Raw genomic sequence first — 54,477 nt, 5'->3', positions numbered from 1 at the left:
CGGCCTGCCGGACCATGTCCGTCACGGACCGGTCACGCGACGTGACGGCATAGTTCAGCGCCGTGTCGTGCCCGGCCGGAATATCGGCCCAATTTCCATCCTGGCCCATGCACACCTCCTGATCATTCGGTTCACAGGCTGGCGCGCAAGGGCTAAGGAACGTTTAAGCGTGCATGCTCATTTTGCGCGCCACGGCGGATGCAGGGGAGGAACGAGATGGGTGAAAGATGCGGTTGGGTCGGGGCAGATCCGCTTTACGAGGCCTATCACGACACCGAATGGGGCGTGCCCGAATATGACAGCCGCGCGCTGTGGGAAAAGCTGATACTCGACGGGTTTCAGGCCGGGCTGAGCTGGATCACGATACTGCGAAAGCGCGAGAATTTTCGCATTGCTTTCCAGGGGTTTGACCCAGATGTGATCGCCGGATGGGACGCGCCCGAGGTCGAGCGATTACTGGCTGATCCGGGCATCGTGCGCCATCGCGGCAAGATCGAGGCGACCATCGGAAATGCCCGTGTCTGGCAGCGGATCGAGGCGGAACAGGGCTTTGATTCCTACCTTTGGGACCATGTCGGGGGGACCCCGGTTCAGAACCGCTGGACCAGTCTGAAGGAGGTGCCGACAGAGACCGAAATCTCCAGACGAATTTCAAAGGATTTGCGCAAAATGGGGTTCAAGTTCTGCGGGCCGACCATTGTCTATGCCTTCATGCAGGCGGTGGGGATGGTGAACGATCACCTGACTACCTGCCCCTGCCATGACAAGGTGGCGCGCCTTTCGCCGCGACGCTGAAACCGGCATCTGTTTCATGTCGGTATCGCGCCGCTCTTCTTGCGGTGCGCCCCGGCATGCAGGGAATGTTTTGGAATCGCCGCGCATATCCTATATGGAGGCCCATCTGACCCCATTTGAACCCACACGCGAGACCATGACCCAAACCGCTCCGATCACCCAGGACGTGATGACGATCCCCCGCAAACAGGCCGAGGGGCCGATCAACCTTGTCGGTCTGACGCGCGAGCGGATGCGCGAGGCGCTGATCGCGCATGGCACGCCCGAAAAGCAGGCCAAGATGCGGGTCAACCAGATCTGGCAGTGGATCTACCAGTGGGGCGTGCGCGACTTCGATTCGATGACCAACCTGAGCAAGACCTACCGCAAGGAGCTGGCCGGCCATTTCGTGATCGAAATCCCCGAGATGGTCAGCAAGCAGGTCAGCGCCGACGGCACCCGCAAGTATCTCGCGCGGATCGCCGGGGGGCACGAGGTCGAGGTGGTCTATATCCCCGAAACCGACCGTGGCACGCTGTGCATCTCCAGCCAGGTTGGCTGCACCCTGACCTGTTCCTTCTGCCACACCGGCACCCAGAAACTGGTGCGCAACCTTCATGCCGGCGAGATCATCGGCCAGGTGATGATGGCGCGCGACGATCTGGGCGAATGGCCCCGCCCCGGCGAAGGCGCGGGCGAACGCCCCCGCCTGCTGTCCAATATCGTGCTGATGGGCATGGGCGAGCCGCTCTACAATTTCGACAATGTGCGCGACGCGATGAAGATCGCGATGGATGGCGAGGGAATCAGCCTCAGCCGCCGCCGCATCACCCTGTCGACCAGCGGCGTTGTCCCCGAGATCGCCAAGACCGCCGAGGAAATCGGCTGCATGCTGGCGGTCAGCTTTCACGCGACCACCGACGCGGTGCGCGACAAGCTGGTGCCGATCAATAAGAAGTGGAACATCGCCACGCTGCTGGACGCGCTGCGCGCCTATCCCAAGGCCAGCAATTCCGAGCGCATCACCTTTGAATACGTGATGCTGAAGGACGTGAACGACAGCGACGAGGACGCCCGCCGCCTTGTGCAGCTGATCAAGGGCATTCCGGCCAAGATCAACCTGATCCCGTTCAACGAATGGCCCGGCGCGCCGCATGAGCGCAGCGACTGGGACCGTATCCAGGCCTTTGCCGATATCGTCTACAAGGCCGGTTACGCCAGCCCCATCCGCACCCCGCGCGGCGAGGATATCATGGCCGCCTGCGGGCAGCTCAAATCGGCGACCGAGCGCGCGCGCAAATCCCGCCGGCAGATCGAATCCGAGGCCGGGCTTGGCTGAGGCGGCAGCCCGATGACCGCGCCGCGTTTCACCCCCCTTCCCCGGCCCGATAATGCCAAGGGCGCGCCGCGCAAGATCGGCGTGGAAATCGAGCTGGGCGGGCTGGACGAGGGCGAAGTCGCGCGGATTTGCGCCGAGGTTCTCGGCGGGCGGGCCGAACAGGGCGACGGGACGCTCTGGATCGTCCATGACACAAGGATCGGCCGGATCGAGGTCTATCTCGACACGTCGCTGCGCAAGGCGGCCCGCAGCAAGCTGCGCGATCTGGCGCTGGATCTCGGACGCGAGGTGATCCCGGTCGAAATCGTGACCGCGCCGCTGGACATGGCCGGGCTCGAGGAATTGCACGCCCTGACCGCCGCCTTGCGCCGCGCGGGCGCTCTTGGCAGCGGCGCAGGCTGGGTGTTCGGCTTCGGAATGCATCTCAATATCGAGATCGCTTCGCGCCGCAACGCCGACATCCTGCGCCCGCTTCTGGCCTATGCGCTGATCGAGGACTGGCTGCGCCATGCCGGGCCGATCGACGAATCGCGCCGCCTGCTGCCCTTCACCGACCCTTATCCCACAAGCTTCGTGCGCGCGCTGCTGGGCCTTGGGATGGATGCATCGCTGCGCGAGGTGATCGCGGTCTATCTTGAACATACGCCATCGCGCAATCGCGGGCTCGATATGCTGCCGATCTTCGCGCATCTCGCACCCGGATCAGTCAAAGACACCCTGAGCGGATCCGTATCGGCGCGCCCCGCCTTTCATTTCCGCCTGCCCGATTGCCTGATCGACGAGCCCGGCTGGTCCATCGCGCACGAATGGGAGCGCTGGGTCACCGTCGAGCGGATCGCAGAAGATGAACGCCTGCTGACGCGGCTCGGCGCGGCGTGGCTGGACGATCACGGGATGGTGACGTTTTCGCGCGCCAGCTGGGCGGAGCGCTGCGGCGCGCTGCTGCATCAGGCCGGGCTGGACATGCCGGAACCTGAACACCGATGAGCCGCCCGCGTATCGGAGTCACCACGTCACGCCGCTCGGGATGGCGCATCTTTCCGCTGATGGCTTTGAATGTCTGGATGGCGGGGGGCTGCGCCCTGCGATGGGTCGATGGGTCGGATGCGCGGGCCGATGACGTGGACGGGTTGATCATCGGCGGGGGCGATGACATCTCGCCCGACCTCTACGGCGGCCAGTTGGTCAGTTCGGCGCGGCTGGATCCGGGGCGCGATGCGCTGGAACGCCGTCTGGTGCATGATGCCTTCGATCTGGACAAGCCCGTTCTGGGGATCTGCCGGGGCAGCCAGATGCTGAACGTGGCGCTTGGCGGGACGCTGCATCAGGATGCCTATGACGCCTATCGCGACAGCGACCCGCATCGCACGATCCTGCCGCGCAAGACCGTACTGATCACACCCGGCACGCGACTGGCAAAGCTGGCGGGCGACGCGCCGATGAAGGTGAATGCGCTGCATTCCCAGGCGGTCGATACATTGGGCGACGGGCTGCGCGTCGCGGCGCGCGACCGGGGCGGCATGATCCAGGCCATCGAGCGCCTGCACGACCCTTTCGCCATCGGCGTTCAGTGGCACCCCGAGCACCTGTTCTACGCGCGCCGCCAGCAGGGGTTGTTCCGCGCACTGGTCGCGGCGGCCAAGGCACGCCAGACGTATCGCGGCCAGTTGGAACAAGTGGACAACGCCGATATTTGACAGCGGCCCGCATCGCGCCGCGATGAAACCCCTGGCTTGCCGCATTTCCGAACGATTGTCGCCACGCCGCGATTCTATCCGTTGTTTCACCGATAACTGTTTTGAGGCTGGAAACGATGAAACAATATACGAGTGAATCGGAAACGGAGATCCTGAACCTGCTCCTGCGCGAGCGCAGCATGGCGGTTTCCGAACGCGAATGGCAACATCGCCTGCGTGGCTATGGCTATGCCATCAAGGATACGACCGAAGGCCGAATCGTGACCTCGCTGGTCCGGGGCAGCCTTCTGTGTTCTTTGCCGGCCCACGCGGCCTGACACACGATATCACATGATCCGCCGGGCCGGGCGGTGCGCCCCGTGTGGCGCCGCCCGGCGGGTGATCGCAGGTCAGCAGGCCTGATCGTCATACCAGGCGTCGATAATCTCCATCGCCTGTTGCGCGGTCTCGACAAAGCTGAACAGCTCCAGATCCTCGGGGCTGATCGTGCCGGCGTCCGCCAGCGCATCCCAGTTGATGATCTTGCGCCAGAAGTCCTCGCCGAACAGCAGGAATGGTACCTTGTTCATGCGATCCGTCTGGATCAGCGTCAGGGCCTCGAACATCTCGTCAAGGGTGCCGAACCCGCCGGGAAAGACGCATATCGCCTTGGCGCGCATCAGGAAATGCATCTTGCGGATGCCGAAATAGTGAAAATTGAAGCACAGGCCCGGCGTCACGTATTCGTTCGGGGCCTGTTCATGGGGCAGCACGATATTGAGCCCGATCGACGCGCCCCCGGCATCGTCCGCGCCGCGGTTGCCCGCCTCCATCACGCCGGGGCCGCCACCGGTGGCCACCACCAGCTCGCGCCCATAGCTGGCCATTGATTTCATCGTCACCAGCCGCGCGAATTCGCGCGCCTCGTCATAGAACCGCGACAGGTCCGCAAGGGTCTCGGTGCGGGCCGTATCGCGCTTGTCGGGTTCGGGGATGCGGGCACCGCCGAACAGCACCACGGTGCTTTCGATGCTGCGCTCGTTGAGGATCAACTCGGGTTTGAGCAGCTCGAGCTGAAGGCGCACGGGACGCAATTCGTCGCGCAGCATGAAATCCGGGTCGGCAAAGGCCAGCCGATAGGCCGGAGCGCGGGTCTGGGGGGTGTCGGGCACCTGTTCGGCGCTGCTGCGGTCGGTATGGGCGTCGCGGAACTGGCTGTGACGGTCGTCATCCATGTCGGGCGGTCCTTGTCTGCATGTTCGCTTCAGGCGTAGCCGGTTCGCGCGGCCAAGTGAAGCCATCTGCGCCATATCCGGCCTTGGATCGGGCGCTGTTTGACTTATTGCGCCGGGCGGTTGTGGAACGTATAGGTCATGCCCCAAGAGACAGAACCAGATTGACGGAGAGAAGCCGATGTCGAACGCCCAACTTGAGCAAGCGATCGAAGCCGCCTGGGAGGCGCGCGACACCATTACCCCGTCCACCGGCGGCGAGACCCGCGAGGCGATCGAGACCACCCTCGAGGCGCTGGACAGCGGCAAGCTGCGCGTGGCCGAGCGACAGGAGAACGGCGACTGGCACGTCAACCAATGGGCCAAGAAGGCGGTTCTGCTGGGCTTTCGCATCAAGGACATGGAAATCCAGCCCGGCGGCCCGCAGGGCGGCGGCTGGTGGGACAAGGTGGACAGCAAGTTCAAGGGCTGGGGCGACGATCAATGGCGCGACGCGGGCTTTCGCGCGGTGCCCAACTGCATCGTGCGCAAATCCGCCTTCATCGCGCCGGGTGTCGTGCTGATGCCCAGTTTCGTGAACCTTGGCGCCTATGTGGACGAAGGTTCGATGGTCGATACCTGGGCCACCGTGGGCAGCTGCGCGCAGATCGGCAAGAACGTGCATCTTTCGGGCGGCGTCGGGATCGGCGGCGTGCTCGAACCGATGCAGGCCGGCCCCACCATCATCGAGGACAACTGCTTTATCGGCGCGCGTTCCGAGGTGGTCGAGGGCTGCATCGTGCGCGAGGGCTCGGTGCTGGGCATGGGCGTCTATATCGGCAAATCCACCAAGATCGTGGACCGCGAAACCGGCGAGGTCTTCATCGGCGAGGTGCCGCCCTATTCGGTGGTGGTGTCCGGCTCGATGCCCACCAAGAACAACCTGAACCTCTATTGCGCGGTGATCGTCAAGCGTGTGGACGCCCAGACACGCTCGAAAACCGCGATCAACGAATTGCTGCGCGACTGACCCGCACAAGACCACCGCGCGCGGCGTCTGAGAGGGCGCGCGCGGTGGCTTCGGGTCCAGTTTAGAATCGTTCCAAACCTTGACAGCCGGGCCATGCGCGCGCATATCGTAAGGCATCCACTGGAAAGGCCCGACCCATGTTCATTCAGACCGAGTCCACCCCGAACCCCGCGACGCTGAAATTCCTTCCCGGCCAGACCGTTCTCGAAGCGGGCACGGCGGATTTCGCAAGTGCCGAGGCGACCGATAATTCGCCGCTGGCCAAACGCATCTTCGGTGTGCAGGGCGTGACCGGCGTGTTCTTCGGCAATGATTTCGTGACCGTGACCAAGTCCGAGGGCGCGGAGTGGGATCACATGAAACCCGCCATCCTGGGCGCGATCATGGAGCATTTCCAATCCGGCACCCCAGTCATGACCGGTGATGCCGACGCCTCCTCCGGCCATGCCGACCACGAGGGCGAGGATTCCGAGATCGTCGGCCAGATCAAGGAGCTGCTGGACACCCGCGTGCGCCCCGCCGTGGCGCAGGATGGTGGCGACATCACCTTCCACGGCTTCGAGCGCGGCGTCGTCTATCTGCACATGCAGGGCGCCTGCGCGGGCTGCCCGTCCTCGACCATCACGCTGAAGATGGGGATCGAGAACCTGCTGCGCCACTACATCCCCGAAGTGACCGAGGTGCGCCCCGTTGGTGTCTGACGGCGCGCTGACACTGGCACTCGATACATCGGCCGCGCATTGCGCGGCCGCTTTGCTGTCTGGCGAGAGGCTGCTGGACGCCCGCGCCGAAGAAATGGGCCGCGGTCAGGCCGAACGGCTGATTCCGCTGATCGAAGAGATGCTGGCGGATGCGGGCGTGACATGGCGCGATCTGGGCCGGATCGGCGTCGGGGTCGGTCCGGGCAACTTCACCGGTATCAGGATCTCGGTATCGGCGGCGCGCGGTCTGGCGCTGGCGCTGGAGATCCCGGCCATCGGCGTGTCGGGTTTCGATGCGATCTCGCATGGCGCGACCGGCATGCACCTGCCGGTCCTGCCCGCACCGCGCGGAATGCTCTATGTCAAGCCCAAGGGCGGCGCCGCGCGGCTCATGCAGCCCGACGAGGCCGCCGCCACCGGCCTTGCGCTCGCCCAACTGCCCCCACCTGCCGACCTGGCCGAGGCGATCGCGCGGGTGGCCGCAGGCACACCGACCCCGGCACCCGCACCCGCACCGCTTTATGTGAAACCGGCGGATGCCGCCCCCTCGCGGGATGCGCCGCCGGTCATGCTGGACTGACATGGCACACGCCATGACGCCCGCCGTGATGGCCGCCCTGCATGGCCGCGCCTTTCTTGGGCAGGGCCGTGGCTGGAGCGAAGCCGAATTCGCGGATCTGCTCGACAGCCCGCATGTCTTTGCCGTCGGGGATTCGCGCGCCTTTGCCCTCGGGCGGGTGATCGCGGACGAGGCCGAGCTTCTGACCCTCGCCACCGCCCCCGAGAGCTTGCGTCAGGGATTGGGGCGCGCCGCGCTTGTCGCCTATGAAACGCAAGCCATGGCGCGGGGCGCGCAAACATCGTTCCTGGAGGTCGCGGCCGACAACAACGCGGCGCGCGCGCTTTATGAAATGGCGGGATATCACGAGGCCGCGCGGCGCACAGGATACTACCGGCGCGACGCAAACGCCGTGGATGCGCTGATCCTGCGCCGCTGTCTGGTCGCGACCCCGCAACAAGCCAGAAAATCCAAAAGATAAGTCCAGTTTACAGAAATTGATCGGGCCTGACGGCTCTCTGCGCACCTGATCCCTTGCAATGAAACGAGAACTGCGTCTAGGAACAGCCATGCAAATCTATCTGCCCATAGCCGAGGTGTCGGTCAACGCCTTCCTCCTTCTGGGGCTGGGCGGCATGGTGGGCGTTCTTTCGGGCATGTTCGGCGTTGGCGGGGGCTTCCTCATGACCCCGCTCCTGTTCTTCATCGGCATCCCGCCCGCCGTGGCCGTCGCCACCGAGGCCAACCAGATCGTCGCCTCATCCTTTTCGGGGGTCCTGGCGCATCTGCGGCGCAAGACGGTCGATCTCAGGATGGGCACGGTGTTGCTTGTGGGCGGCCTGATCGGCGCGGCGTTTGGCGTCATCCTGTTCAACTACCTGAAATCCCTGGGTCAGGTCGATCTGCTGGTGCGGCTCTGTTACGTCGTCTTTCTTGGCGTGATCGGCGGCATGATGTTCTTTGAAAGCCTGCGCGCGATCCGCCAGACCCGTTCGGGCAAGGTGATCCCGAAGCGCAAGAAGCACAACTGGATCCACGGGCTGCCGCTCAAGATGCGGTTTCGCACCTCGGGGCTTTATATCAGCGTGATTCCCCCGGTCCTGGTCGGGGTCGCGGTGGGCATCCTGGCCGCTATCATGGGCGTCGGCGGCGGCTTCATCATGGTCCCGGCGATGATCTATCTGCTGGGGATGCCGACAAAGGTGGTCGTGGGCACGTCGCTCTTTCAGATCATCTTCGTGACCGCCTTCACCACGATGCTGCACGCGACCACCAACTACACCGTCGATATCGTTCTGGCGGTGCTGCTTCTGGTGGGCGGCGTGATCGGCGCACAGGTCGGCACACAGATCGGCACGCGGATGAAGGCCGAACAGCTGCGCATCCTGCTGGCGCTGATGGTGCTGGTCGTGTGCTTCAAGCTGGCGCTCGACCTTCTGTTGCAGCCTTCCGAGCTTTACTCCATCGCCGCGCCCGGAGGGCATTGAGATGCTGCGGCTCGCGCTCCTGATCGCCCTGCTGGCGCTGCCGCTCAAGGCCGAAGAGGTCGTCATGGGCCTGTCGCGCGACCAGGTGCGCATCAATACCACCTTCGAGGGCTCCGAGATTCTCGTGTTCGGCGCGGTCAAGCGCGAAGCCCCCATCCCCGAGGAACCGCTCGACGTGATCGTGACCATTGCCGGGCCGTCCAAACCCCTGACCGTGCGGCGCAAGGAACGGGTTCTGGGGATCTGGGTGAATACCGACTCGGTCGGGATCGACTCGGCCCCGAGCTTTTATGCAGTGGCGACCAGCCAGCCGCTTGCCAACGTTCTGTCCAATGTCGAGGATCTGCGCCACAGGATTTCGATCAACAGTGCGATCCGTTCGGTCGGTGCGCCCGCTGAAATCGAGGATTCGCAGGCCTTCACCGATGCGCTGATCCGCATCCGCATGCGTCAGAACGCCTATCAGGTTCTCGAAGGCGCGGTGTCGCTGGAGGAACAGACCCTGTTCCGCGTCGGATTCGAGCTGCCCGCAAACCTGACAGAGGGCGAATACCGCACCCGCATCTTCCTCACGCGCGGCGGCAAGGTCGTGTCGCAGTTCGAGACCGGAATCGACGTGCGCAAGGTGGGACTCGAACGCTGGCTTTTCACCATGTCGCGTGAACAGGCGATGCTTTACGGGCTGATGTCGCTGGCCATCGCCATCGTGGCGGGCTGGGGCGCCTCGGCAGTGTTCCGGATGATGCGTCAGGGCGGCTGACAGTGCGGCACCGCGCATGACAGCGGGGGCAAAACATCACATCACGGGCCATTTCGCTTGCTCTGCGCGACGTGCCGGGGCATCCCTTGGCCGTCATGGAACTTGGACCCTACATCCTTTTGGCCTCGCTCGAAGGGGCGGTGACGGCGGCGGTGCTGGCGCTGACAGCGGTCGGGCTGGCGCTGGTGTTCGGCGTCATGCGGGTTGTCAATATCGCGCATGGCGAGTTCTTCATGCTGGGCGCGGTGATCGCCTGGTGGGTGGCACAGACGGTCGGGGGACATCCTGCCATCGGCTTCGCGGCCGCGCTGGTGATCGCGCCGCTGGCAGTGGGAGGGATCGCCGCCGCCGCCGACATGACCATTCTCAAGCGGCTGAATTACGACCCTGAACGCACCATCGTCGCCACGATCGGGCTGCTCTACATCCTCCAGCAACTGACCCTGATGACCTACGGCCCCGAGGCCCGCCCGGTCGAAGCGCCGTTCAATCAGCGCATCGCCCTGCCCTGGATCGAACATGGCGAATCCGGCTGGCAGGTGATCTGGCCCTGGGGCCTTGGGACCACGAGCTACAAGCTGGCGGTGATCGGCGCGGCTTGCGTGGTGCTGGCGGGGGTGTGGCTGATGATGGCGCGCTCCCGGCTGGGGCTGGTGATGCGCGCAACGCAAGCCGACCGCGACATGGCGCTGGCCTTCGGCATCCCGGTCGAACGCGTCTATGCGCTGGTCTTCGGCATGGGCGCGGCACTGGCGGCGCTGGCGGCGGTGCTGATCGTGCCGATCCAGCAGGCGCATTACCTGATGGGCGCCGACCCGCTGCTTCTGTCCTTCATCGTCGTGATCATCGGCGGGCTTGGCAGCCTGCCCGGCACCGTGCTGGCCGCCGTGCTGATCGGGCTGAGCGACGGGATCATCTCGGTCTTCTTCTCGCCGACGCTGGCCAAGATCATCGCCACGCTTCTGGTGGGGCTGGTGCTGGTCTTTCGCCCCGAGGGCCTCTTTGGGACGCGCCGCCGATGAGCCCCGAGACCCGGCGCATCCTTGCCCTGCATGGCGGGCTGCTCTTGCTTCTGCTGGGGCTGCAATTCGTGCTGCCCGCCTATCACCACGGCAACCTTGCGCGGATCATGGTGCTGGCCAGCTATGCGATCGGCTATAATATCCTGTTCGGCTACACGGGCCTTCTGAGCCTCGGGCACGCGCTGTTCTTCGCCGCCGGAATGTATGGCATGGCGCTGACCATTCAGTATGCCGGGTTCTCGCCTGCCCCGGCGCTGCTGGCGGGGCTTCTGGCGGGGCTCGTGGTCTCGGCGGGGCTGGCGATGCTGGCGCTGCGCACCACCGGCGTCGCCTTCATGATCGTGACCCTGATGTTCGCGCAGGCGGGCTATCTCTCGATCCTCTATTTCGGCGAATACACCCGCGGCGACGAGGGCTTCGTGATCCAGACCGCGCGGCGCATGCTCTGGGGGATCGACCTCAGCGATCCGACCAACCGCTATCTTGCGGCGCTCCTTTTGTTCTCGGTCTGCCTCGCCCTCAGCCTGTGGCTGGTGCGCGCGCCCTTCGGGCGGGTGCTGGTGGCGATCCGCGAAAACGAGGAACGCGTGCAAATGCTGGGCTATGACACCCACGCCCACAAGCTGGGCGCGATGATCGTCTCGGGCACGATCTCGGCACTGGCGGGGGCGGTCTACGGGCTGCTCTTCGGCTATGCGGGCGCCAGCTTCGCCAGCGTGCAATATTCCATCTTCCCGCTGCTCTGGGTGCTTCTGGGGGGCGCGGGCACGGTTCTCGGGCCATTCCTCGGCACGCTCTTCATGTTCTACCTCATCGATCTCAGCTCGGGGCTGACCACCGCCTACATGCTGATCGCGGGCGTGGCGCTGGTGGTGCTGACGCTGTTCGCACCGCAAGGGCTGGCCGGAGAGCTGCGCCGCAGGCTCTGGGGATGGCTGCCATGAGCGGCGCGCCGCTTCTGTCCACGCGCGGCCTCTCGAAGCATTTCGACGGCCTGCAGGCGGTGCGCGATGTCGATCTCGATCTGGCACCGGGCGAGGCGCGCGCGCTGATCGGCCCCAACGGCGCAGGCAAGACGACGCTGGTGGGCATGATCTGCGGGCGCATCACACCTTCGGCTGGCCGGGTGATGTTCGACGGGGCCGACATTACCCCCCTGCCCGCGCATGAACGCATCGGGCTTGGCATGGCCTATACGTTCCAGATCACCTCGGTCTTTCACGCTCTGCCGGTGCGCGAAAACCTCGCCCTTGCGGCCCGCCGCCGCCTCAAGGGCGCGGCGGTGCAAGACGCCGTTGAGCGCGCCCTTGCCCGTGTCGGCCTGCCCCGGGACATTGGCGGACAGGCGGCAGGCAACCTCAGCTACGGCCACCAGCGGCTTCTGGAACTGGCGATGGGGCTGGTGCAGGCGCCGCGCCTCCTGATCCTGGATGAGCCGACACAGGGGCTTTCGGACAGCGAGATCGACGGCTTCAAGGCGCTGATCGGCGAATTGAAGGGGGCGACAACCATCCTTCTGATCGAACATAACATGAGCGTGGTGATGGACGTGGCCGACCGTATCACGGTCCTCGATGGCGGCACCGTGCTGGCCGACGGCACACCAGCGGAGATCCACGAAAACGCCGCCGTTCAGGCCGCCTATCTGGGGACGGGATGATGCTGGAACTCGATGCAATCAGCGCGGGCTATGGCAAGGCGCAGGTGCTGCGCGACTTTTCCCTCAGCGTCGGCGCGGGCGAGATCGTCTGCCTTCTGGGGCGCAACGGCGCGGGCAAGACCACCTGCATGAAAGCGATCATGGGGCTGTTGCCGCTGATGTCGGGCCGCGTCCTCCTGGACGGCCAAGAGGTCAGCGCCCTGCCCGCCCATCACGTCCCGCGCGCCGGGATCGGCTATATCCCGCAGGGGCGGCGGCTGTTTGCCGGACTGAGCGTGGCGCAGAACCTGGAAATCGGCCTGCAGGCGCGCGGCTCGGGGCGCGACACGCTGGAGGAGGTGCTGGAGCTGTTCCCCCGCCTTCGCGAACGGATTAACCAGCGCGCCGAGACCCTCTCGGGGGGCGAGCAACAGATGCTTTCGACCGCCCGCGCGCTGTGCCTGCGCCCCAAGGCACTGCTGCTCGACGAGCCGACCGAAGGGCTGCAACCCTCCATGATCGAGGCGATCCGCCAGGTCATCGCCAGGATGCGCACCGCCGGTGTCGCCGTGCTTCTGGTGGAACAGCGCGTCGATGCGGTGCTGTCGCTGGCCGACCGGGTGGCGTTCCTTGAAAACGGGCGCGGCGGTGCGGTGATGGACGCCGAGGACCTGCGCGCCGATCATTCCATCGTGGATCGCTATATCGGGGTCTGACTGTCGCTTCGCGCCTGGGTCACTCGACCGGCGGACCGACCCTTGGCTGGGGGACGTTGCGCATCCGCCGCCGGTAGCGCAGCACCCAGAGGTTCGATACGAACAGCACACCGATCACCACCGCACCCCCGGCCAATGCCCATGGTCCGGGGTCTTCGCCGATAACCGCCCAGACCAGAAGCGGCGCAAGCACCGATTCCAGCAGGATCAACAGCGCCACCTCGGCCGATGCAATATAGCGCGGCCCGAGGGTCAGAAGACAGGTCGACACGGTAATGAACGCGCCATGCCCCAGCACCAGGTGCCATTGGTCGGGCAACACGACACCCGGATCGGCAAAGGGCCAGACCACCAGCGCCGAACCGATATAGGCCAGCGGAATCGCCGGAATCATCGACGTGGCGCGCACCTTGCGCACCGCCGTCATGGCCGCCGCGAAACTGGCCGAGACGCAGAGCGCCACCAGATCGCCCTGCCATGACGCGCCCTCGGTCTCGCCCGAGCCCCAGGCGATGATCCCAAGGCCCACGAACACGCCCATCATCGTCAGAACCATGCGGCGGCTGATCGTCTCGCCCAGGAAAACCCGGCTGAAAATCGCTGCGAAAACCGGCATCGAGGCGATGATGAACACCACATTGGCCACGCTGGTCCATGTCACCGCCAGCACGAATCCCGGCGCCGTGGCGGCAATCAGGATCGTATAGATCAGCCCCGGCAGACCTGTCTTGGCGACCCCTCGGAAACCGCGCAGCCCCATCACGGCCACCACACCCACAAGGATGAATGACCCCGAGATCATCCCCCGCCAGAAAGTGACGGTGGGGGCCGAGGCGTCGATCAACCGGATGAAAAGCGAATCCGGCACCACGAACAGGACACCTATGGCGGTAATCAGAAGGCCTTTGACATGATCGTTCATGCTTTGGATCTGTGCGGCTTCCGGCCTCGAAAGTAAAGCCCGCGCAGCTATTCCATGCCTCAGCCCGCCGTCTGCCATTCCAGGATCGCGTCGATCGGCCAGAGCAGCATCAGCACATTGAGCGCCAGCCCGTCGCGGATCACGATGGTCGTCAGCACCTCGAAGCCGATCACCGTCGCGACGCACACCCAGACCGGCCAGCGCCGCGCCATCCAGAAGCCAAGGAACATCACCACGATGTCCGAGACCGAGTTCAGCACGCTGTCGCCGATATAATCCGACGATACTGTCGTCTCGCGGTAGTGCCGGATCACCGCGTCGGTATTCTCAAGCAGCTCCCAGCCGCATTCCACCGCCGTGGCGATCACCAGCCGCCAGCCGACCCCCATGCGCGGCACGATCAGCCACAAGGCCCAGTAGAACAGGATGCCATGCAGCAGGTGGCTCGGCGTATACCAGTCGGCCAGCTGCATATTGGCCTCCTCGCTGCCGACCGGCCCCCAGAAATCGACATATCCGCAAGGGCAGATTGGCGCGCGTCCCATGGCAAGCAACAGGGCGGCAGAGACCAGCACCATCAGGGCCGTGACAAGATAGGGCAGGCGCGCATCGGTTCTCATGCGGCGACAAAAGCACAGCGCCGGGCACCTGTCCATCTCTGCGCCGCCACGCCACCGCCAAGGGTTAACTCCTTGCCTGCGCGGAGTTATGGTCATCGCCAGTCAACAGGAGGATGTCCGATGCCCGCCCCCGAAAACCGCTTCAAATCCGCGCTCGCCTCGGGCCGGATGCTCTATGGGTGCTGGGCGGGTTTCGCCGACGCCTACGCCACCGAGGTCGTCGCCACCGCCGGGTTCGACTGGCTGGTGATCGACGGCGAGCACGCCCCCAACGACCTGCGCACCATCATGCAGCAGTTGCAGGTGCTCGAAGCCGGTCACAGCGCGCCGGTCGTGCGCCTGCCGATGGGCGAGGCCTGGGCCATCAAGCAGGTGCTCGACGCGGGCGCGCAGACGCTCCTGATCCCAATGGTCGAAAGCGCCGCGCAGGCCCGCGATCTGGTGCGCGCCACGCGTTACCCGCCCGACGGCATCCGCGGCTCGGGCGCGGCACTGGCGCGGGCGTCGCGCTTTGCGCAGATCCCGGATTACACCACCACCGCCAATGCGCAGATCTGCCTGCTGGTGCAGGTCGAGACCACGGCCGGGATCGACGCACTCGACGAGATCCTCGCGGTTGACGGGGTGGATGGCGTGTTCATCGGCCCTTCGGACCTCGGGGCCGACATGGGCTATCCCGGCGACAGCAATGCCGGGCCGGTGCGAGACACCATCCGCGACGCGCTGGCGCGCATCGCCGCATCCGACAAGGCGGCGGGAATCCTGGCCACCGATCATGACACCGCGCTGACCTATCGGGACTGGGGCGCGCAGTTCCTGGCGGTCGGGGTCGATGTGGTCCTGCTCGCGCAGGCCGCGCGCGCCCTGATGGCGCGCTGGCGCGATGACTGAACACCACCTGCTGGCGGATGTCGGCGGCACCAATGCCCGTGTCGGCCTGGCCGACGCGCGCGGCGTGCTGCCCGACACCGTGCGCTCCTACGAAAACGCCGGGTTCGGCGGGCTTGCGCCGCTGCTTGCGGCTTATCTGCGCGAAACGGAACCCGGCCCCATCGGCGCGCTCTGCGCCGGGGTGGCCGGGCCGGTGCGCGACGGTGACGCGCAGCTCACCAATCACGACTGGTTCATCGCCGCCGCCGATCTGAGCGCTGCCACCGGCGCGGCGCGGGTCCACCTGATCAACGATCTTCAGGCGCAGGGCTACGCGCTTGACGATGTGCCGCCCGCGGCGCTTACGCCGCTCTTTGACGGCGCGCCCCCGCCCCCCGACGCCACCCGCCTTGTCCTTGGCCTTGGCACCGGCTGCAATGTCGCCGTGGTCTACCGGAGCGGTAGGAACCTCTTCGTGCCGCCCGCCGAATCCGGCCACTCCGCCCTTCCGCATATGGCGGACCCGCAGGCCAACGCCCTGATCCGCCACCTTGGCGAAACCCACCCCCATTTCCCGGTCGAGGCGGCGCTTTCGGGTCCGGGGCTCATGCGCATTCACCGCTGGCTCGGGGGGGCCGCGCTCAGCTCGGCACAGATCGTGGCCGCGCATGAGCAGGGCACCGACCCGCGCGCCACCCGGGCGCTCACGCTGTTCACCACGATCCTCGGGGCGGTCGCGGGCAATCTCTGCCTGCATCATCTGCCGATGGGCGGGCTTTACCTGATCGGCGGCACGGCGCGCGCCATCGCGCCCCATCTTCGCGACCTCGGATTCGCGGCGCATTTCACCGCGCGCGGCCCCTATAGCGCGATCATGCGGGACATCCCCGTCACCCTGATCACGGACGACACCATCGCGCTGGCGGGCTGCGCGCGCCACCTCAGGCAATCGGCACGCGCATAGGCGGGCGCACACAGCCCACAGGCCCTTCCCCCGCCTTGCGCGCTCTGCCATAATGCACGCCAACCCATAAAACCAAGAGCAGAACCGCATGGCCGACGATCTTCTTTCAGCGACCGAACATTCGGATTACGATGCCTCCTCCATCGAGGTGCTCGAAGGGCTCGAACCCGTCCGCAAACGCCCCGGCATGTATATCGGCGGCACCGACGAACGCGCCCTGCACCACCTTGTCGCCGAGATCCTCGACAACTCGATGGACGAGGCCGTCGCGGGCCACGCCAACCGGATCGAAGTGGAACTGCACGCGGATTATTCGCTGACCGTGCGCGACAACGGGCGCGGCATTCCCATCGACCCGCACCCCAAGTTCCCCGGCAAATCCGCACTCGAAGTGATCCTCTGCACGCTGCATGCGGGCGGCAAGTTCAGCGGCAAGGCCTACGAGACATCGGGCGGCCTGCACGGGGTCGGCGCGTCGGTGGTCAACGCGTTGTCGGATTCCATGGTCGTGCAGGTCGCACGCAACAAGGAGCTTTACGAACAGCGCTTCTCGCGCGGCAAGCCGCTTGGCCCGATCGAAAAGATCGGCCAGGCCCCCAACCGGCGCGGCACCACCATCACCTTTCATCCCGACGCGGACATCTTCGGCGCGCACCGCTTCAAACCCGCGCGGATGTTCAACTCGATCCGCTCCAAGGCCTATCTCTTCAGCGGCGTCGAAATCCGCTGGAAATCGGCGATCGAGGATGGCGACACCCCGCTCGAGGCCACTTTCCACTTTCCCGGCGGGCTGTCGGATTTCCTCAAGGAAACGCTTAACGGCGCCTCGACCTATGCCGATAAACCCTTTGCCGGCACGGTCGAGTTCCAGGAACGCTTCTCCACCCCCGGCAAGGTCGAATGGGCGATCAACTGGACACCCGCGCGCGACGGCTTCCTGCAAAGCTATTGCAACACCGTGCCCACCCCCGAAGGCGGCACCCATGTGGCCGGGTTCTGGGCCGCCATCGTCAAGGGCATCAAGGCGTATGGCGAGCTTGTGAACAACAAGAAGGCCGCCAACATCACCCGCGATGACCTGATGACAGGCGGCTGCGCGCTGGTCTCCTGCTTCATCCGCGAACCCGAATTCGTCGGCCAGACCAAGGACCGGCTGGCCACCACCGAAGCCCAGAGGCTGGTGGAAAACGCCGTGCGCGACCATTTCGACAACTGGCTGGCAGCCGATACGAAATCGGCGGGCGCGATCCTCGATTTCCTCGTGCTGCGGGCCGAAGAACGCCTGCGCCGCCGCCAGGAAAAGGAAACCCAGCGCAAGACCGCGACCAAGAAACTGCGCCTGCCCGGCAAGCTGGTGGATTGCTCATCCAACGTGCGCGACGGCACCGAGCTGTTCATCGTCGAGGGCGACAGCGCCGGCGGCTCGGCCAAGATGGGCCGCGACCGCAAGACCCAGGCGCTTTTGCCCCTGCGCGGCAAGATCCTCAACGTGCTGGGGGCCGCCAGCTCGAAACTGGGTTCCAACCAGGAGATCAACGACCTTACCCAGGCGCTTGGCGTGGGGCTGGGCACGCGCTTCAATATCGACGATCTGCGCTATGACAAGATCATCATCATGACCGACGCCGATGTGGACGGCGCGCATATCGCCTCGCTTCTGATGACCTTCTTCTTCACGCAGATGCGCCCGATGATCGACGCGGGGCACCTGTATCTCGCCTGCCCGCCGCTTTACCGGCTGACGCAGGGCGCGAAACGGGTCTATTGCCTCGATCAGGCCGAGCGCGACGCCTGGATGGAAAAGGGCCTTGGCGGCAAGGGCAAGATCGACGTCTCGCGCTTCAAGGGTCTTGGCGAGATGGACGCCAAGGACCTGAAGGAAACCACCATGGACCCGAAAACCCGCAAGCTCATCCGCGTCACCATCGACGAGGACGAACCGGGTGAAACCGGCGATCTGGTCGAGCGGCTGATGGGGAAAAAGCCGGAACTGCGGTTCCAGTATATTTCGGAAAATGCACGCTTCGTGGAGGAGTTGGATGTTTGAGGGGCTCTAGCCTCGCGTAGGGCGGGGTTCACCCCGCCACCTTTCGTTCTGCGCGACGAACAGATGCCATAAAGTCCCTCAACCGGAGGTCCATGAGCAGGGCCACCATCCAATACGCGTGCCTCTGAGATTCAATATATCTGGAGTTTGATCAGAACTGCGTTCGGCGCGTTCAGCGCTGCTTGCCGTTGTCTTCTTCATCGAGAGACCAAGCCACGGCCAGCCGCGCCTCGCTATTGGCACGGGTCACCGAGGCACGGATCACGTCGAAAAGGACATTGATTGGCGCAAAAAACATGTCGCGAGCAAATACAAATTCCGAGTCGAGTAACTGCCGGATTCGACGTATCTGACTCTTCTTCATCGATATTCTTTCCAGATTTCGACCATCAACTTGTATCCTGCCATCATAACGAGAAAAGTAAAGCATACCACATCTACCGCGAACAAACCATATTCCAGAAAGGTTAAGCCTTTTATAACCGGAGCCGGAACGACGTCAAAGGTGCTCAGCCATTTGACGAATTTTCCTATCAGCAGCGCTGCGATCCCGATCAGGACCAAAAAGAACAAACCCACGACAATATCCAGAAGGAACCTCAGCAGAAGAACCGCTGTTTTATACCAATCACCCGCCAAGCCGCACACCCCTTAACCATACTCTTGCGTATTCTCCGATCACTACACCTTAGGTATATCAAATCGCAAGCGTTTCACCCCTGCCAAGCGATCGCCAGAACACCCATCCGGTCCCATATGGCGGGGTGAATCCCGCCCTACCTCAACACCACCCAAACGCTATCAATCCGGTCCCGCTCCCCGTAGGGCGGGGTTCACCCCGCCCCCCTTTCCGTACCAAACCGCCCCCCAATCCGTACGCACCCCCACCGTTCGCCCCGTTAATCCCTGCCCTTACCGCGCCAAATACCGACGCGATACCGACGGGATACCGCCACGATACCGAAGGGGGTTTTCCCTTGTTAACCAACGCTTTGCCGCCGATTCGGGCCGGCGGGCCGGGTTTTCGCTGTGCGGGTCGTTCATCTCTTGGTAACGTCTGGCCATGCGCTGGCTCTGGCTTCTCGTTCCGCTCTTCCTTCTGTCCTGCGGTCGTCCCCTGACGCCGAGCGAGGAAGCCTTCGCCACGCGGATGCATGGCGAGAGCCTCGATACCAGCCGCATCCGCATCGTTGACGGCGCCCTGATCGGCAAGGTCAGCTATCCGCGCCCCACCCGGCCCCGCCTCACCTGCCGCGAGCGCATCGTCCCCGAGATCACGACACCCACCGTCACCGTGGCCCCCGCGGCGGTGGTGCTGCATAACCGGGTTTTCTTCTCAAATGATTGGTATGAAACGAATTTCATGCCCCGCTACCCGCAGTTCATGAGCCTCGTTCATGCGATGGTCTTCGCCCATGAGATGACCCATATCTGGCAATGGCAGAACCGCAAGGACACCGGTTATTCGCCGCTGCGCGCCATGCGCGAACACCGGCTGAGCGACGACCCCTACCTCTTTGATATCGCCACGAAGGCGGATTTCCTGGATTACGGGTATGAGCAGCAGGCCAGCATCGTCGAGGAATATGTCTGTTGCCAGACGCTCGACCCGGAGGCCCCGCGCACCGCGCGGCTGCGCGCACTTCTGGAAGGGGCCTTTCCGACGGCGGATCTGCCCCAGCCCGACAGCGTGCTGATCCCGTGGAAAGACGCGCAGATCAAGGGAATCTGCCGCCTTTAAGCCGTTGTTATTCCTGGATGCTTTCCAGATATGCCAGAAGCGCCGCCAATGGCCGCGGGGTCGGCGTCAGAACGCCGTCGCCCACATCCACCGGCACGGTTTCCCCCTCCAGCAGCAGGCCGAATTCCGGCATCTCCTGCCCCGGCAGGCCGGTGCGGTCATAGCCGTCGATGACGCTGAGCACACGGGCGCGCGGGAACTCTCCGCCCTGAGCAAGCGTCGTCAGGTCCGACGGAGCAGGGGTTTGCTGGGCGGCCCAGGGGCCATCGCCCTTGCCGGACACCCCGTGGCATTGCGCGCAGTTCTCGTTGAACAGCGCCCGCCCCTCGGCTGGCTCGGGCATCGAAGGCACCTTGGCACAGGCCACGGCCAGCCCAAGAAGTCCCAGTGAAATCAGTGCGATACGTTTCATGCCCCTGCCTCCCTTTTGCAACAGCCTAGCAAGCTGGCGACAGACGGGCAATGACGCAGATCACGCCAGCTTGCCCGCCAGCGCGTCGTCGATCAGCGCCACGGTTTCGTCGATGCCGTAAAGTGCGATGAACCCGCCGAAACGCGGCCCCTGGCTGGCGCCAAGAAGCACCTCGTAAAGCGCCTTGAACCAGTCGCGCAAGGGGTCGAACCGCTCGCGCCCGCAGGCAAAGACAAGCCCCTGAAGCGCCTCGGGGTCGGCCGGTCCATCCCATGCCTTGAGCCCCTCGCGCAGCTCTTCCAGGGCCTCGCGCTCCAGGTCCGTCGGCGCGCGATAGGTCTTCTCGGGTTTGACGAAATCATTGTAATAGCGCACCGCGAATTCCGCCGCCGCATCCAGATCGGGATGGGTCTCGGGGCTGGCCTCGGGCGCATAGCGGCGCATGAAACCCCAGAGCGTGTCCTTGGTCTCGGCGCCTGCCACGGAGGCCAGATTGAGCAGCATCGAGAACGGCACGACCATGCGGCTTTCGGGCACCGCGCCGCCGTGGATGTGATAGACGGGGTTGTTCAATCGCGCCGTCAGGTCCTGATCGGGATAGGCGCGCAATTGCTGGTGATACTCGTCCACAGCCTTGGGAATAACGTCGAAATACAACCGCTTGGCGGTCTTCGGTTTCTGGTACATGAAATAGGACAGGCTTTCGGGCGCAGCGTAGCGCAGCCATTCCTCCATGCCCAGCCCATTGCCCTTGGATTTCGAGATCTTCTGCCCTTGCTCGTCGTTGAACAGCTCGTAGGACAGTGACTCGGGGGGCTGCTTGCCCAGCGCACGGCAGATCCGGGTGGATTGCTTGACGCTGTCGATCAGATCCTTCCCCGACATCTCGTAATCCACACCAAGCGCCGCCCAGCGCAGCGCCCAATCGGGCTTCCACTGCATCTTGACGTTGCCGCCCGTCACCGGCAACTCAACACGCTCGCCATCGAGTTCCTCATAGACGATCGTCCCCTTTTCGACATTACGCTCCAGCGTCGGCACCTGCAGCACGTGGCCGGTCTTGGGGCTGACCGGCAGGAACGGCGAATAAGTCTTCTTGCGTTCGTCCCCCAGCGTGGGAAGCATGATTTCCATGATCTTGTCGAACCGCGCCAGTGCCACCAGAAGCATCTCGTCAAAGCGGCCCGAGGTGTAATACTCGGTCGCCGAGGCAAATTCATAATCGAAGCCGAAGCTGTCGAGAAATGCGCGCAGGCGGGCATTGTTATGCTGGGCAAAGCCTTCATGCGTGCCGAAAGGATCACGCACCTTGGTCAGGGGCAGGTTCAGATCCTCTTTCATCTGCTCCTGGTTGGGCACGTTTCCCGGCACCTTGCGCAGCCCGTCCATGTCATCAGAGAAGCACAGGAGCTTGGTGGGAATATCGCTCATCGTCTCGAAGGCGTGGCGCACCATGGTGGTTCGGGCCACCTCGCCGAAGGTGCCGATATGGGGCAGACCCGAGGGGCCATAGCCGGTCTGGAACAGGACATATCCCTTCTCGGGTGGGGCCTTTTCATAGCGTTTGAGCACACGGCGCGCTTCTTCAAAAGGCCATGCTTTCGAACTCATCGCTGCGTCACGTATCTCAGACATTATCCAGGTTCCTGTATCTTCCCGCGCGCAGGGGCACGCGCCGGCACGTTCGCTTCCTATTGCCGAGGGCGGGGACAGTCAATATTCTGCGCTTGCAACATGTTTCCTTGAAAGGCCGACAGATGAATGATCAGATTCCCCACCCGCTGACGCCGCAAGACTGTCTTGTGGCGGTAATGATCGCGGTGTCGGCCTCGGATGAGAACATCCGCACCGCCGAACTGGTCAAGATCGAGGCCGCGGTAAACAATCTTCCGATCTTCGCAAGCTACGATCTGGACCGCATGAATATCATGGCACAGACGGTGTTCGACCTGTTCAGCGTCGAGGATGGGCTTGATGCCCTCTTTGGCCTGATCCGCGACAACCTTCCCGAACGCCTGTTCGAGACCGCCTATGCGCTGGCTTGCGACGTGGCGGCCGCCGATGGCGCGCTGCCTGACACCGAACTCCGGCTGCTCGAGGAAATCCGCTATGAGTTGAACATCGACCGGCTGCATGCGGCGGCGATCGAACGCGGCGCGCGCGCGCGTCACATGCCAGCGTAAAGAGGCGCGGGGACTGAGACCAGACGATCGTGATCACGCGATCCCTTGAACCTGTTCCGCCCAGGCACTAGACTTAGTTTTATCCGTTGGGGTGCCCCTTGAGGGGCTGAGAGGCAAAGCCAACCCATCGAACCTGATCCGGTCAGTACCGGCGTAGGGAACGGACTTGGACCACCAAAGGCACTGAACGCCCCGGTCTCTTGCTCCGCTCCCGCGCCGCGCGAGCGAGGAGCGCAAACCAGATGACCCCCATTCCCACGGCCCTCACCATTGCCGGTTCCGATAGCGGCGGCGGCGCGGGCATCCAGGCCGATCTCAAGACCTTTTCGGCGCTTGGCGTCTATGGCGCAAGTGCGATCACAGGACTGACCGCGCAGAATACAATTGGCGTGCTGTCGGTTGAGCCGGTCTCGAACGCGATGATCGCCGCGCAGATCGGCGCGGTGCTGGACGACATCCCGATGGGAGCGATCAAGATCGGCATGCTGGGTACGGCCGGCATCGTCGAAACCGTCGCGGCTGCGTTGTCGGGATATGGTGGCCCGATCGTGCTGGACCCAGTCATGGTGGCCAAATCGGGCGATCCTCTGCTGGCCGAGGACGCCGTCGCCGCGTTGATCCGTGAGCTGCTGCCGCGCGCCGCCATCCTGACGCCGAACCTGCCCGAGGCTGCCCGCCTTCTGGACCGCGCGCCCGCCAGTTCGCCTGACGAGGCCGAGGTGCAGGCGCGCGCCCTTCTCTCAATGGGTCCAAGCGCGGTGCTGATGAAGGGCGGGCATGGCAAAGGCACGGTCTGCACAGATCTTCTGGTCAGCAAGGCGGGCACGACCCGCCTTGAGGCGGCTCGGATCGACACGCGCAATACCCATGGCACCGGCTGTTCGCTGTCGTCGGCCATCGCCGCGCAGCTTGCAAGTGGCCAGGAACTGACAGAGGCCGTGCGCCATGCGCATCTGTGGTTACATGAGGCGATCGCCCATGCCGACCGGCTCGATATCGGATCAGGCCATGGGCCCGTGCATCATTTTCACGAGGTCTGGACATGAGCGAACACGTCACGATCCTGGGCGCTGGCGTGGTCGGCCTTTGCGTCGCGACCGAACTGGCGGCGCGCGGCATGGCGCTGACCGTGGTCGACCCGAACCCAAGACCCGGCCCGCATGCCTGTTCGTGGTGGGCCGCCGGGATGCTGGCACCGTTCTGCGAGGCAGAAACCGCAGAGGAGCCCGTTACACGCCTCGGGCAGGAGGCCGCCGATTGGTGGGCGCGCGCCGGTGTCGAGGTTGCGCATGAAGGCTCGCTTGTCGTGACCCTCGGGCGCGACCGCGCCGAGCTTGACCGTTTCGCGCGCCGCACCATCGGGCACCAGAGCCTGAGCCGCGATGCCTTGGCCGACATCGAGCCACAGCTGGACGGCCGGTTCGACCGAGCGCTGTTTTTTGCCGATGAGGCACATATCACGCCACGCCACGCGCTTGGCCATCTGCGCGACAGCCTTGAAGCCTCGGGCGTCGCCTTTGTCGGAATCTCACCCGCGACAGCGGGCCTGACCGTTGATTGCCGGGGGCTGGCGGCGCAGGACGTGCTGACGGATTTGCGGGGCGTCAAAGGCGAAATGGCGGTGCTGCGCGCGCCTGACGTGGTGTTGCGCCGCCCGGTGCGCCTGCTTCATCCGCGCTACCCGCTCTATATCGTGCCGCGCGGTGATGGGGTGTTCATGCTGGGCGCGACGCAGATCGAAAGCGGCGAGCGCAATCGCGCGACCCTGCGCTCGGTTACAGAGCTGTTCAGCGCGGCCTATGCGCTGCACCCCGCCTTTGGCGAGGCCGAGATCCTCGAGATCGGCGTCGATGCCCGCCCCGCCTTTGCAGACAACCTGCCCCGCATTCGGCGGCGGGGCGATACGATATATGTCAACGGCCTGTTCCGGCACGGTTTTCTTCTGTCGCCCGCGCTTGCGCGGATGGTGGGTGAACTGCTGCTGGAGGGCAAAACACCGGAGATGATGGATGAAAATCAACGTGAACGGTGAACCCCAAGAGGTCACTGCATCCGACCTGAACGCCGCGCTGGCGGAATTGGGATATCGCGACGCCAAAGTGGCGACCGCGGTGAACGAGGAATTCGTGCCCGCAGGCGGGCGCGCCTCGGTGGTCCTGCAACCGGGAGACCGGCTTGAGATCGTCGCGCCGCGGCAGGGGGGCTGAAGCATGGCAGAATTCTATGGCACCGAGGTCGCATCGCGCCTGATGTTGGGCACGGCGCAATATCCCTCGCCCGCGATCCTCGAACAGGCGTTTCGGCGCTCGGGCGCGGGGATTGCCACCGTGTCGGTCAGGCGCGAGGCGGGGGGCGAACGCGCCGGTGGCGCATTCTGGGATCTGGTGCGCCAGCTCGGCGTTAGTGTGCTGCCCAATACCGCCGGGTGTCATTCGGTACGCGAGGCGGTGACAACCGCGCATATGGCGCGCGAACTCTTTGATACCAAATGGATAAAACTGGAGGTCATCGGCCATGCCGACACCCTGCAACCCGATCCGTTCGGGCTTGTCGAAGCCGCCCGCATCCTGACCGAAGACGGGTTCGAGGTCTTTCCCTATACCACTGAGGATGTCGTTCTGGGCGAGCGGCTGCTGGAGGCGGGATGCAAGGTGCTGATGCCTTGGGGCGCGCCGATCGGGACCGGGCTGGGGCTGACGAATATCTATGGATTGCGAACACTTAGAGCCCAGTTTCCAGATATCCCGATGGTGGTGGATGCCGGGCTTGGCCTGCCGAGCCAGGCCGCGATGGCGATGGAAATGGGGTTTGATGCCGTGCTCTTGAACACCGCTGTCGCGAAAGCGGGCGACCCGGCGGCGATGGCCGAGGGGTTTGCCCTCGGCGTCAAAGCCGGGCGGCTGGCTTTCGAGGCGGACCCGATGGAGCCGCGCGACATGGCCGCGCCCTCCACCCCATTGATCGGAAAGGCTTTTCTCAAATGAAACTGGATCGCTTCTATCCGATTTTCGACAGCGTCGACTGGCTGGAACGGATACTGCCTCTGGGCGTGAAACTGGTGCAACTGCGCATCAAGAACATGCCCGAACCGGCCTTGCGGCATGAGATCGCAGAGGCGCTTTCACTGTGCCAGAGGTATGATACTGCGCTGATTATAAACGATTATTGGAAGATCGCGATCGACAGCGGTTGTGACTGGGTGCACCTGGGCCAGGAGGATCTGGACGATGCCGACATTCCGGCGATTCGCCGTGCCGGGTTACGGCTCGGGATCAGCACCCACGACCGCGACGAGCTTGAGCGCGCGATGCGCCTTGACCCTGACTACATCGCGCTTGGTCCGGTCTTTCCCACGAAGCTCAAGAAAATGAGATGGCACCAGCAGGGGCTTGAAAAACTGAGCGAATGGAAGAGGTTGATCGGCCAGACGCCACTTGTTGCGATTGGCGGCATGACGGTCGAGCGGGCGCAAGGCGCGCTTGATGCCGGGGCAGATATCGTATCGGCGGTGACCGACATCACCTGGAACGACGACCCCGAAATGCGTGTGAAAGCCTGGATCGAGGCGACGCGATGAGCCGCTATGCACGCCAGATCGCGGTGCCCGGATTCGGCGCGCACGGGCAGGAACGTTTAGAGGCCGCGCGGGTGCTGGTGGTCGGCGCGGGCGGGCTGGCCGCGCCGGTGCTGCAATATCTTGCGGGGGCCGGGGTCGGGTTCATCCGGTTAGTGGACCCCGACTGCGTGGACGAGACAAACCTCCACAGGCAAACGATTTTTCGCGCTGATGACCTGGGCCGACCCAAGGCCGCCGCCGCCACCAAGGCGATGCGCGCGCTCAATCCGCAGTGTCGGATCGAACCACATGAAGCGGTGCTCGACCCAGAAACAGCGGTCGGATTCTGCCATGGTGTTAACCTTGTGCTCGATTGCGCGGACAGTTTCGCGGTCAGCTATATCCTGTCGGATCATTGCATGGCCCTGAATCTGCCATTGATCAGCGCATCTGTCACGCAGATGGCGGGATATGCAGGCGGTTTTTGTGGCGAAGCGCCAAGTTTGCGGGCGATCTTCCCGGATTTACCGCAAAGACTGGGCAACTGCGCTGAGGATGGCGTGCTTGGCCCGGTCGTGGGGCTTATGGGAAGCCTGCAGGCGCAGATGGCGCTGGCGGTGCTGACCGGGTTGCAGCCAAGCCCGCTGGGACGGCTGGTGAGCTGCGATGCGGGTGGAATGCGCTTTGGCGGGTTCCGCTTCGATCACGCGCCCGAGCCGGAATGGCAGCCGGGGTTCATCGCGCCAGCGGCCTTGCAAGATCATGATTTCATTGTCGATCTTCGCGATCACGACGAGGCGGAACTGATCCGTGAAAACGCCCGGCGCCTGCCGGTCGAGGCGTTCGGGACACCGTCCGGCCCGCGACCGGAACCCGGCCAGCGGGCGGTGATGTGCTGCCGCTCGGGATTGCGGTCATGGCAGGCAGCCGAGCGGCTCAGGCAGGTCTGGGACGGAGACATCGTGCTGCTGGCTGCCGGGGACTGAGATTTCGTACGATTCGTCCGGTTTGTACGGTGGTTTTGTACGCAAAACGGCCTGCGCGTCGGAAGGTTTGTACAAACTGGCAAAATCCGCGCGATCAGACGCCGATCAGCCGGGTTGTCAGCGCCTCGGTCAGTTCGCTGAACGCACCCGACCAGACCGACTCGCCGCGTTGCAGGATCACGGCGCGGTCGGCGACTCCGCCCAGTTCGGCGAGCGACTTGTCAACGAGAAGGATCGCAAGCCCGGTCTCGGATCTGAGCCTTGCGATCGCCGACCAGATCTCCTGACGCACGATCGGGGCCAGCCCCTCGGTGGCCTCATCGAGAATGAGCAGTCGCGGGTTGGTCATCAGGGCGCGCCCGATCGCAAGCATCTGCTGCTCGCCGCCCGACAGCGTGGCCGCGCCCTGGTTGCGCCGCTCGGCGAGGCGCGGGAAAAGTCCGGTGACGCGGGCGACATCCCAATGGCCGGGGCGCGCTGCGGCGATCAGGTTCTCATGCACGCTCAGATTGGCGAAACAGCGCCGCCCCTCGGGCACCAGCCCCAGCCCCATCCGCGCCGCGCGATAGGATGGCAGCGCGGTGATGTCAGCGCCGTCGAAGCGGATCGCGCCCGAGCGCACCGGCAGCATCCGGCAAATGGCCTTGATGGTGGTGGATTTGCCCATGCCGTTGCGTCCCATCAGGGCCATCACCTCGCCCTCGGCGAGATCGAGCGACACGCCGAAAAGCGCCTGCGTCGCACCGTAGAAGGCGGTGATCTTGTCGAGTTCCAGCAAGCTCATGGCAGGCACCTTGCGGGGGCGCTGCCCCCGTCGCCGCTAGCGGCGACTCCCCCGAGGTATTTCCGGCCAGATGAAGCGCCTGTCCCATTCATCTTGCTCAAAATACTCCCGCCGGAGGCGTCCCACGGGAAAAGCCGGGTGCTGTCGCTGGGAGTCATGCGTCTTCTCCGAGATAGGCTTTGCGCACGTCGGCATTGGCGCGGATCTCGTCGACGCTGCCGGTGGCGATGATGCGGCCATAGACCAGCACGCTGAGCCGGTCGGCGAGGGCGAAGACCGCGTCCATGTCATGTTCCACCAGCAGGATCGGCGCTTCGTCGCGCAGCCCGTCGAGGAAGGCGGTCATGCGTTGCGAGCCTTCGGTTCCCATGCCCGCCATCGGTTCATCCATGATGAAGGCGCGCGGGCGCAGGGTCAGCGCCACCGCGACTTCGAGCTGGCGGCGCTGGCCATGGGAGAGGGCCGAGGTGACGGTGGCGGCGTGTTCGGCGAGGCCGACGCGTTCAAGCGCGGCCATGGCCGTGTCGCGCAGATCGCCCGGCGCGAGCGCGTCGCCCAGAAGGCCGGGCAGCCCGGCGCGCGCGCCTTTGGCGCCAAGCGCGCCCAGGGTGGCGTTTTGCAGCACCGTGTCCTCCATCGCCAGGGCCGATATCTGGAAGGTGCGGGCCAGGCCGAGCCGGGCGCGGGCGCGGGTGGGCAGATGCGTCACGTCGCGCCCGGCGAAGCTGACACGGCCGGCATCGGGTTTCAGGCCGCCGCAGATCTGGGCGATGAGGGTGGATTTGCCCGCGCCGTTGGGGCCGATCACCGCGTGGATTTCGCCTGGGCGCAGATCGAGGCTGACATCATGGCAGGCGCGCACGGCGCCGAAGGATTTGGTTAACCCCTTGGTGGCAAGAACGGGATCAGTCATGCGCCACCCGCCTGCCCGCCAGAAGCCCGACGATGCCGCCCCGCGCGAAGAGCACGACCAGAAGAAGGAGAAAGCCGAGCCAGACATGCCAGAACGGGCTGATCCCGCCCAGCACATGTTCGAGCGTGATGAAGAGCGCCGCGCCCGCCACCGGCCCGTAAAGCCGCCCGACCCCGCCGAGGATCACGAAGACCATGATCTCGCCGCTCATCTGCCAGGAGAACATGTTGGGGCTCACGAAGCGGTTGAGATCGGCAAAGAGCGCCCCCGCCAGCCCGGTGATCGCGCCCGAGATCACGAAGGCAACGAAGCGCAGGCGAAAGGTTCCAAGACCCACCGTCTCGACCCGTTCGGGGCTTTGGCGCGCGGCGTTGAGCGCAAGGCCGAAGGGCGAGCGCACGAGGCGCGCGTTGAACCAGAGCGCCGCCGCGAGGCAGGCAAAGCAGATTGCGAAGAACTGGATCGGGTCCAGCGTGTTGAGGCCGGGAAAGCCGTTGCGCATATAGATCGACAGCCCGTCCTCGCCGCCATAGGCGGGCCAGGAGATCGAGAAGAAATAGAGCATCTGCCCGAAGGCCAGCGTGATCATGATGAAATAGACGCCCGACGTGCGCAGGCTGAGCGCACCGATCACCAGCGCCGCCAGCGCCGACGCGAGGAGCGCCACCAGCCAGATCACCGGCATGGATTTGGTGCCCTCGAGCAGGAAGGGGCTTTCCATCAGGGGGGTGTAGCTTTGGGCGTGGCTGGCAAGGATCCCCATCGCATAGCCGCCGATCCCGAAAAACGCCGCGTGCCCGAGGCTGACCAGCCCACCGAGGCCCAGCGCGATATTGAGCCCGACGCCCGCCAGGGCAAGGATCGCGACGCGGGTGGCGAGCGTGATGGTAAAGGGTTCGTCCGTCGCCCAGGCCCAGAGCGGCACCCCGAGAAGCAGCGTCAGCAGCGCGGCGTTGACCATGCGTTCGCGGTTCATGTGGCACCTCCGAACAGGCCGCGCGGGCGCCAGATCAGCACCACCGCCATCAGGATATAGATCAGCATCGAGGCCAGTGCCGAGCCGGTGGCGGTCGCGTCCGAGGTTTCCATGAAGAGCTTGAGCGCTTCGGGCAGAAGAAGCCCGCCCAGCGTATCGGTCAGCCCGACCAGCAGCGCGCCGATCAGCGCGCCCTTGATCGAGCCGATGCCGCCGATCACGATCACCACGAAGGCGAGGATCAGCACCGGTTCGCCCATACCGACCTGCACCGACTGGAGCGCGCCGACCATCGCCCCGGCAAGTCCCGCAAGTGCCGCGCCCAGCGCGAAAACGATCGTGTAGAGCCGCGAGATGTCGACACCGAGGGCGGCGATCATCTCGCGGTCGGATTCTCCGGCGCGGATGCGGATGCCAAGGCGCGTGCGCGCGATCAGCCAGAAGAGCCCGGCGGCGATGCTGAGTCCGACGGCGATGATCGCAAGCCGGTAAAGCGGATATTCGATGCCCCCCGGCAGGGTCACCGGCCCGGATAGCCAGTCGGGTATATCGAGAAACAAAGGGAAAGACCCGAAGAGCCAGCGCGTCCCTTCCGAAAAGATCAGGATCAGCGCGAAGGTGGCGAGCACCTGATCGAGATGGTCGCGGTCATAGAGCCTTCGGATCACGGTGAGTTCCACGATCGCCCCGGCGGCCGCGGAGGCTGCCAGCGCCGCGACCAGCGCCAGGAGGAACGAGCCGCTCCAGCCCGCGACGGCGGCGGCGGCGAAGGCCCCGACCATGTAGAGCGAGCCATGCGCGAGATTGATCAGCCCCATGACCCCGAACACGAGCGTCAGCCCCGCGGCCATGAGAAAAAGCATGACCCCGAACTGAAGCCCGTTGAGGACCTGTTCGATGAAAAGCAGCGGTGTCACGAAATGGGGCGCCCCGGCACTATCGGGCGGGCGCGCAACGCGCCCGCCCGGTTGGTCTTACATGTTGCATTCGTCCACATAGACGTTGGCGTGATCCTCGAGCGCCACACCGACGATCTTGTTGGTGTAAACATCGCCCTCCTTGATCACCTCGCGCACATAGATGTCCTGAATCGGGTGATTGTTGGCGGCAAAGGCGAAATCGCCGCGCACGCTGTCGAAATCGGCGGATTTGAGCGCCGCGCGGAACGCATCGGCATCCGAGATATCGGCGCGCGCCATTGCCGAGAGCAGCAGGTTGGCCGTGTCATAGCCCTGCGCGGCATAGAGCGAGGGCAGGCGGCCATATTCGGCCTGGAACGCTTCGACGAAGCGCGCATTGGCGGGGTTGTCGATATCCTTGTTCCACTGGCTCGTGTTGATCACGCCCATGGCCGCATCGCCGACCGCCTGAAGGATGCCCTGATCGAAGCTGAAGGCCGGGCCGACCACCGGCAGGTCAAGCCCGCTGTCGGCATATTGCTTGAGAAAGGAAATCCCCATCCCGCCGGGCAGGAAGAAGAAGATGCTGTCGGCGCCCGAGGCGCGGATCTGGGCGATCTCGGCGGCGTAGTCGGTCTGACCGAGCTTGGTATAGACCTCGCCTGCGAGGTCGCCGCCATAGAGCCGCTTGAAGCCGATCAGGCTGTCCTGTCCGGCGGGGTAGTTCGGCGCGAGGATGAAGGGATTGGTGTAGCCCGCATCCTTGACATAGGCGCCCGCGGCCTCGTGCAGGTTGTCGTTCTGGTATGAGACCGAGAAGTAATTCGGATGACAGCCCTTGCCCGCCAGCGCCGAGGGGGCGGCGTTGGTCGAGAGGTAGAACTTGCCCTGCGCGGTGGCGGCGGGGACCACGGCCATGGCCAGGTTCGACCAGACGATGCCGGTCAGGATATCGACCTTTTCGGACTGGATCATCTTGTCGGCCAGTTGCACGGCGATATCGGGTTTGCGCTGATCGTCCTCGACCACGATGTCGAGCGCGTCACCGCCTGCCAGCTTGGCCGCCAGCAGGAAACCGTCGCGCGTGTCGATGCCAAGCCCGGCGCCGCCGCCCGAAAGCGTGGTGATCATGCCGACCTTGAGCGCGCCGTCATCGGCGGATGCCGCGCCGCCCAGCGCCGCGATGCAGGCCGCGGCCACGAATATCGTGAGTTTCATCTGTCTCTCCCAGTTGTTGTTCTTGGTAACGGTTCTAGAACGCCTTGAATGTCAGCGTCGTTTCCGTGCGTTCGATCCCTTCGATATCGAGCAGGTGATCGTTGATATATTTGCCCACATCCTCGCCATCGGGGATGTAGAGCTTGAGCAGGAGGTCGAACGGCCCCGATGTCGAGTAAAGTTCGGAGTGGATTTCGCGCAGGGCGATTTCCTCGGCCACGTGGTAGGAGCTGCCCGGTTTGCAGCGAATGTTGACGAAGACGGGGCGCATGGTCTGACCTCTTGTGAATCCGGCGGTATTTAAACGCGAAAGACCGGGGAAATGAAACGGCGAATTTGCATTGCCGCGCATCGCGCCGCAGGCGGGGGCCGGGCGCGTCCCTTGAAACGCCGGGGTGAATTGGCTTTAAGCTGCGCCATCAGGGCGCCCATGGGCGACGCCCGCAGGCAAGGCAAGGTGACATCGTGGAGAACAAGACAACGCCGCAGCGCGACGCATTGGGTGTCATCCTCGAGGAACTGGCGCCTTTGTCGGGGCGCTCGGTTCTGGATATCGGTTGCGGCAAGGGGCGGCTTGCGGCGCGTCTGCGTGCGGCGGGGGCCGCGTGGCGCGGGCTTGATCCGTTCGCCCCCGAGGGCGTGGACGCGATCGACCGGGCCTCTGCCGAGGCGATGCCCTATGGCGACGGCAGTTTCGATGCGGCGATCTGCGTGAATGCGCTGCATCATGTGCCGGTGCCCGCGATGGCGCGTGCGCTGAGCGAGGCGGCAAGGGTGCTGCGCCGCGAGGGACGGCTTGTGGTCATCGAGCCAAGGGCAAGCGGGGCGCTGAGCCGGGTACTTGCCGTGGTCGATGACGAGACCGAAATCCGCAACGCCGCGCAGGCGGCGATGGACACGACCCGCGCGCTGCGCGAGGTCACGGCCTATGATTACCCCCGCGTCGAGCGTTACAGCGGGTTTCAGGGTTTCTGCGACAGCCTGATCGCTGTCGATCCCGGACGCGCGGCGCTGATCGAGGCGAATGCCGACGCGCTGCGGCGCGCCTTTGAGCGCCATGCCACGCGCGACGATGGCGCCTGGCTTTTGTCGCAACCCATGTCGGTGCGCATCTTTCAACCGGTCTGACGGCCGCAATGGATCAGCGCCCATAGCGCCAGCCTATATCGCGCATCGCAAACCCATATTTGCACAATGGGTCGCGGTGCGTTTATCTCATGAGCGCAGCTTAAACCACGCGAGATATGTATGAACTTCCTCAGTGACGACTATCAGGACATCCGCGAGGGTGTCCGTGCCCTTTGCGCCCAGTTTCCGGCGGAATACCATCGCAAGGTCGATGAAGAGCGCGGCTACCCCGATGAATTTGTCGAGGCGCTGACGCGCGAGGGCTGGATGGCGGCGCTCATTCCCGAGGCCTATGGAGGGTCGGGGCTTGGCCTGACCGAGGCCAGCGTCATCATGGAAGAGATCAACCGCGCTGGCGGCAATTCGGGCGCCTGTCACGGGCAGATGTACAACATGAACACGCTGGTCCGGCATGGCTCTGAGGAACAGCGCGAACGAATCCTGCCCAAGCTGGCGACGGGCGAGTTGCGTCTGCAATCCATGGGCGTGACCGAACCCACCACCGGCACCGACACGACGCAATTGAAGACCACCGCTGTCAAACAAGGCGACCGCTACGTGGTGAACGGCCAGAAGGTATGGATCAGCCGGGTGCAGCATTCGGACCTGATGATCTTGCTGGCGCGCACCACGCCGTTATCCGAGGTCAGGAAGAAATCCGAGGGGCTGTCGATCTTTCTTGTGGATATCAAGGAGGCGATGGCCGGCGGGATGGATGTGAAGCCGATCCCCAACATGGTCAATCACGAGACCAACGAGCTGTTTTTCGACAATCTGGAGATCCCCGAGGAGAACCTGATCGGCGAAGAGGGCAAGGGGTTCAAATACATCCTGACAGGCCTCAATGCCGAACGCGCGCTGATCGCGGCGGAATGCATCGGCGATGGCTACTGGTTCACCGACAAGGTCACGGATTACGTGCGTGAGCGGCAGGTCTTCGGCCGGCCCATCGGCCAGAACCAGGGCGTGCAGTTCCCCATAGCCGAGGCCTATATCGAGATCGAGGCGGCGAACCTCATGCGCTACAAGGCCTGTGCGCTTTACGATGCCGGGCAGCCCTGCGGCGCCGAGGCGAACATGTCGAAATACCTGGCCGCCAAGGCCAGCTGGGAAGCGGCCAATGCCTGTATCCAGTTCCATGGGGGCTTCGGCTTTGCCTGCGAATACGATATCGAACGCAAGTTCCGCGAAACAAGGCTTTACCAGGTGGCGCCGATTTCGACCAACCTGATCCTGAGCTATGTGGCGGAGCATCTGCTTGACCTGCCGAGGTCGTTCTGATGCGGGCGCTGGAAGGATTGGAAGTGGTCGCCATCGAACAGGCGGTGGCGGCGCCTTTCGCATCGGCGCGGCTGGCGGATGCGGGCGCGCATGTGCGCAAGATCGAGCGCCCCGAGGGCGATTTCGCGCGCGGTTACGATGACGTGGCGGCGGGGCAATCGAGCTATTTCGTCTGGCTGAACCGGGGCAAGGAAAGCGTGACGCTTGACCTTGCATCCGAAGCGGGCAAGGCGGCGCTGTCGGAATTGCTTGAAACGGCAGATGTGGTGATCCAGAACCTCAAGCCCGGCGCGCTGGAGCGGCTGGGGTTCGGGATCGCGTCGCTGCATGAACGTGACCCGCGCCTGATCACCTGTTCGATCAGCGGCTATGGCGAGGACGGGCCGCTGGCGGATCGCAAGGCGTATGATCTGCTGATCCAGGCGGAAAGCGGGCTTTGTTCGATCACCGGGGGGCCGTCGGAACCGGCGCGCGTGGGGGTGTCGCTGGTCGATATCGCCACCGGGGCGACCGCCTATTCGGCAATCCTCGAGGCGTTGATCCGGCGCGGGATCACCGGCGAGGGCGCGCGTATCTCGGTGTCGATGTTCGACGTGATGGCCGACTGGCTGACCGTGCCGCTGCTCAATCACGAGGGGGGCAACAGCCCCAGGCGCATCGGGCTGGCGCATCCTTCGATCGCGCCTTATGGCGTCTTTCAGCCCAAGACCGGCGCGCCGGTGCTGATCTCGATCCAGAGCGACCGCGAATGGGTCAAGCTCTGCACCGATTTCATCGGCGATGCGTCGCTGGGCACCGATCCGCGTTTCGCCACCAATGTGGCGCGCGTGAAGAACCGCGACCAGACCGATGCCATCGTCGCCGAAGCCTTTGCCCGCCTGGACGCCGAGACGGCCATCGCGCTGTTGTCAGAGGCCAAGATCGCGCTGGCCTCGGTCAACGACATGGCAGGGCTGTCGCAGCATCCGCATCTGCGCCGCGTGAGCGTCGACAGCCCGAACGGGCCTGTCTCGTTCCCCGCGCCCGGTCCGGTTTTCGTGGGCGAAGAGCGCGAATACGGCCCCGTGCCGGGGTTGAAACCGCGCGAATCCTAGGCGCATGACAAGCAACGCACTGGACAAGCGCGCGCGATACGTGCTGCTGTTGAGCGACACCGGACGATGGACGCAACGGAGCCCCGGATGACAGACCGCCCGACACCGCTGCATCGTGACGACTTCGCGCATTTCTGCCCGATCAGCACCCGCTGGATGGACAATGATGCCTATCTGCACGTCAATAACGTGGCCTATTATTCCTTTTTCGACACGGCCGTGAACGAATACCTGATCCGAGGCGGTGTGCTGGACATACGGCGCAGTACGGTTACCGGGCTGGTGGCGCAGAGCGAATGCACCTATTTCAGCCCGATCGCCTTTCCCGAGGCGATCGAGGTGGGGTTGCGCGTTGCGCGGCTGGGGCGCAGCAGCGTCACCTATGAACTGGCGGTGTTTCGCACCGAAAGCGACACGGCCGCCGCGCAGGGGCGCTTCGTTCATGTCTATGTGGACCGCGAGACCAGCCGCCCGGTCCCCCTGCCCGAACAGATGCGCGCCCTCTTGGCGCCGCTTGCCGTGACCTGACACCACCAGCCCGAAGGCCCCAGACCATATGCCCCTGAGCCAGATCGCCCTGCCCCTGTTCCTGCCCGCCACCCGTCTTGACCGCTTCGAGAAAGCGCTTGGCGCGGGGGCGGATGCGGTGATCCTCGATCTTGAGGATGCCGTCGGCGAGGACGACAAGCAGGCGGCGCGCGAAGGGCTGCGCGCCCTGCCCGCACGCAAGGCGGGGGGCGTGCCGGTGCTGGTGCGCATCAATGCCGCCGACAGCGCGTTTTTCAGCGATGACGCGGCCATGATGGCCGGGCTGGCGATTGACGGGCTGATCCTGCCCAAGGCCGAAGACCCCGAGACCTGCGCGGCGCTGGCGGCGCAAAGCGGGTTGCCGGTGGTGGGGCTGATCGAAACGGCGCTGGGGCTCAGGCGGGCCGAGAGCGTGGCGCGCGCCTCGGCGCGGCTGGCTTTCGGTTCGATCGACTATGCCGCCGACCTGGGGATCGCGCATGAGCGCGAGGCGCTTTTGCATGCGCGCGCCGAGCTGATGCTGGCGTCGCGGCTGGCCGGACTGCCCGCGCCATGGGATGGTGTGACCACGGCGATCGGCGACGAGGCGGTGATCGCTGCGGATTGCGCGCATGGCGTCGCCATGGGGTTTGGGGGCAAGCTGCTGATCCATCCCGCGCAGATCGCCCCGGCCAGGCGCGGCTTTGCGCCCGGCGCCGAGGCGCTGGATTGGGCGCGGCGGGTCATCGAGGCCGCCGCCACAGGGGCTGCGGCGATCAAGGTGGATGGCCAGATGGTCGATGCGCCGGTGATCAAGCGCGCACAACAGATCCTGGCACGCGCGGCAGCGGCGCAATGACGGGGCGCATTACCGAGGATCACCTGATCGACAGCGTGGCCGAGGCGCTGCAATATATCTCTTATTATCATTCGCCCGATTTCGTGCGGGCCATGGCCGCCGCACTTGAGGCCGAGGAAAGCCAGTCGGCGCGCAACGCGATCACCCAGATCCTGATCAATTCGCGCATGGCGGCCATCGGCAAGCGGCCGATCTGCCAGGATACCGGCAGCGTCAATGCGATCCTCAAGGTCGGTGTGCAGGCGCCGATCGACTGGACGCGCCCGCCCCAGGAGATGATCGACGAGGCGACACGGCGCGCCTATGACTTTGCGGCCAATCCGCTGCGCGCCTCCATCGTGGAAGACCCCCTGGGCAAGCGGCGCAACACGCGCGACAACACCCCGGCGATGATCCAGACCGAACTGGTCGAAGGCGACAAGGTGTCGGTCACGGTATCCGCCAAGGGGGGCGGGTCGGAGAACAAGACGAAATTTGCCGTGCTCAACCCGTCGGATTCAGTGGCCGACTGGGTTGTCGAGACGGTCAAGGCGCTTGGCGCGGGCTGGTGCCCGCCCGGTATCATCGGGCTGGGGATCGGCGGCAGTGTCGACAAGGCGATGGCAATGGCCAAGGAGGCGCTCAATGAGCCCATCGACATCACCGCGCTGCGCGCGCGCGGCGCGGACACGCCCGAAGAGGCCCTGCGGCTGGAGCTTTACGAGCGGATCAACGCGCTTGGCATCGGGGCGCAGGGCCTGGGCGGGCTGGTGACGGTGCTGGATGTGAAGGTGAACAGCTTTCCCACCCATGCGGCCTCGTTACCGGTGGCTCTTATCCCCAATTGCGCGGCGACCCGGCACATGCATTTCACGCTGGATGGCAGCGGCCCGGCCCGGTTCGATGCGCCGGACCTCTCGGCATGGCCCGATCTGGGGGATGGCGGCGTGGACGGGCGGCGTGTCGATCTGGATGCGCTGGACGATGCGGTCCTCGGGTCGCTGTCGCCCGGCGATACGCTGCTGTTGTCGGGGCGGCTTTATACCGGGCGCGATGCCGCGCATCGCCGGATGCTGGAGGAACTGGAGCAAGGCAAGGCGCTGCCGGTCGATCTTGAGGGGCGGGCGATCTATTATGTCGGGCCGGTCGATGCTGTGGGCGACGAGGTGATCGGCCCCGCCGGACCCACCACATCGACACGGATGGACAAGTTCACCGGGCCGCTTCTGGCGGCGTCGGGGCTGAAGGTGATGATCGGCAAGGCCGAGCGCGGCCCGGCGGCGATCGAGGCGATCAAGGCGCATGGCGCAGTCTATCTGATCGCCGTGGGAGGTGCCGCCTATCTTGTGTCGAAGGCGATCAAGAGCGCGCGCCCCGTGGCCTATCAGGATCTCGGGATGGAAGCGATCTACGAGATCGAAGTGCGCGACATGCCGGTGACGGTCGCGGTGGACACCAGGGGCGCGTCGATCCACCAGAGCGGCCCGCGCCAATGGGCGCGCAGCCGCTGAAGGTAAGCGGGGGCATGGGCCTGGCGCTCAGGCGTCGCTTTAGGCCATGACACACAGATGGCAGGGAGCCCGGCGGACCGGGCACCCCCTGTTTGTCAGATCGTGCGCCCGCCATCGACCTCGAGAATGACGCCGGTGATGAACTCGGCCTCGTCGGAGCCCAGATAAAGCGCCGCGTTGGCGATGTCCTGCGCTTCGGAGAGGCGGCCCATCGGGATCGTGGCGATGAATTTCGCGCGGTTCTCGGGGGTGTCGGGCATGCCCATGAACTGTTCCAGAAGCGCCGTCGCGCCCATCACCGGGGCGATGCCGCAGACGCGGATATTGTCGGGCGCCAGTTCCACCGCCAGCGAGCGGGTCATGAGGTTCACCGCGCCCTTCGAGGAATTATACCATGTGAGGCCCGGACGCGGACGGATACCCGCGGTGGAGCCGATATTGAGCATCACGCCGGCGGTGCCGCTGTCGCGCCAGAGCGGCACGCAGGTCTTGGTCATGTGGAAGATCGACAGCACGTTGATGTCGTAGATCTTGCGAAAGGTCTCCTCGTCGGTTTCCATCAGAGGGCTGTTGGGGTTGGTCCAGCCCGCGTTGTTCACCACGATGTCGAGCCCGCCGAAGGCCTTGACGGTTTCGTCCACCGCCGCCTGCACCTGATCGCCCCTGGAGACATCGCAGGTGATCGCGATGGCGTTCTCGCCCAGTTCGGCGGCGACCGCCTTGGCACCTTCGCCGTTCAGGTCCACGACCGCCACCTTGGCGCCCTCGCGGATATAGGTTTCGGCGATGCCCTTGCCAAAGCCCGAGGCGGCGCCGGTGACGAGCGTGCGTTTTCCTTCAAGTCTCATGTTCTGATCCCTTTTGGTCCTGTGTCTGGCACGGCGCGTGCGCGCCGGTTTAGCCGTGATTGTGAACGACCGTCTTGATATGCGAGAATTCATGCAGCGCGGCGAAGCCCTTTTCGCGCCCATGACCCGATTTGCGGATGCCGCCGAAGGGCAGCTCCACGCCTCCTCCCGCGCCATAGCCGTTGATGAAGACCTGCCCGCAGCGCAGCGCCTTGGCCACCCGTTGCTGGCGCCCGCCGTCGCGGGTCCAGACCGCGGCGACAAGGCCGTATTCCGTGTCGTTGGCGATCTTCACGGCCTCGGCCTCGTCCTCAAAGGGAATGACGCAGAGCACCGGGCCGAACACTTCTTCCTGTGCGATGCGGGCCTGCGGATCGCAGGGGCCGAAGATCGCAGGCGCGACGTAATAGCCGCCTTCGGGCGCGTCGTCGCGCACGGTGCCGCGCGCCAGAAGCGGCGCGTCGGCTTCGGCGATATAGGTTTCCACGCGCTTTTTCTGTTTGGCCGAGATCAGCGGGCCGAGCACCGCATCCTCGCCCGAATCCGAGGCGGCGACGGCCTCGAAGCGGGTCTTCAGCTCGGCCACGACGCGGTCATAGATGCCGCGCTGCAACAGAACCCGCGTGCCTGCCGAACAGGTCTGCCCGCCATTCTGGATCACCGCGTTCAGCAGCACCGGCAGCGCCGCGTCGAGATCGGCGTCGTCGAACACGATCTGGGGTGACTTGCCGCCCAGTTCCAGCGTGCAGCCGATGAAGTTGCGCGCCGCCGCCGTCTGGATGATGACCCCCACTTCGGGCGAGCCGGTAAAGGAGATGAAGTCGATCCCCTTGTGATCGGCCAGCGCCTGACCGGCGACATTGCCGCGCCCGGTGACGATGTTGATCGCGCCCGGCGGAAAGCCCACATCAAGCGCCATCTGCGCGATCCTGAGCGCCGTCAGGCAGGCATCCTCGGCGGGTTTGAGCACGGTGGCGTTACCCATCGCCAGCGCCGGGGCGACCGAGCGGCCGAACATCTGCGCGGAGTAGTTCCACGGTATGATATGGCCGGTGACGCCATGGGGTTCGCGCTGGACCTCAACATTGTAGCCCTTGAGGAAGGGCACGATCTCGCCATGGACCTTGTCGGCGGCGCCGCCGTAGAATTCGAAATAGCGCGCGGTGACCTTCATGTCGGCGCGGGCCTGCTGGATCGGCTTGCCGTTGTCGCGCGATTCAAGCTGCGCGAGGTCCTCGACATGGTCGAGGATGCGCTCGGAGAGACGGACCATCAGGCGGCCACGTTCGGCGGCGGTCAGAGTGGACCATTCGCCCCCGTCAAAGGCCGCGCGCGCGGCGGCGACGGCGGCGTCGATATCAGCCGCGTCGCTGTCCGCGATCTGCGCGAAGGGCTGCCCGTTGATGGGCGAGACCACATCCATCACGCGGCCCGAGAGCGCGGGCACCCATTCATTGCCGATCAGGTTCAGCGGTTCGGGAATAACGAGTTTGCTCATCGTGTCGGCGTCTTTCATGCGTTGGTTCCTTCGGGTTCAAGCGACCCCTCCTCCACCTCGCCACGTTCGATGACGAGGGTGCGATCAGCAAAGCCGCGCAACAGCGAGGGGTTGGACTCGGTGATCATCAGCGTGACCGAGCGGTCAGTGTCGCGCAGGGTGCGCAGCGCCTCGGCATAGCGTTGCGCCAGCGCCGGGGCGAGGCCCTGAAAGGGCTCGTCCAGCATGATGAGCCGGGTGCCCAGCATCAGCGCCCGCGCCAGCGCGACCATCTTGCCCTGACCGCCCGACACGGTGCCGCCGGAGCGGTCGGCCATGTCGCGCAGTTCGGGCAGAACGGTATAGGCGCGTTCCAGCCGCCGGTTGGTCTCGTCCTTGTCGAGCCGCGCCGCCTGCGCGGGCAGCAGGATGTTTTCCTCGACCGTGAAGGCCGAGAACAGGCGGCGGTCCTCGGGGGCGTAGCCGATGCCGAGGCCGGGGCGCTTGGGCGGGTGCATGGCGGTGATCGACTTGCCGTCGAACAGGATATCGCCACTGGCCCGCGTGAACCCCATGATCGTGCGCAAAAGGGTGGTCTTGCCCGCACCGTTGCGCCCGATCAGGGCGACGGTCTGCGCCTGCTCGATGGTGAAATTGAGGTTGCGCAGGATCGGGATGATCCCGATCGAGGCATTCACATCACGCAGTTCCAGCATCAGACAACCTCCCCGATCACGTCCCGGATGACATCGGGATGTTCCAGAATTTCCGCCGGGGTGCCGCGCAGCTGCACATTGCCGCTGTTCCAGACGGCGACCTCGTCGGCATATCTCTCGACGATGCCCATGTCATGTTCGACGAATACCGAGGTGACATCGGCCTCCTTGAGCGCGCCGATCAGGATTTCCATGATCGCGTGCTTTTCGGATGAAGCGACGCCGGATGTGGGTTCGTCCAACAGCAGCAACTTGGGCTTGAGCGCCAGCGCGACCGCAACGTCGATCAGCTTGCGCTGCCCTTCCGCGAGTTCGACGACCACCGTATCGGCCGCGTCGGCACAGCCGACCATGTCCAGCAGGTGCAGCATCTCGTCGCGTTCGGGGATGGCGTGCATGTCCATCAGCGGATTGCGCAGATGGTCGCGCGCCGAGACCGCGATCAGCAGGTTCTCCAGCGCCGTGTGCTCGGTGAAAAGCTGCGGAATCTGGAAGGCGCGCGCGACGCCGCGATGCACGATCTTGCGCGGGGGCAGCGGGGTGATGTCCTCGCCTTCAAAGAACACCTGCCCCTGGCTGGGCTTGATCCAGCCGGTGCAGATGTTGAGGAACGTGGTCTTGCCCGCGCCGTTGGGACCGATGATCGCGAGGTTCCGCCCCGCGTGGATCTTGAGCGAGACATTGTCAGCGGCGGTGACGCCGCCGAACTTGATCACGAGGTTGCGGGTTTCCAGAAGAACGTCGCTCATTTATCAAGCCCTCCCTTGCCGGAGCCGCGGTTGAACACCGAATTCAGGATGGCGATCAGCCCGCCCGGAGCGAACAGGATGATGATCAGCAGGAAGCCGCCAAGGATCATCTGCCAGATGTCACCGGCATAGACCGAGGCATAGGTGCGCACGAATTCGTAGATCAGCGCGCCGAGGAAGGCCCCCTGCACCGACCCCGCGCCGCCAAGGACTGCGATGAACACCATTTCCGCCGAACGCACCCACCAGACATATTCCGGCGTGACCACGCCCTGCGCCATGCCCATCATCACGCCGCCCACGCCGCACAGCGCCGCCGACAGAAGATAGCCCGACAAGAGCGCGCGGCGTGGCGAGACACCCAGGTATTCGAGCCGCGTTTCGTTGGTCTTGATGGTCTGGAACAACTGCCCGATGGGCGAGGCGAACCAGCGCGTCGTGAACCAGCCCAGCGCCACCATCAGCACCACACCGGTATAGAAGAGCACCAGTTCGAATTGCACATGGTTGAGAGCATTGCCCAGCACCGTGGGCCGGGCGAGCCGGATACCGTCGGCACCGCCGGTATAGTGATAGAATTTTTCGAGGATCGACCAGAAGATCATCGAGAACGCGAGGTTCAGCATCCCGAAGAAAATGCCGCGATAGCGCACGACGAACAGCCCCACGAGAAGCCCCGCCAGCACGGCCCCGAGCGTGCCCGCAAGCAGCACGATGACGAAATCCGTGCCCGGCATCGACGCCATCAGGAAGGCACCGGCATAGGCCGAGATGCCGAAATAGAGCGCATGGCCGAATGACACCTGCCCGGCGCGCAACAGGACCGTGACGCCCAGCACCCCCAGCCCCTTGGCCATGGCGAAACTGACCAGCAGTTGCAGCGACGGCATTGCGAAGGGCACGGCGGCGATTGCCAGGGTCCCGATGATCCACAGAAGGAAAAGAGGGTTCTTCATGCGGGCATTCACCTTGCTTTGTTCGGTTGTGATGGACATGGCGGCCTCAGATCTTGCGCGCGCCGGACGTGCCGAACAGGCCCTCGGGACGCACCAGCAGGACCAGCACCATGATCAGATAAGGCACCAGGACCGAGATTTCGGGATAAAGATAGACCGCAAAGGATCGCCCGAGGCCGATCATCAGGGCGGTCAGCGCCGCACCCTCGATCTGGCCAAGGCCGGCGGTGGCCACCACGGCGAAGGACAGCACGATCATGTCAGCCCCCATGCCCGGCAGGATCGAGGTGGTTGGCGAGGCGAGCGCGCCGCCGAGACCCGCCAGGATCGCGCCGATCACGAAGGTGAAGAGGAAGACCTTGTCGGCATCCACCCCGATCGACTGGGCCGCCTCGCGGTCCTCGGTGGTGGCGGTGATCAGCTTGCCGGTCACGGTGTGGCGCAGGAAAAAGCGCATCCCCAGCAGCAGCGCGATGGCGACCAGCGGCAGCAGGATCATCTGGTAGGCGGTGTAGGTGACGCCGAAGACAGTGACATTGCCCAGCAGCTGTAGCGCCGAGGAATCGAAATAGGGCCGGGTGCCCCAGACAAGGCGTTGAACGTCCTCGAGGATCATGAAGACCGCGAAAGTCATCAGGAGTTGCAGCACCTCGGACTTGTCATAGATCCGGCGCAGCAGGAACTTTTCGAGCGGCGCGCCGATCAGGATGCCGACCAGCACCGCCGACACGATCATCAGAGGAAAGGCCAGCACCGGCGCGAACCCCAACGAGAGCGCATAGCCGGTGAGCGAGATCGAGGTATATGCCCCGATCGCATAAAGCGAGCCGTGGGCCACGTTCAGGATACGCATGACCCCGAAGATCAGGGTCAGGCCAAGCGCCACGATGAAGACAAGCGCCGCGTAGGCAATCCCGTCAAACAGCGCCAGCAGGAAGATCGCAAAATTCATGTGCCCGTCCGGAAATTTCTATGGAAGCGGAGAGGGCAGGCATTGCCCTCTCCTGTTTCTGTATCGCGAAAGCGGTCTCAGTTCTCGTAGGTGTCGACGGTGACGCTGTCGATGAAGCCCGCATCGAGGCTGCCCACCCATTCGGTCGAGATTTCGCCGACCGGCGTGGTGAGTTCGGCACCGTCGAAGATCATGATGTTCTCCAGCGTGGCGAAGGGGTAATCGCCGGTCTGGACGCTGGTGCCCATCAGCTGTGCTTCGATGCCCTGGTTATCCTCACGCAGTGTGACGGGACGCCCGAGCCCCTGGAATTCCAGCCCTTCGAGCGCGGCAAGAAGCTGCTCTTTGCTGGGCCATTCGACGCCGTTATCTTCGATCGCCTTGTCATAGGCGGCCTGCAGCGCGGCAATGGCCTGGCTGGCGTGGAACACAGGGTAGACGCTGACTTCGCCGGTCTTTTCCTCGTATTGCTTCATGAATGCCTGGAAATCGGCATCGTCGCGGCGTTCGGGATGCAGGAAGTAGTGATCGCCGCGTGCGCCCACGATATGCCCGTCGGTCAGCGCCGAGCCCAGACGCTCCAGCGAGGATTCCGCCAGCGGCAGAACGAAGGTCGAGTTATTGAGCAGCCCGCGCTGCGAGGCCTGCTGCACGAAGGTATCCAGATCACCGCCCCAGGATGTGGACAGGATCACGTCGGGGCGCATCGCCTGAAGGCGCGAGATTTCCGTCGAGAAGTCGGGCGAGCCGAATTTCGGGAAGAATTCGGCCACGACCTCGACATCGGGTTTCATCGCCTTCAGCGCGGTGCTGAAGATATCCCAGCTGTCACGGCCCCAGGCATAGTCCTGGTTGACGACGGCGATGGTGTTGAAATCCGGCTTGGTCTTGAGCAGGTAGATCACCGAGGCCAGCATTTCGGGCGTCGCGTTCGCCTGGGTGCGGAAAACGTATTTGTAATCGTTTTCCTCAAAGATGCGCTGCGTGCCGCAATCCCACATCAGGTTGGGCACCTGAAGGTCCTCGGCCAGGGGCGCAAGCGTCTGGCAGTTGCCCGACGAAATCGCGGCGAGCATCACCTCGGCGCCGCCGGATTCGACCATGCGGCGGTATTCCGATGTCAGCGATTCCGCGCCCGCGCCCTCGTCGATGAACGAGACCTCGACCGGCACGCCGTTGATGCCGCCTTCTGCGTTGATGTTCTCGACCATGATCTCGGTCGCATCACGCGCCGGGACACCGAACACGGAGGCCGGTCCGGTCAAAAAGGCGGTCATGCCGATCTTGAGGCTTTCGGGCTTGTCGGCCGCAAGCGCGGTCATGGGCAAGGCCGCTGCCAGCGTGGCGGCGACAGCCCTTTTGACGAATAGGTGTTTCATATGGGTTTCCTCCCGGTTCAAGCGACCCGTTCAATGGATCGCGATTGGTTTGGCGGTCATACGGGCCGCGTCTCGCAAGGGGCCGCCGCGATTGAATGGGCGGCCCTGCAGGCGATGCACGTGTTCAAAACCGGCGTGACATCTGCGATCTTCGGCGTCATGGTCGAGGTTCCTCCCCCTAAGACCTGCATGCGATTGTAGACCCGGAGCCAGAGTCTGCGCCAATATCTTGGCGCTATCTCAGGTATAGCTTTTTGCTATCGCAGAGTGCATTCTATCTGCGAAATCCTATGGCGCTGATAGGATAGTCAAATGAGAGAGGGTCTGTCGGGATTGTGACGCGCACCCGCACGGCCTGCACGGGAGGAGATATCATGAAAATAGAAGCGGCGGTATTTGAACAAGAGACCATCAAGAGCGATTTCGAGAAGAACAAGGCGCTGAGCCTGCGCGAGGTCGATCTCGAATCGCCCGGTCGCGGCGAGGTGCTGATCCGGATCGCGGCGGCGGGGGTGTGCCACTCGGACCTGTCGGTCATCAACGGCACGCGGCCCCGCCCCGTGCCGATGGTGCTGGGGCACGAGGCGTCGGGGATCGTCGAGGAGGTCGGCCCCGGCATCGAAGATCTGGCACCGGGCGATCACGTGGTCTGCATCTTCGCGCCGGGCTGCGGCACCTGCCTGCCCTGTTCCGAGGGGCGCCCGGCGCTGTGCACCCGCGCCGCCAAACATCACGGCGTCGGCGAGTTGATGACCGGCCATCGCCGCCTGTCGATGGATGGCCAGCCGGTGCATCATCATGTGGGCGTGTCGGCCTTTGCCAGCCATGCCGTTCTGGCGCGCCAGTCGCTGGTCAAGGTCGAGGCGGATATCCCGACACATATCTCGGCGCTGTTTTCCTGCGCGATGCTGACCGGGGCGGGGGCGGTGTTCAACACCGCGCGCATCACGCCCGGCAGCAAGGTCGCGGTGGTCGGGCTTGGCGGTGTCGGGCTGTCGGCAGTTCTGGGCGCGGTCGCGGCAGGCGCGGGCCAGGTGGTGGTGATCGACCCGTTCGAATCCAAGCTGAACACGGCGATGGAGATGGGCGCCACCCATGCTGTGGCCTCGGACGAGAACACCACCGAAGCGGTGCGCGACCTGACCGGCGGCGGTGTCGATTTCGCCATCGAACTGGCCGGGTCGGTGAAGGCGCTTGAAACCGCCTATGACTGCACCTGCCGGGGCGGCACGACCGTCACCGCCGGCCTGCCCCACCCGGATGCGCGCATGTCGCTCAATGCGCTCAAGCTGGTGGCCGAGGAACGCGCGCTCAAGGGCAGCTATATCGGTTCCTGCGTGCCGCAGCGCGATCTGCCGCGGATGTTTTCGCTGCATCAGCAGGGCAAATTGCCGGTCGAAAAGATGCTGACGCATCGTTTGCGGCTGGACCAGGTGAATCTGGCGATGGACCAACTGGACAATGGCACGGCCATCCGGCAGGTCATCGAGTTCGACTGAGCGGGTGCATCATGGATATCAAGCACCTGCGCTATTTCCTTGCCGTGGCCGAGGCCCCGTCGATCTCGGCGGCGGCGCAGGCGATCGGCGTGGCGCAGCCGTCGCTCTCGCAACACCTGCACCGGATGGAAGAGGAGTTGTCCGTCAAGCTGGTGGAGCGCTCGGCACGGGGCACGCATCTGACGGATGAGGGCCGGGTTCTTCTGGAACATGCGCGCGGCATCTGTAGCAGCCTGGACCGCTGCGTCGAGGACATGCGCGAGCGCGGCGGCACCGTACGGGGGCGTGTGGTGTTCGGAATGCCGCCCTCCTGCTCGATGATCATGTCGGTGCCGCTGGCCGAAACCGTCTGGCACGAGACCCCTGAAATCCGGCTGCGCGCCGTGGAGGCGATGAGCGGCTATCTTGAAAACTGGCTGCTCGACGGGACGGTGGATATCGGGTTTCTCTATAACCTGCGCAAGAACGGCAACCTGCGCGGCACCCATGTTCTGGACGAGGAGCTTTTCTTCTTTTCGGCGCCGGACGCCTGGCCGCTGGATACGCCGCCCGGCACGCCGGTGCCGCTGCGCGCGCTTGAGAAACTGGACCTCGTGCTGCCCTCGAACGGGCTGCGCGACCAGATCGAAGCCTATTGCAAACAGCAGGATGTACGCTTGAACGTGGTGCTGGAAATGGACGCGATGACCCAGATCAAGGAGCTGGTGGCGCGCGGTTCGGGTTACACGATCTTTGCGCCCGTCGCGGCGCAGGATTTCGTCAGACGTGGCGATCTGCTTCGTGCGCCGATCATCGAGCCAAGGATGACGCGGCCCGTCTACCTTGTGAAAAGCCCCGCCCGTGTGATGACCCGCGCCTGCCGCGTGGTTGAATCCACAACGCTCGATGTCGCCCGCGAACTCGTCCGCAGGGGGCTGTGGGAAGGCACGTTGCGCTAACGCCGAGTTGCGGCGCAGGAAAAATTTCCGTGGCATGTTCAGCCTGTTGGTAAGGGCGGCGCTGACAGTCGCGCTGCGCAATTGCGCGATGTGAGTCGAGCGCGATCCGGCGGCAGGCCCATTTCCGCCGATATGCGCCCTGCCGGGGAACATCCTGTAGGCAGAGTGCTTATCTTCATGAGATATTGAAACGAAACGGAGATTCAGCAATGCGACATTTCCCGGTCTTCATTGCAGCGGCGGCTGCGGGTTTTCTTGGTGTTGCTGCGGACGCAGGAAATCACAAACCGGGCAAGGGGCATTCACCCGGCTTTTCAAGAGCCCTCGACTGCCCGCCCGGCCTGGCCAAGAAGAACCCGCCTTGCGTGCCGCCAGGCCAGGCCCGCAAATACGGGCGTGGCGACGTGATCCACGGGGATTACCGGGTGGTCAGAGACCCGCGGCGCTATGGGCTGGACGGCGCCGAGACCTATTACCGCGTTGGTGACTACGTTTACCGCGTGGACCGCGAAACGCGCGAGGTGCTTGATCTGATCGGCGCGGTCGCGCGCGTGCTGAACTGAACGCGTGCCCACCGGCTGCGATGGTTCAAATGAGGCCTCAGAGCGTCGAGACGCTCAATTCGTGGCGGTTGTGGCGAATTTGTTTCCGGTCGGCTCGACGTGCCGGATCACTTTCAACGCAGGCATGAGACCGCTGGGCGGGTTGTTGCATGGATCGAATGTATGATTGGCGGCGACCTTGATTTCTCCGGAGGCGTGCAGACTGATCCCGCTGTGATTGATTGTCGTTGAAGAACTGGAAGCCGACAGATGGATGTCTCCGTCAACGACGAAGCTCACATTCGACCCCGCAAAATCGGCGGGCACATGCATATCCGACTTGCCCAGGATGGTGCTTTGCGCATCCGGGTCGCACATGCCGCCGCTTGTCCCGACCTGCGCACCTGAACTGGCATTTATTGACGCGTTGGAACTTTCGAGATTCGTAAGGATGACAGAGGACTCGACCCGCGAATCCGAGCCGAAATCCAGGGCGCAGTTGGTGATCACCGCAATATCGCTCACATTGACCGTCCCGCCGCCGAAGCTGGGCTTGACCTTGCCATTCGGAGTGCCGAACTGGATCTCTTTGCCGCCACCGGTGCAGGACACATTGTAGGTCAGCCCACTGGGCACCGCCGTCAGCGCCTCGAAATCCGACTGGCTCAGATTGACGGTCTCGCCTCTTTGAGAAATCGTACTTGTATCGACGCCGATTGCCGCCAGCGGGGACAGATCCCCGACAGGCTTGTTCTGGAAAAATTCATCCCTGATCGTGGTATCGGAGGTGCCCAGAAAGGACTGCTCGACGTTCTCGAGGTGTTGCGAGAGGTCTTCCATGATCAGATTTCGCTCGAACGAGGCGGCGGTCGCACCAGGATTGGCCGCGTCATCGCATTTTGACCCGCAAGCGTCGAGGTTCGGCATGCTCAGCCCTGCGCGGTCCGCGAAGTGGTTCTGCTGCGGCATCCAGATCTTGTCCTGGCTGTGCAGGCAGTAGCCTGACCCAAAGCTGCTGCTTGAGGTCAGATTGAGTTCGCCGCGTGCATAAAGCCCGTCGGTGCTGACGCATTTCTTTGTTCCGACAAAGGCGGTCACCCCGGCCGTGTAGACGTTCCAATCCGACACGTCAGTCACGACGCCCATTGTCAGAACATCCGCCAGGCGCAGCATGAAGGTCGGTACGGGATTTTGCGAGTTACCGTTGCGATGCAGCTGCACCAGAACGGCATTCTGAGGGCCGGTGATATCGAGCGTGTCGGAATCCGGGTCGTAATGAACGACGCGAATGTCGGCCGCCGGATTGCCGAACAGGTTGCCGTACCAGGTTGACGGCATGTTTTGCTCGACGAAGGCGCGCGCGCGGTCATAGGCTTCATCCGCGCTATTCCCCTTGGCGAGTTCGACAGTACCTGCATGTGCCGCAACATCGGCGGTTTGCTTGAGAAGCTGCTGATGGCGCCAGAGATTCGTGCCATCGAGCGCAACGCCCCCGATCAGCACGACGGCCATGAAAATGAAGATCCCCAGAACGGCACCTGCGCCATCCTGCTCTTGCACAAAGCGGCGCGCCAGCCCCGAGCGGATATTCAAACGGTGGATTATCATCAGTTCGGCTCCAGGGCTTGTGTGATCCGCGCGGATATCACGAGCTCGCGTGCAAAGCCCAAACCGTCGAAGAACATGATGTCATTGGCGGGGGTCGCAAGCATGACCGTCACTGTCGAGGGGCCAATCGCAACGTTTGCGGCTGGTGAACCGAACAGGTGACTGGCCCGCATCTCGGCATATGATTTGGCGGTCACGTCGTCCATCGCGTGGCGCGCAACCAGTCGCGCCGTATCGCGTGAGATGCTCCAGTAGTTGGACTGGCTCATGAACAGAAGACTCACGTCGACTGCGAATGCCATAAGCAGAAGGCAGAAGGGCAACCAGATGACGAATTCAACGCTGACCGTGCCGTCTTTGCCCCTTCGGAAGGCCCGTGCGCGCTTGTTGAACGTCATGAGGAATCGCATTTTATCTCATCCTTCCAAAATAGAACCTGCTTTCGAAGCGCGGCAAAACACGCTTCAGACAGGCATAGGTCAGGGACAAATTGCACCAAGGCAACTTTCTCCGACTCGCAAATGACTGGTAAACACAACTCGGGCGGCCATGACGCGACTCGGCGCTGAGGCCCCGAGACATTCACGTTTAGAATTGTGTCGGAATGAGTTTCAAAATGGGTCAAAACTGTGAAAATCGGCTGGTGACGCCGGGAGTCCCACCCGCCTCTTACACCACCCGGTAGGACACTACCCTTTGGCCAGCCATTCGCAAGAATCTTCGGGCGATTTGCCTTTCTGGGCGGCGATTTTCTTGTTCTGAATCAATGTACTCCATTTGATTGCTGAAACTGATTGCATCATCAGTTTGGACTGCCCCAAGGCGTCTGGGAAACCAGAATCCGGATTTCCGGACCGGATGACGGAAGGCCGCATCACATAGGCCTTGAGAAAGCGAAACGGCACGCTTCCCCTCCCCCGTTTCATTCCCCGACCCGGCATTAACCAAGCCCTTCGCCACCGGGTCCATCAGGGCTTGGTACGAAATCTGCATCGGTCCGCATACCCGAACCTTGCAAAAGGCAATGAGTCATGCGCTACACGATTGCGATCAACACGGCCGAAAAAAACCTATGTCAATCCCGAGGAGGTCATTCCGGCCAGCGCCTTTGGCGCCGAGTTTCTTGGATGGGAGCCGTTCTCGAATTTCACAGCACGCAACGAGGAGCTGAACCTGCCGCATATTCGGTGGCCAGGTGGACTTCCAGTTGAAGAAGGTATCAATATCGATGGCAGCGCGGATGGGTCCAGAGAGCATGTCTTCGATCTGAAGTTCGACAATCTGGTTGAATGGGATCGGAACAATGGCGACCCGCGCGAAGGCATCAAGGAGATGTTCGCCTATGCCAACGAGACCGGCGCCACCTTTGCGATGGTGTCCCCCACCGCGCGCTACGTGGAAAAAATGTTCAAGCAAGGCGACGATGCCGGCCTTGCCGATGCCCGCGCCGATGCGCGCATCTTCGCGGAAAAGCTGGTCGCCGGAGAGTACGGCACAGTACCTGAAGGGTTCACCATCGAGGTCGGCAGCGAATATTATACCACCGGCATCTGGAAAGAGATGACATCAGACGCCACGGGGCGACCCTATCAGAAGGACCCCGGCCCGCTTGCCGAAAAGTTCGGCAAGGTCTTTGCCTCAGTCGTCGACGAAATGGGAGAGGTTTTCGCCGACCCGAGCCTCAACAGCGATGGCATCGAGGTCAAGCTGGCCGTTCAACTGGCGCGCCATCAGTCCGATCCCAGTCAGAATGCAGGCGATTTTTCGGATAATGTGGATTTCATCGAGGCGTTCATCGACGCCGGTGCCATCGACAAGGTCGATACGCTTCTATTCCACAAATACACGCCGACCTTCGACAATATCAGCCGCGGCATGGATACGGATGCAAACGGCTATCGTCTGGATGACGCCTTTGCCCTTTGGGAAGAGGCCAGCGGCGGCAAGGAATTCGAGTTTCTGGGAGGGTATCTGTCACCCTCTGCCGGCTCCGAAGAGCGGCTTGAATACGGTGCGCCGGGGCTTACCAATCTGCTTCAGGTCAATGCCCAGTTCCTGGAGGCCGGCATGGATGTCGGGACGGTCTATGCCATCGGGCACAGCAATGGCGGCTCTCTTGGCTGGCGAGAGGAACTGCTTGTGGGAGGCAAATTGTTCGTAAGCGGTGCGCCGTCCCCACACTTTCGAGCTGACGTTTGATCTGCGATTCAGAGGCTTCTTTGGGTTGCAGGGAGTTTCTCGATGGGAGCTACAAGCGAGTTTCTGGCAAGGATGCCGCGCCGTGGTGATGGCAAGCGGAATTGGCCGCCTGAGTTGAAGGCACGGATTGTTGCTGAGACGCTGATCGAAGGCGAGACGGTCAACGCTGTTGCGAAGCGGTATGAGCTGATCCCCAGCACGGTGTCTGATTGGCGGCGGATGGCCCGGCAGGGCAAGCTGGTCCTGCCAAATCTGGACGGCATGGATTTTGTGCCGGTCGAGATTGAAGCCCCTGCGCCTTTAGCCCAACCTCTGCCTGCCGCTTCCGCCAGCACGATTGATGTGATCAAGGGCGATGTCATCGTTCGCCTTGATGCAGCAACGCCAACCGCGCGGGTCGCGGAAATCGCACGGGCCATGGGGACGTGATCACGCCTTCCCACAAGCTCCGGATTTTTGTGGCCAGCGATCCGGTCGACTTCCGCAAGGGGCATGATGGGCTGGCTTCTCTGGTGCAGAGCCATCTGCGTCAGAAGCCCTTTGATGGGTCGGTTTATGTGTTCCGGGCCAAGCGGGCGGATCGGCTCAAATTGATCTATTGGGACGGCAGCGGGCTGGTGATGGCATACAAGCGGCTTGAGGATAACAGCTTCACATGGCCGGCGATCAAGAACGGGGTGATGCGCTTGGAACCGGCCCAGTTTGAGGCCCTGTTCGCGGGTTTGGATTGGCGGCGCGTGCAGCCCTTGGAGGTGACAGCTCCGGCTGCGGCGGAGTGACTCACGAGGGCTTTTGCGCGGGTCACTCTGCCCTTGTTTTGCTATGGAACCGGGCATGAGCGTGCCTGATAAATTGCCCGATGATATTGCCGAATTGAAGGCGATCATCCGTGCGCAGCAGGATCAGAATGCGCGGCTTGAGGCCCTGGTTGCCTCGTTCAAGAAGGCCCTCTTTGGGGCCAAATCCGAGAAGATCGATCCTGCCCAATACGAGCTGGAACTCGAGGACATCGAAACCGCCATCGCGCAGGTGGAAGCTGAGATCGATGCCGATGAACGCACCGCACCCGTTAGGCCACCGAAGCAGCGCCAGACCAATCGCGGATCACTACCCAAACATCTGGAACGGGTTGAGGTGGTCATTGAACCCGAGCGATCCTGCGCCTGCGGACCTGAGCGTCACGTCATTGGCGAGGATGTCAGCGAACGGCTGGACATCATTCCGGCCCAGTTCCGGGTGATTGTCACACGCCGCCCTAAATACGCTTGCCGGTCCTGCGAGGGCGGGATTGCCCAAGCTCCTGCACCCGCCCACACCATCGCTGGCGGCATGCCAACCGAGGCAACGCTCGCCCATGTGCTCGTCTCAAAATATGCGGATCACCTGCCGCTCTATCGGCAGGCGCAAATCTACAGCCGCCAAGGGATCGATCTGGATCGCTCGACCCTGGCCGCATGGGTGGGCAAGTCGGCGTTTGAACTGACCCCGGTCTATGAGGCGCTCATGGCCGATCTGAAGCGCTCAACCAAGCTCTTCATGGATGAAACCCCTGCGCCCGTTCTGGCACCTGGGCGCAAACGCACCAAAACCGGATACTTTTGGGCCTTGGCCCGCGATGACAGGCCATGGGGCGGCGAGGACCCACCCGGGGTCGCCTTCACTTTTGCGCCGGGACGATCTGGCCAGCATGCAGACACTATTTTGAAAGGCTTCAGCGGCACCCTGCAAGTCGATGGATATGCGGGCTACAACCGCCTGCTCAAACGGCCTGCGCAGGATGTGACATTGGCCTATTGCTGGGCCCATGCCCGCCGCAAACTGCATGATGTTGCCCAATCTGGCGCGGCCCCAATCGCGCAGGAAGGCCTGACGCAAATCCAGGCACTCTATCGCATCGAAAAAGACCTGCGCGGCCTGCCTGCCGATCAACGGCTTGCTGCACGACAGGACCGCTCAAAACCCAATATCGATGCATTCGAGCTTTGGCTCGCACAAAGCCGTGCACGCGTCTCAGCCAAATCGCCGACAGGAGAGGCCCTGAAATACATCGCCAAATACTGGGACGGGCTAATCCTGTTCGTCGACGACGGTCGCATCGAACTGGATTCCAACGCCGTCGAGCGCACAATCCGTCCCATCGCCCTCAACCGCAAAAACGCGCTCTTCGCAGGTCACGATGCCGGGGCACAAAACTGGGCAGTTATCGCGTCTCTGATCGAAACCTGCTTATGCCGGACGCGGCATAAGCAG

General features: G+C 63.9%; 64 protein-coding genes and 1 riboswitch (1 of these 65 only partly in view). Of the genes, 40 read left to right on the top strand and 24 right to left on the bottom strand.

All coding sequences use genetic code 11. The annotated features are described in order from the left end of the window. A protein-coding gene (locus tag N5A93_RS16755) for an EAL domain-containing protein (RefSeq protein ID WP_268956251.1) crosses the window boundary here: on the bottom strand, nt 1-109 show its 5' portion. It extends 728 nt beyond the left edge of the window; the window shows 109 of its 837 coding nt (coding positions 1-109); it begins with the start codon at nt 107-109; the stop codon falls past the left edge of the window. A 107-nt stretch (nt 110-216) separates the two neighbouring features. Between N5A93_RS16755 and N5A93_RS16750 the strand changes: the two genes are divergently transcribed. From N5A93_RS16750 to N5A93_RS16730, 5 genes are all read left to right on the top strand, one after another. Continuing rightward, entirely contained in the window at nt 217-795 is a 579-nt protein-coding gene (locus N5A93_RS16750; RefSeq protein ID WP_268956250.1) for a DNA-3-methyladenine glycosylase I, read from the top strand. A 136-nt stretch (nt 796-931) separates the two neighbouring features. After that, nucleotides 932-2,113, top strand: coding sequence for a dual-specificity RNA methyltransferase RlmN (gene rlmN / locus N5A93_RS16745; RefSeq protein WP_268956249.1), 1,182 nt, complete (start codon nt 932-934; stop codon nt 2,111-2,113). A 12-nt stretch (nt 2,114-2,125) separates the two neighbouring features. Further along, nucleotides 2,126-3,100 carry an amidoligase family protein gene (locus tag N5A93_RS16740; protein ID WP_268956248.1) on the top strand — a complete coding sequence of 325 codons (975 nt, stop codon included), beginning with the start codon at nt 2,126-2,128 and terminating at the stop codon, nt 3,098-3,100. Further along, nucleotides 3,097-3,810, top strand: a complete 714-nt coding sequence (locus tag N5A93_RS16735; protein WP_268956247.1) for a gamma-glutamyl-gamma-aminobutyrate hydrolase family protein — start codon at nt 3,097-3,099, stop codon at nt 3,808-3,810. Before N5A93_RS16740 ends, N5A93_RS16735 begins: the two co-directional genes overlap by 4 nt. A 116-nt stretch (nt 3,811-3,926) precedes the next feature. Beyond that, nucleotides 3,927-4,127, top strand: a complete 201-nt coding sequence (locus tag N5A93_RS16730; RefSeq protein ID WP_268956246.1) for a hypothetical protein — start codon at nt 3,927-3,929, stop codon at nt 4,125-4,127. Between the two features lie 72 nt (nt 4,128-4,199). Here N5A93_RS16730 and N5A93_RS16725 read toward each other — a convergent pair whose 3' ends face one another. After that, nucleotides 4,200-5,024, bottom strand: a complete 825-nt coding sequence (locus N5A93_RS16725) for an LOG family protein (protein ID WP_268956245.1) — start codon at nt 5,022-5,024, stop codon at nt 4,200-4,202. 178 nt (nt 5,025-5,202) lie between these two features. On the opposite strand from N5A93_RS16725, the gene dapD reads away from it, so the two are divergent. From dapD to N5A93_RS16675, 10 genes are all read left to right on the top strand, one after another. After that, nucleotides 5,203-6,030 carry a 2,3,4,5-tetrahydropyridine-2,6-dicarboxylate N-succinyltransferase gene (dapD, locus tag N5A93_RS16720; RefSeq protein ID WP_268956244.1) on the top strand — a complete coding sequence of 276 codons (828 nt, stop codon included), beginning with the start codon at nt 5,203-5,205 and terminating at the stop codon, nt 6,028-6,030. 137 nt (nt 6,031-6,167) lie between these two features. Further along, entirely contained in the window at nt 6,168-6,731 is a 564-nt protein-coding gene (locus N5A93_RS16715; RefSeq protein WP_268956243.1) for a NifU family protein, read from the top strand. Beyond that, a complete protein-coding gene (tsaB, locus tag N5A93_RS16710) occupies nt 6,724-7,311 on the top strand; it encodes a tRNA (adenosine(37)-N6)-threonylcarbamoyltransferase complex dimerization subunit type 1 TsaB (protein ID WP_372920725.1) in 588 nt (195 codons plus the stop codon). Before N5A93_RS16715 ends, tsaB begins: the two co-directional genes overlap by 8 nt. A gap of 13 nt (nt 7,312-7,324) precedes the next feature. Next, a complete protein-coding gene (locus N5A93_RS16705) occupies nt 7,325-7,771 on the top strand; it encodes a GNAT family N-acetyltransferase (protein ID WP_268956241.1) in 447 nt (148 codons plus the stop codon). A gap of 88 nt (nt 7,772-7,859) precedes the next feature. Continuing rightward, the gene (locus tag N5A93_RS16700) at nt 7,860-8,777 is read left to right on the top strand and encodes a sulfite exporter TauE/SafE family protein (protein WP_268956240.1); all 918 of its coding nucleotides are present in this window, start codon (nt 7,860-7,862) and stop codon (nt 8,775-8,777) included. Nucleotide 8,778: 1 nt separating this feature from the next. Beyond that, a complete protein-coding gene (locus N5A93_RS16695) occupies nt 8,779-9,537 on the top strand; it encodes a TIGR02186 family protein (RefSeq protein ID WP_268956239.1) in 759 nt (252 codons plus the stop codon). Between the two features lie 95 nt (nt 9,538-9,632). Next, a complete protein-coding gene (locus N5A93_RS16690) occupies nt 9,633-10,559 on the top strand; it encodes a branched-chain amino acid ABC transporter permease (RefSeq protein ID WP_268956238.1) in 927 nt (308 codons plus the stop codon). Further along, nucleotides 10,556-11,503, top strand: coding sequence for a branched-chain amino acid ABC transporter permease (locus tag N5A93_RS16685; protein WP_268956237.1), 948 nt, complete (start codon nt 10,556-10,558; stop codon nt 11,501-11,503). Before N5A93_RS16690 ends, N5A93_RS16685 begins: the two co-directional genes overlap by 4 nt. Then, nucleotides 11,500-12,219, top strand: coding sequence for an ABC transporter ATP-binding protein (locus tag N5A93_RS16680; protein ID WP_268956236.1), 720 nt, complete (start codon nt 11,500-11,502; stop codon nt 12,217-12,219). Before N5A93_RS16685 ends, N5A93_RS16680 begins: the two co-directional genes overlap by 4 nt. Then, entirely contained in the window at nt 12,219-12,914 is a 696-nt protein-coding gene (locus N5A93_RS16675) for an ABC transporter ATP-binding protein (RefSeq protein ID WP_268956235.1), read from the top strand. Before N5A93_RS16680 ends, N5A93_RS16675 begins: the two co-directional genes overlap by 1 nt. Before the next feature lie 19 nt (nt 12,915-12,933). Here the strand turns inward: N5A93_RS16675 and N5A93_RS16670 are convergent, their stop codons facing one another. Both N5A93_RS16670 and N5A93_RS16665 read right to left on the bottom strand, forming a co-directional pair. Continuing rightward, on the bottom strand, nt 12,934-13,836 hold the full coding sequence (locus N5A93_RS16670) for a DMT family transporter (RefSeq protein ID WP_268956234.1): 903 nt from the start codon (nt 13,834-13,836) through the stop codon (nt 12,934-12,936). Between the two features lie 59 nt (nt 13,837-13,895). Continuing rightward, a complete protein-coding gene (locus N5A93_RS16665; protein WP_268956233.1) occupies nt 13,896-14,456 on the bottom strand; it encodes a DUF2585 family protein in 561 nt (186 codons plus the stop codon). Between the two features lie 120 nt (nt 14,457-14,576). On the opposite strand from N5A93_RS16665, the gene N5A93_RS16660 reads away from it, so the two are divergent. From N5A93_RS16660 to parE, 3 genes are all read left to right on the top strand, one after another. Beyond that, nucleotides 14,577-15,347, top strand: coding sequence for an aldolase/citrate lyase family protein (locus N5A93_RS16660; protein WP_268956232.1), 771 nt, complete (start codon nt 14,577-14,579; stop codon nt 15,345-15,347). Then, nucleotides 15,340-16,290 carry a glucokinase gene (locus N5A93_RS16655; protein ID WP_268956231.1) on the top strand — a complete coding sequence of 317 codons (951 nt, stop codon included), beginning with the start codon at nt 15,340-15,342 and terminating at the stop codon, nt 16,288-16,290. Before N5A93_RS16660 ends, N5A93_RS16655 begins: the two co-directional genes overlap by 8 nt. 88 nt (nt 16,291-16,378) lie before the next feature. Then, a complete protein-coding gene (gene parE / locus N5A93_RS16650; protein ID WP_268956230.1) occupies nt 16,379-18,337 on the top strand; it encodes a DNA topoisomerase IV subunit B in 1,959 nt (652 codons plus the stop codon). A 172-nt stretch (nt 18,338-18,509) separates the two neighbouring features. Here the strand turns inward: parE and N5A93_RS16645 are convergent, their stop codons facing one another. Together N5A93_RS16645 and N5A93_RS16640 are read right to left on the bottom strand one after the other, a co-directional pair. Then, nucleotides 18,510-18,701: a hypothetical protein gene (locus tag N5A93_RS16645; RefSeq protein WP_268956229.1), complete on the bottom strand. Its 192-nt coding sequence runs from the start codon at nt 18,699-18,701 to the stop codon at nt 18,510-18,512. Further along, entirely contained in the window at nt 18,698-18,976 is a 279-nt protein-coding gene (locus N5A93_RS16640; protein ID WP_268956228.1) for a hypothetical protein, read from the bottom strand. The genes N5A93_RS16645 and N5A93_RS16640 overlap by 4 nt, the downstream gene beginning before the upstream one ends. Nucleotides 18,977-19,400: 424 nt before the next feature. Here N5A93_RS16640 and N5A93_RS16635 point away from each other — a divergent pair, with 424 nt between their 5' ends. After that, entirely contained in the window at nt 19,401-20,078 is a 678-nt protein-coding gene (locus tag N5A93_RS16635) for a hypothetical protein (protein ID WP_268956227.1), read from the top strand. Between the two features lie 7 nt (nt 20,079-20,085). Here the strand turns inward: N5A93_RS16635 and N5A93_RS16630 are convergent, their stop codons facing one another. Together N5A93_RS16630 and N5A93_RS16625 are read right to left on the bottom strand one after the other, a co-directional pair. Further along, complete coding sequence (locus N5A93_RS16630) at nt 20,086-20,490, bottom strand: c-type cytochrome (protein WP_268956226.1); 405 nt, start codon at nt 20,488-20,490, stop codon at nt 20,086-20,088. 60 nt (nt 20,491-20,550) lie between these two features. Next, complete coding sequence (locus N5A93_RS16625) at nt 20,551-22,125, bottom strand: lysine--tRNA ligase (RefSeq protein WP_268956225.1); 1,575 nt, start codon at nt 22,123-22,125, stop codon at nt 20,551-20,553. Nucleotides 22,126-22,247: 122 nt separating this feature from the next. Between N5A93_RS16625 and N5A93_RS16620 the strand changes: the two genes are divergently transcribed. The 7 genes from N5A93_RS16620 (at nt 22,248) to N5A93_RS16590 (ending at nt 27,215) form a co-directional block, all read left to right on the top strand. Next, nucleotides 22,248-22,673, top strand: a complete 426-nt coding sequence (locus tag N5A93_RS16620; protein ID WP_268956224.1) for a tellurite resistance TerB family protein — start codon at nt 22,248-22,250, stop codon at nt 22,671-22,673. Nucleotides 22,674-22,750: 77 nt separating this feature from the next. Next, a riboswitch (TPP riboswitch) is annotated at nt 22,751-22,850 on the top strand. A gap of 65 nt (nt 22,851-22,915) precedes the next feature. Next, nucleotides 22,916-23,719, top strand: a complete 804-nt coding sequence (gene thiD / locus N5A93_RS16615; protein WP_268956223.1) for a bifunctional hydroxymethylpyrimidine kinase/phosphomethylpyrimidine kinase — start codon at nt 22,916-22,918, stop codon at nt 23,717-23,719. Next, the gene (locus N5A93_RS16610) at nt 23,716-24,705 is read left to right on the top strand and encodes an FAD-dependent oxidoreductase (protein ID WP_268956222.1); all 990 of its coding nucleotides are present in this window, start codon (nt 23,716-23,718) and stop codon (nt 24,703-24,705) included. Before thiD ends, N5A93_RS16610 begins: the two co-directional genes overlap by 4 nt. After that, a complete protein-coding gene (gene thiS / locus N5A93_RS16605; RefSeq protein ID WP_268956221.1) occupies nt 24,683-24,880 on the top strand; it encodes a sulfur carrier protein ThiS in 198 nt (65 codons plus the stop codon). Before N5A93_RS16610 ends, thiS begins: the two co-directional genes overlap by 23 nt. Before the next feature lie 3 nt (nt 24,881-24,883). Beyond that, the gene (locus N5A93_RS16600) at nt 24,884-25,657 is read left to right on the top strand and encodes a thiazole synthase (protein WP_268956220.1); all 774 of its coding nucleotides are present in this window, start codon (nt 24,884-24,886) and stop codon (nt 25,655-25,657) included. After that, nucleotides 25,654-26,250, top strand: coding sequence for a thiamine phosphate synthase (locus N5A93_RS16595; protein ID WP_268956219.1), 597 nt, complete (start codon nt 25,654-25,656; stop codon nt 26,248-26,250). The genes N5A93_RS16600 and N5A93_RS16595 overlap by 4 nt, the downstream gene beginning before the upstream one ends. After that, the gene (locus N5A93_RS16590; RefSeq protein ID WP_268956218.1) at nt 26,247-27,215 is read left to right on the top strand and encodes a HesA/MoeB/ThiF family protein; all 969 of its coding nucleotides are present in this window, start codon (nt 26,247-26,249) and stop codon (nt 27,213-27,215) included. Before N5A93_RS16595 ends, N5A93_RS16590 begins: the two co-directional genes overlap by 4 nt. A gap of 94 nt (nt 27,216-27,309) precedes the next feature. Here N5A93_RS16590 and N5A93_RS16585 read toward each other — a convergent pair whose 3' ends face one another. From N5A93_RS16585 to N5A93_RS16560, 6 genes are all read right to left on the bottom strand, one after another. After that, on the bottom strand, nt 27,310-27,999 hold the full coding sequence (locus tag N5A93_RS16585; protein ID WP_268956217.1) for an ABC transporter ATP-binding protein: 690 nt from the start codon (nt 27,997-27,999) through the stop codon (nt 27,310-27,312). A 154-nt stretch (nt 28,000-28,153) separates the two neighbouring features. Next, nucleotides 28,154-28,912, bottom strand: a complete 759-nt coding sequence (locus tag N5A93_RS16580; RefSeq protein ID WP_268956216.1) for an ABC transporter ATP-binding protein — start codon at nt 28,910-28,912, stop codon at nt 28,154-28,156. Continuing rightward, complete coding sequence (locus tag N5A93_RS16575; protein ID WP_268956215.1) at nt 28,905-29,888, bottom strand: branched-chain amino acid ABC transporter permease; 984 nt, start codon at nt 29,886-29,888, stop codon at nt 28,905-28,907. Before N5A93_RS16575 ends, N5A93_RS16580 begins: the two co-directional genes overlap by 8 nt. Next, the gene (locus N5A93_RS16570) at nt 29,885-30,805 is read right to left on the bottom strand and encodes a branched-chain amino acid ABC transporter permease (RefSeq protein WP_268956214.1); all 921 of its coding nucleotides are present in this window, start codon (nt 30,803-30,805) and stop codon (nt 29,885-29,887) included. The genes N5A93_RS16575 and N5A93_RS16570 overlap by 4 nt, the downstream gene beginning before the upstream one ends. 57 nt (nt 30,806-30,862) lie before the next feature. Then, entirely contained in the window at nt 30,863-32,005 is a 1,143-nt protein-coding gene (locus N5A93_RS16565) for an ABC transporter substrate-binding protein (RefSeq protein WP_268956213.1), read from the bottom strand. A 34-nt stretch (nt 32,006-32,039) separates the two neighbouring features. Beyond that, on the bottom strand, nt 32,040-32,276 hold the full coding sequence (locus N5A93_RS16560) for an Lrp/AsnC ligand binding domain-containing protein (RefSeq protein ID WP_268956212.1): 237 nt from the start codon (nt 32,274-32,276) through the stop codon (nt 32,040-32,042). A 194-nt stretch (nt 32,277-32,470) separates the two neighbouring features. Between N5A93_RS16560 and N5A93_RS16555 the strand changes: the two genes are divergently transcribed. The 6 genes from N5A93_RS16555 to N5A93_RS16530 all read left to right on the top strand — a co-directional run bounded on the left by N5A93_RS16555 (nt 32,471) and on the right by N5A93_RS16530 (nt 38,364). Then, a complete protein-coding gene (locus N5A93_RS16555; RefSeq protein WP_268956211.1) occupies nt 32,471-33,133 on the top strand; it encodes a class I SAM-dependent methyltransferase in 663 nt (220 codons plus the stop codon). A 120-nt stretch (nt 33,134-33,253) separates the two neighbouring features. Further along, nucleotides 33,254-34,414 (top strand): acyl-CoA dehydrogenase family protein, encoded by a 1,161-nt coding sequence (locus N5A93_RS16550; RefSeq protein WP_268956210.1) that lies wholly within the window; start codon nt 33,254-33,256, stop codon nt 34,412-34,414. Further along, nucleotides 34,414-35,508, top strand: coding sequence for a CaiB/BaiF CoA transferase family protein (locus N5A93_RS16545; protein ID WP_268956209.1), 1,095 nt, complete (start codon nt 34,414-34,416; stop codon nt 35,506-35,508). Before N5A93_RS16550 ends, N5A93_RS16545 begins: the two co-directional genes overlap by 1 nt. A gap of 87 nt (nt 35,509-35,595) precedes the next feature. Beyond that, on the top strand, nt 35,596-36,036 hold the full coding sequence (locus tag N5A93_RS16540; RefSeq protein WP_268956208.1) for an acyl-CoA thioesterase: 441 nt from the start codon (nt 35,596-35,598) through the stop codon (nt 36,034-36,036). A 28-nt stretch (nt 36,037-36,064) separates the two neighbouring features. Further along, the gene (locus N5A93_RS16535; RefSeq protein WP_268956207.1) at nt 36,065-36,874 is read left to right on the top strand and encodes an HpcH/HpaI aldolase/citrate lyase family protein; all 810 of its coding nucleotides are present in this window, start codon (nt 36,065-36,067) and stop codon (nt 36,872-36,874) included. Beyond that, nucleotides 36,871-38,364, top strand: a complete 1,494-nt coding sequence (locus N5A93_RS16530; protein WP_268956206.1) for a fumarate hydratase — start codon at nt 36,871-36,873, stop codon at nt 38,362-38,364. The genes N5A93_RS16535 and N5A93_RS16530 overlap by 4 nt, the downstream gene beginning before the upstream one ends. A gap of 95 nt (nt 38,365-38,459) precedes the next feature. Here N5A93_RS16530 and N5A93_RS16525 read toward each other — a convergent pair whose 3' ends face one another. The 7 genes from N5A93_RS16525 to N5A93_RS16495 form a co-directional block, all read right to left on the bottom strand. After that, on the bottom strand, nt 38,460-39,212 hold the full coding sequence (locus N5A93_RS16525) for an SDR family oxidoreductase (RefSeq protein WP_268956205.1): 753 nt from the start codon (nt 39,210-39,212) through the stop codon (nt 38,460-38,462). A 49-nt stretch (nt 39,213-39,261) separates the two neighbouring features. Beyond that, complete coding sequence (locus tag N5A93_RS16520; RefSeq protein WP_268956204.1) at nt 39,262-40,728, bottom strand: aldehyde dehydrogenase family protein; 1,467 nt, start codon at nt 40,726-40,728, stop codon at nt 39,262-39,264. Next, nucleotides 40,725-41,405, bottom strand: a complete 681-nt coding sequence (locus N5A93_RS16515; RefSeq protein ID WP_268956203.1) for an ABC transporter ATP-binding protein — start codon at nt 41,403-41,405, stop codon at nt 40,725-40,727. Before N5A93_RS16515 ends, N5A93_RS16520 begins: the two co-directional genes overlap by 4 nt. After that, nucleotides 41,405-42,154 carry an ABC transporter ATP-binding protein gene (locus N5A93_RS16510; protein WP_268956202.1) on the bottom strand — a complete coding sequence of 250 codons (750 nt, stop codon included), beginning with the start codon at nt 42,152-42,154 and terminating at the stop codon, nt 41,405-41,407. The genes N5A93_RS16515 and N5A93_RS16510 overlap by 1 nt, the downstream gene beginning before the upstream one ends. Further along, on the bottom strand, nt 42,151-43,110 hold the full coding sequence (locus N5A93_RS16505) for a branched-chain amino acid ABC transporter permease (protein ID WP_268956201.1): 960 nt from the start codon (nt 43,108-43,110) through the stop codon (nt 42,151-42,153). Before N5A93_RS16505 ends, N5A93_RS16510 begins: the two co-directional genes overlap by 4 nt. Before the next feature lie 46 nt (nt 43,111-43,156). Then, on the bottom strand, nt 43,157-44,062 hold the full coding sequence (locus N5A93_RS16500; RefSeq protein WP_268956200.1) for a branched-chain amino acid ABC transporter permease: 906 nt from the start codon (nt 44,060-44,062) through the stop codon (nt 43,157-43,159). A 77-nt stretch (nt 44,063-44,139) separates the two neighbouring features. After that, nucleotides 44,140-45,441: an ABC transporter substrate-binding protein gene (locus tag N5A93_RS16495; protein WP_268956199.1), complete on the bottom strand. Its 1,302-nt coding sequence runs from the start codon at nt 45,439-45,441 to the stop codon at nt 44,140-44,142. On the opposite strand from N5A93_RS16495, the gene N5A93_RS16490 reads away from it, so the two are divergent. The 4 genes from N5A93_RS16490 to N5A93_RS16475 all read left to right on the top strand — a co-directional run bounded on the left by N5A93_RS16490 (nt 45,442) and on the right by N5A93_RS16475 (nt 48,441). Beyond that, nucleotides 45,442-45,642, top strand: coding sequence for a hypothetical protein (locus N5A93_RS16490; protein WP_268956198.1), 201 nt, complete (start codon nt 45,442-45,444; stop codon nt 45,640-45,642). It abuts the gene before it with no gap. A 173-nt stretch (nt 45,643-45,815) separates the two neighbouring features. Next, nucleotides 45,816-46,940: a zinc-binding dehydrogenase gene (locus tag N5A93_RS16485; protein WP_268956197.1), complete on the top strand. Its 1,125-nt coding sequence runs from the start codon at nt 45,816-45,818 to the stop codon at nt 46,938-46,940. Between the two features lie 11 nt (nt 46,941-46,951). Continuing rightward, the gene (locus tag N5A93_RS16480) at nt 46,952-47,878 is read left to right on the top strand and encodes a LysR family transcriptional regulator (protein WP_268956196.1); all 927 of its coding nucleotides are present in this window, start codon (nt 46,952-46,954) and stop codon (nt 47,876-47,878) included. Nucleotides 47,879-48,087: 209 nt separating this feature from the next. Next, nucleotides 48,088-48,441: an excinuclease ABC subunit A gene (locus N5A93_RS16475; protein ID WP_268956195.1), complete on the top strand. Its 354-nt coding sequence runs from the start codon at nt 48,088-48,090 to the stop codon at nt 48,439-48,441. Nucleotides 48,442-48,495: 54 nt separating this feature from the next. Here N5A93_RS16475 and N5A93_RS16470 read toward each other — a convergent pair whose 3' ends face one another. From N5A93_RS16470 to N5A93_RS16460, 3 genes are all read right to left on the bottom strand, one after another. Next, nucleotides 48,496-49,932 carry a hypothetical protein gene (locus N5A93_RS16470; RefSeq protein WP_268956194.1) on the bottom strand — a complete coding sequence of 479 codons (1,437 nt, stop codon included), beginning with the start codon at nt 49,930-49,932 and terminating at the stop codon, nt 48,496-48,498. Between the two features lie 95 nt (nt 49,933-50,027). Beyond that, the gene (locus tag N5A93_RS16465) at nt 50,028-50,438 is read right to left on the bottom strand and encodes a TadE/TadG family type IV pilus assembly protein (protein WP_268956193.1); all 411 of its coding nucleotides are present in this window, start codon (nt 50,436-50,438) and stop codon (nt 50,028-50,030) included. 279 nt (nt 50,439-50,717) lie between these two features. Further along, a complete protein-coding gene (locus N5A93_RS16460) occupies nt 50,718-50,933 on the bottom strand; it encodes a hypothetical protein (protein ID WP_268956192.1) in 216 nt (71 codons plus the stop codon). 70 nt (nt 50,934-51,003) lie between these two features. On the opposite strand from N5A93_RS16460, the gene N5A93_RS16455 reads away from it, so the two are divergent. From N5A93_RS16455 to tnpC, 4 genes are all read left to right on the top strand, one after another. After that, complete coding sequence (locus N5A93_RS16455; protein WP_268956191.1) at nt 51,004-52,227, top strand: hypothetical protein; 1,224 nt, start codon at nt 51,004-51,006, stop codon at nt 52,225-52,227. A 42-nt stretch (nt 52,228-52,269) separates the two neighbouring features. After that, nucleotides 52,270-52,656: a transposase gene (locus N5A93_RS16450; RefSeq protein WP_268956190.1), complete on the top strand. Its 387-nt coding sequence runs from the start codon at nt 52,270-52,272 to the stop codon at nt 52,654-52,656. Continuing rightward, complete coding sequence (gene tnpB, locus N5A93_RS16445) at nt 52,653-53,006, top strand: IS66 family insertion sequence element accessory protein TnpB (protein WP_268956189.1); 354 nt, start codon at nt 52,653-52,655, stop codon at nt 53,004-53,006. Before N5A93_RS16450 ends, tnpB begins: the two co-directional genes overlap by 4 nt. A gap of 55 nt (nt 53,007-53,061) precedes the next feature. Further along, nucleotides 53,062-54,477: IS66 family transposase (gene tnpC / locus N5A93_RS16440; RefSeq protein ID WP_268956188.1), on the top strand; the 1,416-nt coding region annotated here is incomplete at its 3' end.

The sequence above is a fragment of the Roseovarius salincola genome, assembly GCF_026891095.1.
Taxonomy (GTDB): Bacteria; Pseudomonadota; Alphaproteobacteria; order Rhodobacterales; family Rhodobacteraceae; genus Roseovarius; species Roseovarius salincola.
This window is presented reverse-complemented; position numbering and strand designations above follow the sequence as displayed.

Coding starts and splice junctions, on each gene's coding strand:
- N5A93_RS16750 (WP_268956250.1), top strand. CDS start 217: ATGGGTGAAAGATGCGGTTGGGTCGGGGCAGATCCGCTTTACGAGGCC.
- rlmN (WP_268956249.1), top strand. CDS start 932: ATGACCCAAACCGCTCCGATCACCCAGGACGTGATGACGATCCCCCGC.
- N5A93_RS16740 (WP_268956248.1), top strand. CDS start 2,126: ATGACCGCGCCGCGTTTCACCCCCCTTCCCCGGCCCGATAATGCCAAG.
- N5A93_RS16735 (WP_268956247.1), top strand. CDS start 3,097: ATGAGCCGCCCGCGTATCGGAGTCACCACGTCACGCCGCTCGGGATGG.
- N5A93_RS16730 (WP_268956246.1), top strand. CDS start 3,927: ATGAAACAATATACGAGTGAATCGGAAACGGAGATCCTGAACCTGCTC.
- N5A93_RS16725 (WP_268956245.1), bottom strand. CDS start 5,024: ATGGATGACGACCGTCACAGCCAGTTCCGCGACGCCCATACCGACCGC.
- dapD (WP_268956244.1), top strand. CDS start 5,203: ATGTCGAACGCCCAACTTGAGCAAGCGATCGAAGCCGCCTGGGAGGCG.
- N5A93_RS16715 (WP_268956243.1), top strand. CDS start 6,168: ATGTTCATTCAGACCGAGTCCACCCCGAACCCCGCGACGCTGAAATTC.
- N5A93_RS16705 (WP_268956241.1), top strand. CDS start 7,325: ATGACGCCCGCCGTGATGGCCGCCCTGCATGGCCGCGCCTTTCTTGGG.
- N5A93_RS16700 (WP_268956240.1), top strand. CDS start 7,860: ATGCAAATCTATCTGCCCATAGCCGAGGTGTCGGTCAACGCCTTCCTC.
- N5A93_RS16695 (WP_268956239.1), top strand. CDS start 8,779: ATGCTGCGGCTCGCGCTCCTGATCGCCCTGCTGGCGCTGCCGCTCAAG.
- N5A93_RS16690 (WP_268956238.1), top strand. CDS start 9,633: ATGGAACTTGGACCCTACATCCTTTTGGCCTCGCTCGAAGGGGCGGTG.
- N5A93_RS16685 (WP_268956237.1), top strand. CDS start 10,556: ATGAGCCCCGAGACCCGGCGCATCCTTGCCCTGCATGGCGGGCTGCTC.
- N5A93_RS16680 (WP_268956236.1), top strand. CDS start 11,500: ATGAGCGGCGCGCCGCTTCTGTCCACGCGCGGCCTCTCGAAGCATTTC.
- N5A93_RS16675 (WP_268956235.1), top strand. CDS start 12,219: ATGCTGGAACTCGATGCAATCAGCGCGGGCTATGGCAAGGCGCAGGTG.
- N5A93_RS16670 (WP_268956234.1), bottom strand. CDS start 13,836: ATGAACGATCATGTCAAAGGCCTTCTGATTACCGCCATAGGTGTCCTG.
- N5A93_RS16665 (WP_268956233.1), bottom strand. CDS start 14,456: ATGAGAACCGATGCGCGCCTGCCCTATCTTGTCACGGCCCTGATGGTG.
- N5A93_RS16660 (WP_268956232.1), top strand. CDS start 14,577: ATGCCCGCCCCCGAAAACCGCTTCAAATCCGCGCTCGCCTCGGGCCGG.
- N5A93_RS16655 (WP_268956231.1), top strand. CDS start 15,340: ATGACTGAACACCACCTGCTGGCGGATGTCGGCGGCACCAATGCCCGT.
- parE (WP_268956230.1), top strand. CDS start 16,379: ATGGCCGACGATCTTCTTTCAGCGACCGAACATTCGGATTACGATGCC.
- N5A93_RS16645 (WP_268956229.1), bottom strand. CDS start 18,701: ATGAAGAAGAGTCAGATACGTCGAATCCGGCAGTTACTCGACTCGGAA.
- N5A93_RS16635 (WP_268956227.1), top strand. CDS start 19,401: ATGCGCTGGCTCTGGCTTCTCGTTCCGCTCTTCCTTCTGTCCTGCGGT.
- N5A93_RS16630 (WP_268956226.1), bottom strand. CDS start 20,490: ATGAAACGTATCGCACTGATTTCACTGGGACTTCTTGGGCTGGCCGTG.
- N5A93_RS16625 (WP_268956225.1), bottom strand. CDS start 22,125: ATGTCTGAGATACGTGACGCAGCGATGAGTTCGAAAGCATGGCCTTTT.
- N5A93_RS16620 (WP_268956224.1), top strand. CDS start 22,248: ATGAATGATCAGATTCCCCACCCGCTGACGCCGCAAGACTGTCTTGTG.
- thiD (WP_268956223.1), top strand. CDS start 22,916: ATGACCCCCATTCCCACGGCCCTCACCATTGCCGGTTCCGATAGCGGC.
- N5A93_RS16610 (WP_268956222.1), top strand. CDS start 23,716: ATGAGCGAACACGTCACGATCCTGGGCGCTGGCGTGGTCGGCCTTTGC.
- thiS (WP_268956221.1), top strand. CDS start 24,683: ATGAAAATCAACGTGAACGGTGAACCCCAAGAGGTCACTGCATCCGAC.
- N5A93_RS16600 (WP_268956220.1), top strand. CDS start 24,884: ATGGCAGAATTCTATGGCACCGAGGTCGCATCGCGCCTGATGTTGGGC.
- N5A93_RS16595 (WP_268956219.1), top strand. CDS start 25,654: ATGAAACTGGATCGCTTCTATCCGATTTTCGACAGCGTCGACTGGCTG.
- N5A93_RS16590 (WP_268956218.1), top strand. CDS start 26,247: ATGAGCCGCTATGCACGCCAGATCGCGGTGCCCGGATTCGGCGCGCAC.
- N5A93_RS16585 (WP_268956217.1), bottom strand. CDS start 27,999: ATGAGCTTGCTGGAACTCGACAAGATCACCGCCTTCTACGGTGCGACG.
- N5A93_RS16580 (WP_268956216.1), bottom strand. CDS start 28,912: ATGACTGATCCCGTTCTTGCCACCAAGGGGTTAACCAAATCCTTCGGC.
- N5A93_RS16575 (WP_268956215.1), bottom strand. CDS start 29,888: ATGAACCGCGAACGCATGGTCAACGCCGCGCTGCTGACGCTGCTTCTC.
- N5A93_RS16565 (WP_268956213.1), bottom strand. CDS start 32,005: ATGAAACTCACGATATTCGTGGCCGCGGCCTGCATCGCGGCGCTGGGC.
- N5A93_RS16560 (WP_268956212.1), bottom strand. CDS start 32,276: ATGCGCCCCGTCTTCGTCAACATTCGCTGCAAACCGGGCAGCTCCTAC.
- N5A93_RS16550 (WP_268956210.1), top strand. CDS start 33,254: ATGAACTTCCTCAGTGACGACTATCAGGACATCCGCGAGGGTGTCCGT.
- N5A93_RS16545 (WP_268956209.1), top strand. CDS start 34,414: ATGCGGGCGCTGGAAGGATTGGAAGTGGTCGCCATCGAACAGGCGGTG.
- N5A93_RS16540 (WP_268956208.1), top strand. CDS start 35,596: ATGACAGACCGCCCGACACCGCTGCATCGTGACGACTTCGCGCATTTC.
- N5A93_RS16535 (WP_268956207.1), top strand. CDS start 36,065: ATGCCCCTGAGCCAGATCGCCCTGCCCCTGTTCCTGCCCGCCACCCGT.
- N5A93_RS16530 (WP_268956206.1), top strand. CDS start 36,871: ATGACGGGGCGCATTACCGAGGATCACCTGATCGACAGCGTGGCCGAG.
- N5A93_RS16525 (WP_268956205.1), bottom strand. CDS start 39,212: ATGAGACTTGAAGGAAAACGCACGCTCGTCACCGGCGCCGCCTCGGGC.
- N5A93_RS16520 (WP_268956204.1), bottom strand. CDS start 40,728: ATGAAAGACGCCGACACGATGAGCAAACTCGTTATTCCCGAACCGCTG.
- N5A93_RS16515 (WP_268956203.1), bottom strand. CDS start 41,405: ATGCTGGAACTGCGTGATGTGAATGCCTCGATCGGGATCATCCCGATC.
- N5A93_RS16510 (WP_268956202.1), bottom strand. CDS start 42,154: ATGAGCGACGTTCTTCTGGAAACCCGCAACCTCGTGATCAAGTTCGGC.
- N5A93_RS16505 (WP_268956201.1), bottom strand. CDS start 43,110: ATGAAGAACCCTCTTTTCCTTCTGTGGATCATCGGGACCCTGGCAATC.
- N5A93_RS16500 (WP_268956200.1), bottom strand. CDS start 44,062: ATGAATTTTGCGATCTTCCTGCTGGCGCTGTTTGACGGGATTGCCTAC.
- N5A93_RS16495 (WP_268956199.1), bottom strand. CDS start 45,441: ATGAAACACCTATTCGTCAAAAGGGCTGTCGCCGCCACGCTGGCAGCG.
- N5A93_RS16490 (WP_268956198.1), top strand. CDS start 45,442: ATGGGTTTCCTCCCGGTTCAAGCGACCCGTTCAATGGATCGCGATTGG.
- N5A93_RS16485 (WP_268956197.1), top strand. CDS start 45,816: ATGAAAATAGAAGCGGCGGTATTTGAACAAGAGACCATCAAGAGCGAT.
- N5A93_RS16480 (WP_268956196.1), top strand. CDS start 46,952: ATGGATATCAAGCACCTGCGCTATTTCCTTGCCGTGGCCGAGGCCCCG.
- N5A93_RS16475 (WP_268956195.1), top strand. CDS start 48,088: ATGCGACATTTCCCGGTCTTCATTGCAGCGGCGGCTGCGGGTTTTCTT.
- N5A93_RS16470 (WP_268956194.1), bottom strand. CDS start 49,932: ATGGCCGTCGTGCTGATCGGGGGCGTTGCGCTCGATGGCACGAATCTC.
- N5A93_RS16465 (WP_268956193.1), bottom strand. CDS start 50,438: ATGCGATTCCTCATGACGTTCAACAAGCGCGCACGGGCCTTCCGAAGG.
- N5A93_RS16450 (WP_268956190.1), top strand. CDS start 52,270: ATGGGAGCTACAAGCGAGTTTCTGGCAAGGATGCCGCGCCGTGGTGAT.